Below are 54,420 nucleotides of genomic sequence, written 5' to 3'. Positions count from 1 at the left end.
CTGCTGCCCTGTGGCCCGTGGGGCAACGTCGTCCGCATGATCCCGCCGCTGATCGTCGACGCGGGCGCGATCGACGAAGGGCTGCGCGCCTGGTCGACAGCCGTCGCGGCGGGCACCGCCGGATGACCGACGCCCGCTCCCTGGTCGACCTGCTGGCCCGGACCGCTCCGGGCCTGGAGGTCGACACGGGGGAGGGGCGGCGCGCCGCGTACGCGTACGACGCGTCCAACTACCGGGTGCCGCCCCTCGCCGTCGCCTTCCCGCGTTCCGCCGAGGACGTGGCCGCGCTCGTACGGGCCTGCCGCGACCTGCGCGTCCCGCTCACCGCGCGCGGGGCGGGCACCAGCATGGCCGGCAACGCGATCGGACCCGGCGTGGTCCTCGACTTCTCCCGCCACCTGAACAAGGTCGTCGCCGTCGACCCCGACACCCGCACCGCCGTCGTCGAACCCGGCGTCGTCCTCGACGACCTCCAGCGCGCCGCCGCACCGCACGGCCTGTTCTTCGGCCCCGACCCGTCGTCCCACAGCCGCTGCACCCTCGGCGGGATGATCGGGAACGACGCGTGCGGCAACCACTCGGTGCGCTACGGCCGGACGGTCGAGCACGTCGAGGAGCTGGAGATCGTGACGGCCACGGGCGTGCGTGCGGTCGCCGGAGTCGGGGGACTGCGCGCCGTCGAGAGCGAGGACGCGGCTGAAATCGCCGCCCTGGACGCCGAGTTGACGCGGCTCGTCGACGCCAACCTCGCCGCCCTGCGCACCGAACTCGGCCGCATCCCCCGCCAGGTCTCCGGCTACCAGCTCCACCACCTCCTGGCGGAACACGGCAGACACACCGCCCGCGCCCTGGTCGGCACCGAGGGCACCTGCGCGGTCGTCACCCGCGCGACCGTACGACTGCACCCCGTGCCCGTGGCCACCACGCTGCTCGCGCTCGGCTACCGGGACGTCGTGGACGCCGCGTCGGACGTCCCGGCGATCCTGCGTCACCGGCCCACCGCGGTCGAGGGTATGGACGAGGCCATCGTCGCGACCCTCCGCCACCGACGCGGCCCGCAGGCCGTCACCGGTCTGCCCGAGGGTGCCGCCTGGCTGTACGTCGAACTCGACGGCACCGACCAGGCCGACGCCGACGCGCGGGCCGCCGACGTCCTCTCCGAACTCCGCGCGGGGGAGCGGATGGTGGCGGGCCGCGTCATCGACGACCCGGCCGAACGCCGTTCCCTGTGGCGCGTGCGCGAGGACGGCGCCGGACTCGCCGCGCGCCTCGTCGACGGCGGCACCTCCTGGCCGGGCTGGGAGGACGCCGCCGTCGACCCGCACCAACTCGCCGACTACCTGCGGGACTTCCGTACCCTCCTCGCCAAGCACGACTTCACCGGCGTGCTCTACGGACACTTCGGCGCGGGCTGCGTCCACGTCCGCATCGACTTCGACCCCGCGACGGCCGAGGGCGCCGCCGCCATGCGCACCTTCCTGACGGAAGCCGCCGCCCTGGTCGTCTCGCACGGCGGCACCCTGTCCGGCGAACACGGCGACGGCCGCGCCCGCAGCGAACTCCTCGCCACCATGTACAGCCCGCGCATGCGGGCCGCGTTCGCCTCCTACAAGCGGCTGTACGACCCCGACGGCATCCTCAATCCCGGGGTGATCGTCGACCCCGCCGCCGTCGACGCCGACCTCGCGCTGTACCCGATCAACTCCCGTGCTCCGGTCAACTCCCATGAGCTGCAAGGGGGTTTCACCTTCCCCGACGACCCGGGCGGCCTCGCCGAAGCGGCGAGCCGGTGCATCGGCGTGGGGCGTTGCCGCAGCGACACCGGCGGAGCCATGTGCCCCAGCTACCGCGCCACCCACGACGAACGCGACTCCACGCGGGGCCGCGCCCGGCTGTTGCAGGAGATGCTGCGCGACGGCCCCGGCACGGTCATCACCGACGGCAGCCGCTCGACGGAAGTACTGGACGCCCTCGACCTGTGCCTGTCCTGCAAGGCCTGCGCCGCCGACTGTCCGGTGGGCGTCGACATGGCGACGTACAAGTCGGAGTTCCTGCACCGGCATTACCGGCGCCGACTGCGCCCGCTCAGTCACTACAGCCTGGGCTGGCTGCCCTGGTGGGCGGCGCTGGCCCGCTGGTTCGCCCGTCCCGTGAACGCCGTACTCGGTGGGCCGTTGGGTCGACTGGTCGCACGGCTCGGCGGAGTGACCACCGAGCGCGCCCTGCCGCGTTTCGCCCGACGCCGTGACCTCCCGGCACACCTGCCCCCGCAGCCGGAGACCCCGGCCGCCATCCTGCTCGTCGACTCCTTCACCCGGGCCTTCCGCCCCGACGTGGCCGGAGCCGCCGCCCGCGTCCTGGCCGACGCCGGTGTCCCCGCGACCGCGCGCGACGGGCTGTGCTGCGGGCTCACCTGGATCAGCACCGGCCAACTGGGCATCGCCCGACGCGTGTTGACCCGTACCGTCGAACGACTCGACGCCGAGGGCGAGTTGCCCATCGTCGTGCCCGAACCGAGCTGCGCCGCCGCGCTCCGCCACGACGCACCCGCACTCCTCGGCACGGACGCCGCCCGCCGGGTCGCCGCGCGCATCCACACGTTCTCCGGCGCGCTGACCGAACTCGCCGACGCCGACTGGAAACCCGCCACCGTCCCCGACCGCGTCACGCTCCAGACCCACTGCCACGAGTACGCCGTCTTCGGCGAGACCACACAGAGCACGCTGCTGCGCCGCCTCGGCGTCGGACACGTCGACGAGGCGAACGGCTGCTGCGGCCTGGCCGGCAACTTCGGCTTCGAGGCGGAGCACTACGACACCTCGATGGCCGTCGGCGCTCTCGCCCTCGCCCCGAGACTCGCCGCGCTCGACCCGAACGCCACCGTCCTTGCCGACGGCTTCAGCTGCCGTACTCAGGCGGCCCATCTGAGCGGCCCCGACGGGCCGCAGGCCCGGCACCTGGCCCAACTGCTCGACCCGAACCCGTCCGGAGGCACCCGCTGATGACCACCACCCCGTCCACGTCTGTCGTCGACACCGTGTCCGTCGTCGAGACCGTTCCCAAGCAGCTGTTCATCGGCGGGAGTTGGCAGGACGCGGCCGGCGGCGGCCACTTCGCCGTGGACGACCCGGCGACCGGTGAGCGGCTGTGCGAGGTCGCCGACGCCTCGCCCGTCGACGGGCGACGCGCCCTCGACGCGGCGGTGTCCGCGCAGGATGCCTGGGCGGCGACCGCGCCCCGCGCCCGCAGTGAAATCCTGCGCCACGCCTACGAGATCATCCTCGAACGGCGTGAGGAACTCGCCCTGTTGATGACCTTGGAGATGGGCAAACCCCTCGCGGAGGCGCGCGGCGAGGTCGGCTACGCGGCGGAGTTCTTCCGCTGGTTCTCCGAGGAGGCGGTACGGATCGAGGGCGGGTTCACCCGGACCCCCGACGGAGCCAACCGTGTCCTGGTCATGCGGCAGCCGGTGGGCCCGTGCCTGCTGATCACGCCGTGGAACTTCCCGCTCGCCATGGGCACCCGCAAGATCGGTCCCGCGATCGCGGCGGGCTGCACCATGGTTCTCAAGCCCGCCCCGCAGACCCCGCTCTCCAGCCTGGCCCTCGCCGGAATCCTCACCGAGGCAGGCCTCCCCGAGGGTGTGCTCAACGTCGTGACCACGACGGACGCCGCCGGGGTGATCGAGCCCCTGCTGCGCGGCGGAGGCGTGCGCAAACTGTCCTTCACCGGCTCAACTCAGGTCGGGCGGCTGCTCCTTGCCCAGTGCGCCGACACCGTCGTCCGCACCTCCATGGAGCTGGGCGGCAACGCGCCCTTCATCGTCTTCGAGGACGCCGACCTCGACCGGGCCGTCGAGGGCGCCATGCTCGCGAAGATGCGCAACATGGGCGAGGCGTGCACCGCGGCAAACCGCTTCTTCGTGCACCGCGCGGTCGCGGACGCGTTCGCCGCTCGGCTCGCCGAGCGCATGGCCGCCCTCGCCGTCGGTCCCGGTACCCAACCCGGCTCGCAGGTCGGCCCGTTGATCGACGCCGCCGGCCGCGCCAAGGCCGACGGTCTCGTCCAGGACGCCGTGACACGCGGAGCCAAGGTACTGACCGGCGGCGAAGTCCCGGACGGGCCGGGCCACTTCTACCCGCCGACGGTGATCACCGGGGTCCGCGCGGACGCGGAGCTGATGCGGGCGGAGATCTTCGGCCCGGTCGCCGCGATCCTCACCTTCGACACCGAGGACGAGGTCGTCCGCGCCGCCAACGACACCGAATGGGGCCTGGTCGGCTACCTGTTCACCCGCGACCTCGACCGCGCCCTGCGCGTGGGGGAGCGGCTGGAGACGGGCATGGTCGGCATCAACACCGGCCTGGTGTCCAACCCGGCCGCGCCCTTCGGCGGCGTCAAGCAGTCCGGTCTCGGCCGCGAGGGCGGACGGGTCGGCATCGACGAGTTCCTGGAGTACAAGTACCTCGCCATCCCCGTGGTTCCCGTGGCGGCGGACGGCCGTGGCTGACCGGCTCGTCGTCCTGCACCAGGGCACCCTGCCGCCGAACGCCGAGCACATCGAAGCTCTCGCGGACACGGTGTACGCCACCGAGGAGGAACTGCCGCTCCTCCTGCCCGGTGCGGACATCCTCCTGTGCTGGCACTCCATCACCCCTGCGGTCGCGGCGAGTTGGCCGAAGGACCCGGCCCTGGCCCCCAGTTGGGTCCACGTGGCCGCCGCAGGAGTGGACTCGCTGCTCTTCCCGGCACTGGTCGACCACCCGGACGTCGTGCTCACCAACTCCCGGGGCGTCTACGACCGTGCCATCGCCGAATACGTCCTCGGCCTGATCCTCGCCCTCGCCAAGGACTTCCCCGGCAGCTGGGAGCACCAGCGGCGCCGCGAGTGGCGGCCCCGCGACAGCGAGCGCATCGGCGGCCGTACGGCACTGGTGTGGGGGACCGGGCCCATCGGCCGTGCCGTCGCCCGCATGCTGCGCGCCGTCGGTATGCGGGTGTGCGGCGCCGGGCGCACCGCACGCGCCGACGATCCCGACTTCGGGACGGTGCACGAGGGCGCGGGCACGAGCCTGCGGACCGCGTTGGCCGACGCGGACTACGTGATCCTCGCTGCCCCGCTCACTCCGGCCACCCGCTGCATGGTCGACGCGTCCGTCCTCGCCGCGATGAAACCCGGGGCCCGGCTGGTCAACGTCGGCCGGGGCGGCCTCGTGGACGAAGAGGCGCTCGTCAAGCACCTCGCGGACGGACGCCTGGCCGGAGCCGCCCTGGACGTCTTCGCACAGGAGCCGTTGCCCGCCGGCTCACGGCTGTGGGACATGCCCGGCGTGATCGTCTCCCCGCACACGGCAGGTGAAGTGACCGGCTGGCGGGCGCAGTTGGCGGATCTGTTCCTGGAGAACCTCAGGCGCAGGGCGGAGGGCCGGCCGTTGCGGAACGTGGTCGACAAGGAGAAGGGCTACGTCAGGGACCCAACCGCCATGGAACCGTGCTGAGTTCGGGTGCCGGCGGTCACCGCGCGGGCTCACCCTCCCATGCGCCGCCCGGTGATCTCCGCAGCCGTGTCCGCCACCAACCGCCCCCATTCGGGGAGCCGTTCGGCCTCGTACCGCGAGTCCGGCATGGAAATGGCCACGGCGGCGAGGGGCGTGCCGTTCTCGTCGAGGATCGCGGCGGCCAGCGCGCACACGTCCGGCCGGTACTGGTTGCGGTTGACCGCGTAGCCGTCGGCCCGCACCCGCTCCAGGTCGGCCCGCAGTCGGTCGGGTTCGGCCGGTGTGGACTCGCTGTAGCTCTCCAGTCCGCGCTCGATCAGCTCGTCCACGTCGGCCCTCGGCAGATGGGCGAGGATCGTGCGGCCCGTGGCGGTGGCGTGCAGCGGTGAGGTGTCGCCGATGGTGTGGAACGTCCGTACCGCGTGATCGCAGTCCACCCGGTCCACGACCACCATGCACTGCAGCGCGTCCGGGACCGAGAGGTGGATGGTCTCGTTGACCGCGTCCCGCAGCCGGATCATGGGTTCCCTCGCGGCTGCGAACAGGCTCGATCCCTGGAGCGCCGCCGGCCGTACGGCCAGCACCCGGGCGCCGATCTCCCAGCGCGTGGTGTCCTTGCGGTTGGCCCGCAGCCACCCCGCCTCGTTCAGTGTGACCAGCGTGCGCTGCACGGTCGACTTGGGCAGTCCGAAGAGCTTGGTCAGTTCCCCCACCGTCACCGGCTGGTGCTGGGCCACCGCCTCCAGGATGCGCAGTGACCTGGTCACGCTCTTCATTTCCATCTGGTTTCCCCCTGTTAATCCTGCGAATGGTCTGACGACAACCTCTTGACCCCCGTCAACGGCACTGCCATTCTCGTGCCAGATTCTAGCACAGCGTGCCACATTGTGGCACGGCCTCCGAGGAGAGGACCCCTTCGTGGCAGCCAGTAAGCGTGTCGCCGTCGTCGGCGTCGGAACGATGGGCAGCCAGGCCGCCTGGCGCCTGGCGGCCCGCGGTGCCGAGGTCGTCGGGTACGACCGCTTCGCCCCGGGTCACGACCGTAGCGCGGCCGGCGGCGAGACCCGGATCTTCCGCAGTGCCCACTTCGAGGACTCCCGCTACGTCCCGCTGCTCAAGCACGCCGACACCCTGTGGGAGGAGCTCCAGCGCGAGACCGGCCGCGAACTGCGCCGCCTGACCGGCTGCCTGCTGATGGGCCCCACGGAACACCAGCAGATGGCGACCGTCCTTCAGTCCATCGCCGAGCACGGCCTCGACCACGAGGTCCTCGACGCCGAGGCGCTCGCCAAACGCTTCCCGCAGTTCCGCATCGAGGACGGCGACGCGGCCGTACTGGACCGCCACGCGGGCTTCATCCGGCCCGAGTTGACGATCCAGAGCGCCGCCCGCCGCGCGGAGCAACTCGGCGCCCGCATTCACCGCTACACACCGGTCCGCGAGATCGTGCCGGTCACGGGCGGCGTGGAGATCCGCACCGACACCGGCACGGAGCTCTTCGACACGGCCGTGGTCACCGTCGGCCCATGGGTGAACGACCTGCTGCCCGGCCTGCCGTGGGAGGTGGACATCAGGCGGCTCATCAACGCCTGGTACGTGCCCACCACCGACGACTGGTCCGGCGAGGAGCGCCCGGCCTTCATCCGTACGGCGCCCACCCACTGCTACGGCCTTCCCTCCCCGGACGGCGTCTCCGTCAAGCTCGGCCTGTCCCGCGCCCTGCACCGCCCGGCCGGCGACCCGAACCGGCTCGACCGGACCGTGGAGCCGGGGGAGTTGGACGTCTTCACCGAACTGCTGCGCCGGTACATGCCCGACCTGAACCCCGACCCGGTCCGCCTCTCCGTGTACATGGAGGGCTACACCGAGAGCAGCCGCCCGCTCGTCGGCCCGCTGCCCGGCAACGACAACGTGGTGCTCCTCGCCGGGTTCTCCGGCCACGGCTTCAAACTCTCGCCCGCCATGGGCGACATCGCCGCGGACCTCGCACTGGACGGCGCCTCGTCGCAGCCCATCGACTTCATCTCCACCCTCGACCGAGCGGAGGCGTGACAGCCATGACCAACGACCACCTGTCCGTCGGCACTCTGCGCGCCACGCCCGGCGCCAAGACCCGCGGCACCGTCCCCGCAGACCTGGGCACCCTCACCGTGGACCTCCCCCTGACCCTGGTCAACGGCGCCCACTCCGGCCCCCGTGTCCTGATCACCGCGGGAGTCCACGGCGGCGAGTTCACCGGGATCGACGCCGCCACCCGCCTCGCGTCGCTCCTCGAACCCGGCCAGGTGCACGGCCAAGTGATCGTCTGCCCCGTCGCCAACCCCCCGGCCGTCTACCAAGGACGGCTCGGCGTCTCCCCGCTCGACGGCGTCAACATCAACCGCGTCTTCCCCGGCGACCCCGACGGCGGCCCCACCGAACGGCTGGCCGCCTGGCTCTTCGCCCACCTGCTGGACGGCGCCGACGCCTACGTCGACCTGCACGCCGGCGGCATCGACGAGGTCCTGCGGAACTTCGTCGGCTACCGCCTCACCGGCGACGCCCAACATGACCTGAGGACAGCCGAGTTGGCCCGCTCGCTCGGCATCGAGGACGTCATCCTCGGCCTCGACGCCACCGGCGGCAACAGCCACGCCGCCGCCGCCCGCGCGGGCGTCCCGGCGATCCTCGTCGAGACCGGCCAGCTCGGCGAACGCGACGCGGACACGGCCGCCCGTCTCGTCGACAGCATGTGCGCACTGCTGCGCGGACTCGGTGTCATCGAGCCGGAGGACACGGCCGACGAGCCCGCCGCCGTACGCGAATGGGTCTGGGCCGCAGGCGTCACCGCCGAGCAAACCGGCCTGTGGTACCCGGAGTTCACCGCCGGCGACGACGTGACCGAGGGCCAGGTCATCGGCCACGTCATCGACCCGGCCGACGGCCAGGAACACAAGGTCCACACCCCGGCCGGCGGACGCGTCTTCTACGGCATGCACGGTCTGACCGTCGCCCCCGGCACCGAACTCGCGGCCATCGCCGTCCCCCGGCCCCCGGCCATTGACGCCGGGGCCCCGTAAGGGGCGCGGGGAACTGCGCGACAAGCCCCCACCGACCGGCACGGAAGAAATCCACCCCAGCCATCCCCACTCATACGCGCGGTCCCCTTTCAAGTCCCCCTCACCCCCACTCCGCAAGGGGCGCGGGGAACTGCGCGACAAGCCCCCACCGACCCGCACTGAAGAGAACCACCCCAGCCACCCCACCCGCACCGAAGTGAGCCCCACCCGCACAACCTGCCCCTCATCACGTACCGCACCACCAGGAGGCCCCCGGTGAGAGATGTCCGGATAGACCGCAGAGTGTTCCTGCGCGGAGTCGGCGGCGTCGCCGCAGGCATCGCAGCCACCTCGCTCACCGCCTGCGGCACCGGCACCAGCCGGTCCGTCGACAGCGGCGGCAAGAGCTCCAAGACCCTCGTCGTCCGCAACAGCGGCGGCACCTACGGCGACGCCAACCAGAAGGCGGTCTACGAGCCGTTCACCAAAGAGACCGGCATCCAGGTCAAGGTGGTGAACATCGAGTACGCGCAGATGCTCGCCCAGATCAAGCAGGGCCGCCCCCAGTTCGACGTCATCGACGACTCCATGGCCGACTTCGTGCTCTTCAAGCAGCAGGGCGCCACCCAGACACTGGACTACGACCGGCTGAAGAACTCCAAGAACGCCGGCATCGCCAAGTCCCTGCTCACCACCAACGCCGTCGGAAAGAACTACTGGGCCAGCGTCATGGCGTACCGCACGGACGCCTTCGGCGGGAAGAAGCCGACCTCGTGGGCCGACTTCTGGGACACCAAGACGTTCCCCGGCAGCCGCGCGCTGCAAGCTCTGGACGCCGACCTGCCCGAGCTGGAGTTCGCCCTCCTCGCCGACGGCGTGGACCCGGACAAGCTGTACCCCCTCGACGTGGACCGGGCTTTCAAGTCCCTCGACGCGATCAAGTCACACGTCAAGAAGTTCTGGGACACGGGCGCCCTGCCCGGCGTACTCCTCGGCCGCGAAGAGGTCGTCGCCTCCAGCGTGTGGCACGGCCGCCTCGACGCCCTCATCAAGCAGGGCTCCCCGCTCGCCTACCAGTGGAACGGCGCCCGCCGCCAGAGCAACGGCCTCGCCATCCCCAAGGGCGCCGCCAACCTCGACGCCGCCTACCAGCTCATCGACTTCTCGCTGCGGCCCGAAGTGCAGGCCGCCTACGCGGAGTTGTACCCGATGGCCCCGACCGTCCCCGCCGCCTACAAGAAGCTCTCCACGACCACCGCCGCCAACCTGGCGGGCTCCGCAGCCCACTTGGAGTCCGGCTTCGACCTGGACGTCGAGTGGTGGATCAAGAACCAGGACGCCGTCTCCAAGCGCTGGCAGGAGTGGTCGCATGCCTGAACTGGACGTGAAAGCCCCGGTGACCACCCGGTCGCCGGACGCCGGCACCGGAAAACCCTTGTCCGTGACCGGACTTCGCAAGACATACGGCGGTGTCACCGCCGTCGACGAGGTATCCATGGAGATCGCGGCGGGCGAGTTCGTCACCTTCCTGGGATCCTCCGGCTCCGGCAAGACCACCACCCTGATGATGATCGCCGGGTTCTGCGAACCCGACTCCGGCAGCATCGTCGTGGGCGGCCGAGACGTGACCCGGCTGGCCCCGCAGAAGCGCGGCCTGGGCTTCGTCTTCCAGCAGTACCTGCTCTTCCCTCACATGACGGTCTGGGACAACGTCGCCTTCCCGCTCCAACTGCGCGGCGTACCCAAGGCGGAGCTGCGCCGCAGGGTCGGCGAGACGCTGGAGATGGCCGGGCTGAACAGCATGACCGGCCGCCGCCCGCGCGAGCTGTCCGGCGGCCAGCAGCAGCGCGTCGCCCTGTGCCGGGCCCTGGTCTACCGGCCGCCCGTGATCCTCATGGACGAACCGCTCGGCGCCCTCGACAAGAAACTCCGCGACCAGCTCCAGACCGAGATCAAGCGCATCCAGCGCGAACTCGGCCTCACCGTCATCTATGTGACGCACGATCAGGAAGAGGCCCTCGTCCTCTCCGACCGGATCGCGGTCATGCGGGACGGCCGCATCGACCAGTTCGACACCCCGAGGGAACTCTTCGAGGTCCCGCGCACCCCGTTCGTCGCGGACTTCCTCGGCGCCGCCAACTTCCTTGCGGGCAGCGTCGAGGAGCGCACACCGGAGCACACACTCGTACGGCTCGACACGGGCGGTCTGCTGAAGGCCCGCCCCCTGACGAACGGGTCCGGCGGGCGCGTCCGGGGCGCGGTCCAGCCCGGCCGGATCGCCCTGTGCCCGGCCGACCACGGCTTCTGCACCGGGACCGTGGAGACGGTCACCTACGTCGGAACCCTGGTGCGTGTCACGGTCCGCCCAGCCGGCGGCGCGGACGCCGACGTCGTACGGCTGGAGCTGCCGGCCGGACGGGCCCCGGCGCCTGGTGAACGCGTCGGTCTGACCGCCGAGCCGTCCGACGTCAGCGTGTTCCCCGACACGGAACACGGGGGATGAGCATGGCCGGAACCGCCCTCGCCACGAAGCCGCAGCCCGCGCCCACCTCCGCACCCGGCCGTCTGCGCCGCGCGCTGGCCGAACGCCGCACCCGCTACGGCCTGTTGAACGCCGCACCGGTCGTCGTCTACCTCCTGATCCTCTTCGTCTACCCGATCTTCAGCACCCTCCTCCTCAGCCTCAAGGGCGAGGAAGGCGGCTGGACCCTGCACTGGTACGCCGACGCGTTCCAAGGGGCCAACCTGGAGATCCTGCTCACCACCCTGCGGATCTCCGCCGAGACCTCCCTGCTCAGCCTGGTCATCGGCTTCCTGCTGGCCTCCGCGGTCACCCGGCTGAAGCCCCTGTGGGCAGGTCTCGTGATGCTGGTCGTGGTCGTCCCGCACTTCATCAGCGCGCTGGTGCGCACCTACGGCTGGATCATCCTGCTCGGTGAACACGGCGTCGTGAACAACGTCCTGACGGACCTTCACTTCCCGGGCGCACCCTTCCAGTTGCTCTACAACGAGGTCGGCGTCGTCATCGGCACCACCTCCGTGATGCTCCCGTACACCGTCCTCCTCCTGTACGCGGTAATGCGCGGCGTCGACCGCAGGCTGCTCGCCGCGGCGGCCAGCATGGGCGCGGGACGGATCACCATCTTCCGTCGCGTCTACCTGCCACTGGTCGCTCCCGGACTGGTCAACGCCGGAGTGCTCTGCTTCATCCTCTGCCTCGGCTACTACCTCACCCCGGCCCTGATGGGCGGCCCGAAGCAGACCATGGTGGCCTCGCTCATCGACGACCAGGTCATGAAGCAGAACCAGTGGAACGGCGCCTCCGCACTCGGCATCATCCTGCTGCTGCTCACCTTCGCGGGCCTGCTGCTCCTGCGCCTGCTGAAGTCGGCGGGCGAGGCGTACCGGAAGCGGGGTACGGCATCATGATCGGCCTCCGTTCCACCCTCGCCGGACGCATCAGCCTGACCGTCTTCGCCACGCTGATCCTGCTCTTCCTGGCCCTGCCGATCGTCGTCATCGTCGTCACCTCCTTCGGCAACGACGCCTTCGGCTCCTTCCCGCCCCACTCCTGGACCCTCGGCTGGTACAAGCAGTTGTTCGCCGACGGCAGCAAGTGGCCGGCCGCCCTCTCCCTGAGCGCCCTGGTCGCCGCCCTGACCACGGTCTTCTCCCTCACCCTGGGCGTGACCGCGGCGACCGCGCTGGTGCGCAGCGAACTGCCCCTGCGCACCGCGGTCTACGGCCTGGTCCTCGCCCCGCTGGTGATTCCCCAAGTCGTCATCGCGCTGGGCCTGTTCCTGCTCTTCGAGCCCGCCTCGATGCTCGGCAGCCCGATCGCCATCGCCCTCGGACACACCGTGCTGGCCTCACCCATCGCCGTGATGATCCTCATGGCCACACTGAAGGGCATCGACGAACGGCTGGAGGACGCCGCGGCCAGCATGGGCGCCGGCCGGCTCACCGTCGCCCGGCGCATCACCTTCCCGCTGGCCATGCCCGGACTGGTCGCCGCCGCCGTCTTCTCCTTCATCACCAGCTTCGACGAGTTCTTCATCTCCCAGTTCCTGTCCTCCGTGGACACCGTGACCCTGCCGGTCCAGGTGTTCAACGTCCTCCAGTACGACGTCGACCCGTCCGTGACGGCCGTCAGCGCGCTCCTCATCGCGGTCGCCGTCGTGGCCCTCGCACTGGTCGGCGTGGTGCGCCGGCTCGGCGGCTCCGGCAGGCAGGACGGTCTGCTGCCGACGGAGACCACCGTGGGCCTACCCGCCGGAAACGAGACCTGATGACCACCAGTACCACCCGCACCTCGTCAGGCGAGCTGTCGGCCTCCGCGTCCCGACACCTGCTGCTGAACATGACCCCCAACGGATCGGTCGGCACCGACGGCGACAACCTCTTCGTCGTACAGCGCGGCGAGGGCCCCTACGTCGACGACGCGGACGGCAGACGCTACATCGACGGCCTCTCCGGCCTGTACTGCTGCCAGCTCGGCTACTCCTACGCGGCCGAGTTCGCAGAGGCCGCCGACCGGCAGCTGCGCGAACTGTGCTTCAGCCCGCTCTGGTCCTCCTCCGCCCACCCGACGGCCATCGAACTCGCCGAACGGCTGTCCCGGATCGCGCCCGTCGACATCGAGCACACCTTCTTCTCCGGCGGCGGCGCCGAAGCCGTCGAGACCGCCTGGAAGATCGCCCGCAAGTACCACGCCCTGCGCGGCGACACGGGCCGCACCAAGGCGATCTCCCGACGCGGCGCCTACCACGGACTGACCGTCGGCACCCTGTCGTTCACCGACGACCCCGGCCTCAAGGAGCCCTACGGCCCGCCCGCGATCGAGACCCGGTTCGTGTCCCACACCAACCGCTTCGGACTACCGGGGGAGTTGGCGGACGACACCGCCTTCACCGCCCGTCTGCTGCGCGAGCTGGAGGACGCGATACTCGCCGAGGGCCCGGAGACGATCGCCATGCTGATCGCCGAGCCGGTGCAGAACCGAGGCGGTTGCATCACCCCGCCCGAGGGCTACTGGCCCGGCCTCAGGACCCTCGCCGACCGCTACGGCTTCTTGCTCGTCGCCGACGAGGTGATCACCGCGTTCGGCCGGCTCGGCGAGTGGTTCGGCGGCGACCGTTACGGCGCCCGCCCCGACATGGTCACCGTCGCCAAGGGCATCACCGCCGGCTACGCCCCCATGGGTGCCACCCTGGTCGGCACCAAGGTCACCGAGGTCCTCAACCGCCCCGGCGCGGTCCTCAACCACGGCTACACCTTCGGCGGACACCCGCTGAGCGCGGCGATCGCCCTGCGCAGCCTCGACATCATGGAACGCGACGGGATCCTGGACAGCGTCCGCGCCCTCCAGGACCACCTCGCCACCCGCATGACGTCCCTCGCGACCCTGCCCATCGTCGGCGACGTCCGCGGCGCCGGCTTCTTCTACGCCTGCGAACTCGTCGGCGACCTCGACGACGGCGGCTTCAGCGACACCGCCCGCGCCGCACTCGTCGCCGACCTCATCCCGCGCCGACTGCGCGAGGCCGGCCTCCTGGCCCGCGTCTACAACCGCGCCGCCCCGCTGGTCCAGATCGCGCCCCCGCTGATCAGCGACCGCGGGCTCCTCGACCGTATCGCCGACATCATCGCGGACACCCTCGACGAAGCGTCCGCCCGCCTGTGACCCCCGCCTCCGAAAGGCAGCACCTCATGTACTCCATCGGTCCGCTGACCGTCGCCCCCGGCGAGCGCGCCCAGGGCCTGATCCCGGTCGGCACCAGCACCTACGGCGTGGAACTCGGCATCCCGCTCATCGTCGTCAACGGCACCGAGCCCGGCCCGGTGCTGTGCGTGGACGCGGGCGTGCACGGCGACGAGTACGACGGCCAGGAGGCCGTCCGCCGCGTCCTCGCCGAGACCGACCCCGCCACCCTGCGCGGCACGCTCGTGGGCATCCCCTGCATGAACACCCCGGCCTTCGAGGCCGCCGCCCGCAGCAGCGGCCTCGACCACCTCAACCTCAACCGCATCTTCCCCGGTGACGCCGACGGTTCGTACTCGCTGCGCCTGGCCGCCACTTTCGTCGAGCAGGTCGTGCCCGCCATCGACGCCCTCGTCGACCTGCACACCGGCGGCACCTTCGGCGAGATCGCCCCGCTGGTCATCGTCCAGGGCGGCTACGAGGACCTGGCCACCGACATCGGCCTGGCCGCCGGACACCGACTCGTCTGGAAGGGCGGCAAGTGGGGCGGCACGGTCCGTCATCCCACCCTCGCCGCGGGCAAGCCCGCCATCACCATCGAGGCGGGCGGCGGCACCTACCGGGAGTCGACTGTCGAGCTGCACATCAACTCCGTCCGCAACATCATGCGCCAGCTCGGTATGACCGACGGTGAGCCGGAACTGCGCGAGACCTATACGGCGGTCACCGGAACCTTCGCCCGCTCAGCGGCCGGCGGCTTCTTCGTCGGCCACGCCGACCCGGGGGAGAGCTGCAAGGAAGGCGATCTGATCGCCCACGTCGTGGACCACTACGGCAACACGCTGGAGGAGGTCCGCGCCCCGCAGGACGGCATCGTGCTCTGGGTACGCCGGATCCGCACGGTCCACCCCGGCGACGAGGTCGTCATCTTCGGCACAGTGGAAGGGGAGATCCGGCGATGAGTGACGACACCCGGCTGCTGGTCGTCGACGGCAAGCAGATCCCCGCGGCGGACGACCGCACCTTCACGGTCCTCGACCCGTCGAACGGGACACCCATCGCCGAAGTGGCCCTGGCGGGCCCGGCCGACGTGGACCAGGCGGTGGCCGCGGCCCGTGCGGCCTTCACGGCGCCCGAGTGGGCCCGGATGCGCTCCGCCGACCGGGGCCGCCTGCTGAACCGCATCGCCGCGGCGATCCGCTCGGACGGTGACCGGCTGGCCCGGCTGGAGAGCCGGGACGTGGGCAAGCCGCTCGCCCAGGCGAAGGCCGATGTCGAGGCCGCCGCCCGCTACTTCGAGTTCTACGCGGGCCTGGTCGACAAACTCGGCGGCTCCACCATCCCGCTCGGCCCCGGCCTGATCGACTACACGGTCCGCGAGCCGATCGGGGTCTCCGGACAGATCATTCCCTTCAACTACCCGCTCCAGAACACCGCGAGGGGCTCGGCCCCGGCGCTGGCCGCAGGCTGCACCGTCGTCCTCAAGCCGTCGCCCGAGGCGCCCCTCACCCCACTGGAGATCGGCCGCATCGCCCTCGAATGCGGCCTCCCGCCAGGGGTGTTGAACGTCCTCCCCGGCGACGGCGAGACCGGCGCCGCCCTCGCCGGACACCCGGACATCGACCAGGTCACGTTCACCGGCTCGGTGCCGACCGGCATCAAGGTCGCGCAGGCGGCGGCGGCCAACGTGGTGCCCGCGGTCGTGGAGTTGGGCGGCAAGTCACCCGTCATCGTCTTCGCCGACGCGGACTTCGACCTTGCCCTGGGCGCGGTCGCGGGCTCCGCCTTCGGCAACGCCGGACAGACCTGCTCGGCCGGCACCCGGATCCTGCTGCAACGCGGCGCCGAGGAGTTCCTCGACAAGCTGGTCGCCCACGCCGCCTCGCTACGGCTGGGCCCCGGCCTTGACGACCCCGACATCGGACCCCTGGTGGCGGCCCGCCAACGCGACCGCGTCCAGGGCTACTTGGACCTGGCCCGACAGGAGGGCGCCGACGTGCGCACCGGCGGCGGCGCCCCTGCCGACCCCGCGCTCGCCGACGGCTACTACATCGAGCCGACCGTCCTCACCGGCCTCACGAACCAGGCCCGCTGCGCCCGCGAGGAGATCTTCGGACCCGTCGTCACCGTCATCGACTTCGACGACGCCGAGGAAGCCCTCGCCATCGCCAACGACACCCCCTACGGCCTCGCCTCGTACGTCTGGACCCGCGACATCGACAAGGCGCTGCGCATGGCCGAAGGCATCAGGGCGGGCCAGGTCTACGTCAACGCCACCGGCGTCGGCACCGGCATCGAGCTGCCCTTCGGCGGCTACAAGCACAGCGGCTGGGGCCGGGAGAAGGGCCTGGAGGCGCTGGCGAGCTACACGCAGACCAAGAACGTCTGCATCGGTTTCGGGAACGGGTCATGAGGTACCGCACGCTGGGCGAGCGCGGGCCGACCGTCTCGGTGGTCGGCCTCGGCGGCAACAACTTCGGCTCCCGGCTCGACGAGGACGGCACGACAGCGGTCGTCCACGCGGCGCTCCACGCCGGCATCACCCTGTTCGACACGGCCGACATGTACGGCGGCGCCGGCGACCGGGGCGGCACACGTGGCGACGGCGAACGGCTCCTCGGCGCCGCCCTCAAAGGGCACCGCGACGACATCGTCCTCGCCACCAAGTTCGGCATGGAGATGACCCCCGGCGGGGAGCCCGCCCGGCACGGCCCACGCGGCTCCCGCCCCTACATCCGGTACGCCGTCGAAGCCTCCCTGCGCCGCCTGGGCACCGACCGGATCGACCTGTACCAGTACCACGAGCCCGACGGCGTCACCCCGCTCGACGACACGATCGCAGCCCTGCACGAGCTCGTGGACGAGGGCAAGATCCGCCACCTCGGCTGCTCCAACCTCCCCGCCGCGCAGCTCACCGACGCCTTCGTCAGCACCCAGGCCCGCTACCACCTCCTCGACCGCGGCGCCGAGACCGATCTGATCCCCGCCTGCCTGCGCACCGGCGTCGGCCTGCTGCCGTACTACCCGCTGGCCAACGGCCTGCTCAGCGGCAAGTACCGGCGCGGCGAACAGCCCCCGCCCGGCAGCCGCCTGTCCTGGCGACAGGGCTGGCTCACCGACGCCGCCCTCGACCGCGTCGAGGCACTCACCGCGTACGGCACCGCACGCGGACTGCCCCTGCTCCAGGTGGCCGTAGGCGGCCTCGCCGCCCTGCCGGCAGTCGGCTCGGTCATCTGCGGCGCGATGACCCCCGGCCAGGTCACCGCCAACGCGGCGGCGGCCGACTGGATCCCCGACGCGACCGACCTCGCGGCAATCGACGAGATCGTGCGCCCAGGCGAACAAGTCGTCTGACCCACGGAGTTCGACCCCCGAACCCCGCCCCCCTCCTCAACTCCCCTGAAAAGAGGCTGAACTTCATGCGAGAGATCGTCACCTTCGACGCCTACGGCACCCTGGTCGACTTCCAGCTCGGCCCGACCACCCTCAAGGTCCTGGCCGACCGGCTCGACCTGGACGGCCTGGACGTCGACGAGTTCCTCGACGACTTCCGCGTCATCCGCTTCCAGGCCGTCCTGGAGCCCTACCGCCCGTACCACGAAGTCCTGCACTCCAGCCTGGAGATGGCGATGCGCCTGCACGGCCTGGAGTACCGCGCGTCCGACGGCGACGCCCTCGTCGAGGCCGTACCGACCTTCGGCCCCTTCCCCGAAGTCCAGGACGCCCTGCGCGCGTTGAAGACCCGCTACGAGATCGCCATCATTTCCAACACCGACGACGAACTCATCGCGCGGAACATCGCCAACATCGGCGTCGAGTTCGACCACGTCATCACCGCCCAGCAGGCGAAGGCGTACAAGCCGGACCGCGAGACCTTCGAGCACGCCTACCGGACCATCGGCGTCGACCCGTCCCAGGTCATCCACACCGCCCAGGGCTGGGAGTACGACCTGATCCCCACCCGTGACCTCGGCCTGAGGCGCCGTGTGTGGATCAACCGCTACGGTCGCCTCGGCAGCACCGCCTACCAGCCGTACGACGAACTGCCCGACCTGTCCGGGCTGCCCGCCCTCCTCGGCTGCTGAACAGGAGCCCCGCCATGAAGCAGATCCCCTACTGGCTGGACACCGCCCCGCCCCTGCCCGACCGTTCGGGCAAGGACCTGCCCGAGTCGGCCGACGTGGTCGTCATCGGCGGCGGTCTGACCGGCCTGTCGACCGCCTACCACGCAGCCGGCAAGGGCGCCGACGTCGTCCTCGTCGAGAAGGACAAGATCGGCTCCGGCGCCTCAGGGCGCAACGGCAGCATGTGTACCCAGGGCATCACCATCGGCGTGGGCGAGGCCCGCAGGCGCTACGGACAGGAACGCGCCCGCGAGCTGTACGACGCGTTCCGCGAGGCCGTCGACGTGGTCGAGGAGTTGACGCAGAAGGAGCAGATCGACTGCGACTTCAAGCGCTCCGGCCGGCTCGGAGTGGCGTACAAACCACAGCACTTCGAGTCGATGAAGGCCACCCAGCGCGATCTGGCCGAGAACTTCGGCCACGAGACCACACTGCTCTCCCCGAGCGATCTCAGGTCGGAGCTGGCCTCGGACCACTACCACGGCGCGCTGCTCGACCCGCTCAGTGCGGGACTGCACGTCGGCAAGTACGTCCACGGCCTCGCCGAGGCCGCCGAACGCGCCGGCGCGCGGATCCACGAACGCAACGCGGCCACCGGCCTCACCCGCCTGCCGGGCGGCGGCTTCCTGGTGGAGACCCTGCACGGCACCATCCGCGCCAAGCAGGTCATGGCCGCCACCGACGCCTACACGGACAAGGCGATGCCCTGGTTCCGCAAGCGGCTGATCAACGTCGGCAGCTTCGTCGTCGTCACCGAACCGCTCGGCGAGGAGCGCGCCCGCCAACTCATCCCGAACGCCCGCCTGGTGGTCGACTCCAAGAACATCGGCCACTACGTCCGTCTCACCCCGGACCACCGCCTCGCCTTCGGCGGCCGGGCCCGCTTCGCGCCTTCCAACCCGGCCTCCGACATCAAGAGCGGCGACGTCCTGAAGCGGGAACTGACCGAGATCTTCCCGCAGTTGGCCGACGTCCGGATCGACTACGTGTGGGGCGGCAACGTCGGGTTCTCGTGGGACCGCATGCCGCACGCGGGCGAGGAGAACGGCCTGTACTACTCCATGGGTTACTGCGGTCACGGCGTCCAGATGGCCACCTACATGGGCCGGGCGATCGCCGAGGTCATGGACGGCCACCCGGAGGCCAACCCCCTGCGCGGCCTCGGCTTCCCGAAGGTCCCCGTCCCCTTCTACAACGGCACCGCCTGGTTCCTGCCCTTCGGCGGCGCCTACTACAAGGCCAAGGACCGGCTGCGCTGAGCTTGTCCTGCCGTTGCGACACGGGTTCGCACCCCACACGTCGCGTCACCCCTGCCAACTCCGACCGGAGCGTGGGGCGCCTCGGGGCGCGATCTACGTGGTTCCACCGATGACACACGGGTATGACCTTCCAGACTTGTGGCACCTGCCCGGAGCGGGCGGTCATGTGTCGGCCGAGCGCCATCAGGAAGGAGTCTCGAATTGACCTGGTTCCTGCCTCTGATCGGGCTGTGGGCTGTATGCGTGGCGCTGGCTACAGGATGGGCGCTGGTGATGCGGATACATGCCGGGTTCGTGCGGCCCCGTCTGAAGGTCACCACCGGCGTGGTGATCAAGCAACGTTTCGTCCACGAGGGTGAAACCAGCGACGAGGGTTACGTGCCGACACTCGAATTCACCATCGAGACCGGCCGGTTGGTGCGTGCCAAGGCGAAGGGGAAACCGAAGAGCTTTCCACCGGAGGAGGGGAAGGGGATGCCCGTGCTCTATCGGCGGGACCGCCCCGACAAGTGGTGTTACCTCGGCACCTTGGCCGACTACGAGCAGGAAGCGGTCGTCGGTGTCTGGGAAATGTGCCTGGGCATGGCCCTGGTCGGCGGCTTGTTCCTTGGACTGGTTGCCCTGATGGGGTTCCTGTGGGGGTAGGGGCGGCCGGTTCCGGGCCTCCGACGGGACCACAACCAGGGCCCACCAGGGCGAGCGACCGCCATAGGAGCCGAACGACAACCTGAGCGCTCGCAACGGCTCTGTCAGTCCTCGTCCCCGAACGGCAGTGAGTCGAGGTCCCCGGTGAAGTCCCCCGCGGTCGGGAACATCAACTCCAAGGCGTCGTCGGGGAGTTCCTGCCGGGCTCCGGGAGCGCCCAGTGCCTGTTCCGTCCAGATGCACTTGCCCGTCGGCGTGTAGCGCGTGCCCCAGCGCTGGGAGAGGGCGGTGACCAGTTGCAGACCGCGACCGCCCTCGTCGGTCTCCGTGGCGCGGCGGATACGGGGCATCGTCAGGCTGCCGTCGAAGACCTCGCAGATCAGCTCGGCGCCGTGCAGGAGGCGCAGGCTGACCGGGCCCTTGGCATGGCGTACGACGTTGCCGACCAGCTCGCTGGCCAGGAGTTCCGTGGTCGGGGTCAGGTCCTCCAGGCCCCAGGTGCGCAGCTGCTCCCGGACGTGGCGGCGGGCCTGGCCTGCCGCCCGTGGATCCTCCGGGAGCGGCCAGGAGGCGATCTTGTCGCTGGTCAGGGCGTGGAGCCGGGCGACGAGGAGGGCGGCGTCGTCGGCCGTCGAGTGCTCGGCGGGGAGCAGGCCCGCCGTGAGGGTGTCGCAGAGCTGCTCCAGGTCCGCCTCCCCGCCGGACTCGGTGCGGTGCGCCGTACGCAGGAGGCGGGCCAGGTCCGCCATGCCCTCGTCCATCTCGCGCTTCGACGACTCCACCAGGCCGTCGGTGTAGAGGACGAGGAGACTTCCCTCCGGCACCTTCAACTCGACTGTCTCGAACGGCGGTTCCGCCGCGCCGAGGGGCGGGTCGGCCGACAGTTCCGGGAAGTGCACGGTGCCGTCCGGGTGGACCACGGCCGGCGGCGGATGACCGGCCCCGGCGATGGAACAGATCTGGGTCGTCGAGTCGTAGAGCGCGTACAGACACGTCACGTACGACTCCTCGCCCATACCGGCGACGAGTTCGTTGAGGTGGCTCATGATCTCGTCGGGCGGCAGCTCAAGGTCGGCGAGGGTGTGCAGCGCGGTGCGCAGACGGCCCATCGTCGCCGCCTCCGGGAGGCCGTGGCCCATGACGTCGCCCACCACCAGGGCCACCTGGCCGCCGGAGAGCGGGATGATGTCGTACCAGTCGCCGCCCACGTCCATGCCCTGTCCCGCGGGCAGGTAACGGGCGGCCGCGGTGCACGCCGGCAGGTCGGGCAGGGCCCGGGGGAGCAGGCTCCGCTGGAGTTCGCGGGAACGGGTGTGCTCGGCGTCGTAGAGGCGGGCTCGTTCCAGGGCCTGGGCGACGAGGGCGCTGATCGTGGTCAGCAGGGTGCGTTCCTCGTCGGTGAGCCGGCGGGCGCTGTCGAAAGCGACGACGCAGACGCCGAAGGTGTGGCCGGAGGCGGTCAGTGGCAGGAACGCCCATGCCTGTTTGCCGGCCCGGGCCGGTCTGGCGGCCAGGTGGGGGTAGTGGGCGGCGTACTCCTCGACCGAGGAGAGGAACAGCGGCAGACCGGACGCGATCACGTCCCAGGACGGCTCACCGGGCTTTCGGATGTGGCCGTCGACGGTGGTCAGGAAGTCGTCCGGGTAGCCGTCCGCGCCCACGGTGTGCAGCCGGTCGCCCTCGACGGCCTGCACCAGGAGTCCGGCGGCGGCGAACGGCGGCAGCACCCGGCGGGCGACCGCTGCCACCACGTCCTGCGAGGTCGTCGCCTTGGCGAGGGCGGCCGTCAACTCGCCCATCCGGACCGCGCGTCGGGCCACCGCCAGCTCGGACGCCCGGCGCTCCTCCTCGTGCTGCCGTTTCTCGGTCACGTCGGTGAGGTAGAGGGTGACTCCGTCGGGACCCGGGACCAGTCGCAGGTGGTGGCGGCGGCCGGTGCCCTCCAACTGGGCGTCGAAGCCGACGGGCGTCTCTTCGGCCGCGGCCTTCCGGCAGCGTTCCTCCAGGCCGGGGACGTTCCGTACCGTGGGCAGCTCCCACAGCAGGCGCCCGAACAGCTCCTCCTCGGAGAGGCCCAGGGTGCGCTCCGCCTCCAGGTTGGCGAAGGTGATCCGCCACTCGTCGTCCACCGCGAGGAAGCCGTCGCTCATGTGGCGCAGGGCCCGGCTGAGCGCGTCCCGGGCGGAGCGGGACTCGTTGCTCTCCCAGCCCACGCCGATCATCCGGTGGGGTTCGCCGTGCTCGTCGTAGGTCGCCCGTCCGCGGGCCTGGGTCCAGCCGTACGTGCCGTCCAGGCGTCGCACCCGGTACTCGGCCTCGTACACGCCGTGGTCGCGGATCGCCCGTCCGGCCGCGTCCAGCGTGGGCGCCAGGTCGTCGGGGTGGACGATCCGCATCCAGTTCTCGATCTTGCCCGTGTAGTCCTCAGGTCTGGTGCCGTACAGCTCCAGGGCCGCCTCGTCCCAGATCAGGTCGCCGGTGCGGATGTTCCAGTCCCACGAACCGACACTGACCTCTTTCAGCGCCTGCCGCAGCCGGTCACGGTCGCCGCCCGGCTCCGTCTGGGAGGGGCCGGAGGGCGGCGGCGCCTGGCTCATGCGCTCCTCGGTCCAGGCGACCAGATCCCTCAGGAAGTCCCACTGCCGAGGGGTGGGCTCGCCCTGCTCGCCCATCAGGACCGTGAGCGCGCCGATGCTGCGGTCCCCGCCGGACACCGGTACGGCGGCCAGACCGGTGCCCGGCCAGGCGAGCTCCTGACCCGCGGCGGTGGGCTGTACCGGCACCCACACACCACTGCCCTGGTGCAGGGCCCTGGCCGGGGCTGTCGGGCCCTCCTGGTCGATGATCTCCCACGGGCGGGTGAGGGCGGGCGGCAGCCCGGCCGACGACACCAGCCGCAGCGCGGACATCGGCCCGCGCAGGTGAATCGCTCCACCGAGAGCGCCCAGCTCGCCCACCGCGTGCTGCAGTGCCAGCCGGAAGACCTCGCTCTCGGTGACGCCGGGGTCCACGGTGCCGAGCAGAGCCAGACGTGCGTTCATACCGTAAATTTTACCGTTCCCGCCTCACATAACACGGTGCTGCGCAGGACTCTCACCTTTGACTCCGGCTCTCGCACACGGCTCTCAACAGGCAGCGTTCCAGACCGAGTTGCCTCGGAACTCCACCCGCGTTCGCTCGGGTGACAATACTCGGCATCCGGGGGAACGGGGCGTCGTGAACGGGGTATGGAACCCCTTGATCATGTCCGGACGTTGTCACCCCGTCAGGCTCACCCCGCGCACCCGTCAACGAGGAGCGGCATGGACATCGGCGTATTCATCCCCATCGGCAACAACGGCTGGCTCATATCGAAGAGTTCACCCCAGTACCTGCCGAGCTTCGAGCTGAACAAGGCCATCGTGCAGAAGGCCGAGGAGCACGGACTCGACTTCGCGCTGTCGATGATCAAGCTCAAGGGATTCGGCGGCGAGACCGAGTTCTGGGACCACAACCTGGAGTCGTTCACGCTGATGGCGGGCCTGGCCGCCGTGACAGAGCGGATCAAGCTGTACGCCTCCACCCCGATCCTCGTCCTGCCCCCGGCGATCGTCGCGCGCATGGCCACGACGATCGACTCGATCGCCCCCGGCCGCTTCGGCATCAACATCGTCACCGGCTGGGCACCCGGCGAGTACTCCCAGATGGACCTGTGGCCCGGCGACGAACACTTCGGCAACCGCTATGCGCGAGCGGCCGAGTACGTCACCGTGATGAAGGAGCTGTGGAGCGAGGGCGTCAGCAACTTCAAGGGTGATTTCTACGAGATGGACGACTGCGTGCTGTCGCCGCGCCCGGCGGACGGGCACATCGACATCGTCGCGGCCGGGCAGAGCCCCACGGGCATCCGGTTCGCCGCCGAGCACGCTGAGTACAACTTCATCCTGGGCAGCGGAGTCAACACCCCGCTCGCGCTGTCGGACACCACGGCCTCGCTCGTGGACGCGGCGGAGGTGACGGGCCGTGACGTCGGCGCGCTCTCCCTCTTCATGATCATCGCTGACGAGACCGACGAGGCCGCCCGGGCGAAGTGGCAGGACTACCACGACAACGCCGACCACGCGGCGCTGGCGTACATGGCCGGCGAGTCCGCCACGGACACCACCGCCGACGACACCTCCACCGCCCGGACCATCGTGCTGCCCGAGGGCGCGGTGAACTTCAACATGGGCACGCTGGTTGGCTCGTACGAGACCGTCGCGAAGATGCTCGACGAGGTCGCCGAGGTCGAGGGCACCAAGGGGATCATGCTCGTCTTCGACGACTTCCTCGAAGGCCTGGAGAACTTCGGTACCCGCATCCAGCCGCTGATGAAGTCGCGGTCGCTGGCCGGGTGACCGTCGCTCCGGACGGTCCGGGCGTGCGGTCGTGACCGCCGGCCGAGGTCCGTGGCGGGTGTTCGCGGCCACCGCCGTGGGTGTGGTGGCCGTGTTCCTCAACATGAGCGGTCTCGCCGTCGCGCTGCCCACGATCACCCGGGAGCTGGGGGCCGACCCCGGGCAGGCCGACTGGATCCTGCTCGGCTACATGCTGGTCACCACCGCCCTGATCCTCGTCTTCGGCCGGGTCGCCGACATCGTCGGCCGCCGCAGCCTGTATCTCGCCGGGCTCGTCGTCTTCACTGTCGGGACCGGGCTCGCGGCGCTCTCCCCGTCGGCGGGGTTCCTGATCGCGTCCCGGGTCGTGCAGGCCGTGGGCGCCGCCGCCGTGATCACCAACAACACGGCCCTGCTGACCGACGTGTTCCCCGCGCACACGTTGGGACGGGCACTCGGCTGGAACGTCACGGTGGCCGCGACGGCCCAGGTCGCCGGGCCGGTCGTCGGCGGCGCGGCGACCGAACTGCTCGGCTGGCGTGGGCTGTTCGTCGTCTGCGTACCGATCGGACTGGTCGCGATCGGCGCATCGGTACTGGCCGTCCCGGCGAGCCGAGAGCGGGTCGGCGGGGTCCGTGAACCGTTCGACCTGCCGGGCGCGCTGCTGTCCACGGCCATGCTGACCGCCCTGGTCCTCACCCTGACACCCGGTGTCACCGCCACCGTCGCCTACTGGCTGCCGTGGGCCTGCGGCGGTGCGACCCTCGCACTGTTCACGGCCTTCGCCGTCGTCCAGACACGGCGCTCGCACCCCCTGGTCGACATGGCGCTGCTGCGCACCCGCGCGATCGCCCTCGTGCTCGGGGCCGTGCTCGCCAACGCGGTCGGCAGCTACGCCGTCGTACTCCTGGCGTCCTTGCACGAGCAGGCGGTCGGCGGAGCCTCGTCCCTGGAGGCGGGGGTGCTGGTGACACCGGTCGCGGCCGGCACGCTGATCACCTCGGCCGCCGCCGGTTCCCTGTTCGACCGCTTCACCCCGCGAGCGCTGACGACAACAGGCATGGCCGTGACGGCATGCGGGCTGCTGGGCTTCTCGCTGACACTCTCGACGACTGCTGTGCCGTTCTGGGCGGTGGCCCCGTTTCTCTTCCTGGTCGGGGCCGGCACCGGGCTGTTCATGACGCCGAGCACGAGCGTGCTGATGCTCGGAGTACCGTCCGACCGGCGCGGGATGGCCAACGGCCTGCGGTCCACCACACAGAACGTGGGCTACCTGCTCAGTACCGCCCTCGCGCTCGCGTTCACGACGACGGGGTTGAGTGAACCGGCCCGCCAGGCCGCGTACGACGGAACACTGAACACCCTGAACGTGCTCGCGTCGGGCGAGCTGGACCGCTTCGTCGCCAACATCCGCGCCACGGGGTTCGTCCTCACGGGCATCGTCGTGGTCGGGGGAGCCATCTGCCTGGCGTTTCCCACGTCGCTGCGGGCGCCTCGTACCGCCGATGCCACCACCGTCAACGCCCCACCGGAGTCCGCCACTTCAGGAAGGACGACGCCATGACCGATTCCGCTCAGGAGGACTACGAGCGCGCCGGGTTCGACGGGCATCTCACCCCCGGCACGTCCCCGGCCCTGATCCTGGTGGACCCCGCCCGCGCCTACGTCGACCCGGAGTGCCCGCTCTACGCCGGAGTCGAACCGGCGGCCGACGCGATGAGGCGCCTTCTGGCCGACGCCCGCCGGGCCGGGATTCCGGTGATCGTCACGCGGGTGCTGCTGCGGGCGGACGGCAGTGACGGCGGCCTCTTCTTACGCAAGGTGCCCGTCCTTCGGGCATTCGCAGAGGGCAGCCCCTTCGGCGATTTCATCGACGGTCTGGCCCCTGCGCCGCACGACCTGACCGTGACGAAGCAGTACCCGAGCGCCTTCTTCGGCACCGCGTTGGCCACCCACCTCACGGCCAACGGCATCGACACCCTGTTCATCGGCGGACTGTCGACGAGCGGCTGCGTCCGGGCCACCGCTCTGGACGCCATGCAGCACGGATTCGTACCGATCGTGGTCGAGGAGGCCGTGGGCGACCGGGACCCGGACATCCACGCGGCGAACCTCTTCGACATCAGGCACAAGATCGGCGAGGTGTGGCCGCTCGGGCGGGTTCAGCAGTACCTCGCGTCTCTCGGCTGACTGGTCGTGTGCGTCGTGTGCACCACCCCGCTCGGGTCACGGACGCACCTCGGGCTGGACTCGGGTCACGGACGCGCCTCGGGTAGGAGAGGTTCGCGGTCGGCTGTGGGCCGGGCCGGTGGTTGCAGTCCGGCCTCGTATCCGGTGGGAAGGACAGTGTCGGGGACCAGCGGCGACGGCTCAATGCGCAGCAGCCCGCCAATCCCGGCGGGCAGCCACCAGTTGTACCTGCCGAACAGTTAGACCATCGCCGGCACCAGCAGTGCCCGTACGACGGTGGCGTCCAGCAGGGTGCCGGCGCCGAGCACGGAGGCGAGGACCTTGATGTCGGTGCCCGGGGCGGACGCCAGTGCGGCGAAGGCCAAGAACAGGATCAGCGCGGCCGACGTGACCAGCCGCCAGGTGCGGCCCAGGCCGTGCTCCACGGCGTACGCGGTGGAACCGGTGCGGTCGTACTCCTCGCGCATCCGGGCCAGGATGAACACCTCGTAGTCCATGGACAGTCCGAACAGGAACGCGAAGATCAGGACCGGCAGCCAGAACGTCGGCGCGCCGGTCGCCGAGATCCCGAACACGGCGTTCGAGCCGTGTCCGTCCTGCCAGGACCAGGTGATCATCCCGAACACCGCGGCCACGCTGACCAGGTTGAGCAGCACCGCCTTGAGCGGCAGCAGCAGGGAGCGGAACGTGCGGACCAGGAGCACGAAGGTGACCAGCGCGATCAGGCCCAGGACGTAGGGGAAGTCGTCGAAGACCGCCCGCTGGTAGTCGAGGACGATGGCGCCCCGGCCGGTCACGCCGACATACCCGGGCAGGTTCCTCGTCGCGTTCCGGACCGAACTCACCACCGCCACACTGGTGTTGTCCACCGTCTCGCGGGTGGGTACGGCGACGATCTCCGTGATGCCGCCCCCACCCGGGCGGGTACCCGACCGCCATCCAGAGGCCGGGTGCCCGCCACGCCGTGGCCGCCATGGTGGACGCGCCGGGTGCTGCACGTCGCCGCGTCGGGGCACCACGCTCGCGTCGGGAGTCAGCACTCGGGTGCGGTTGTCCCTCTGTGGCGCCTCTCGTCATCCGGTGGCCGCGCTCACCGGGTGGGGAGGGCCGTGTCTACTGGTGCGCTGTATAGACGGTCGCGGTCATCGGTGCCGTCACGGGGCCGGTGCCGAGTTGGTCCGTCAACTTCTGGGTGACAGCGGCCTGGAGGGCCTGCGCGTCTTCGCGGGCCTGCACGGCGGCGCTCACCGGTGTGCCGGTGAGGAACCCGGTGGCGAGGGAGGCTGCCGACTCCGCGATGCCTTCCAGCGTGACTTCCTCGGCGGTGGCCAGGGTGAGTCCGGCGGCCGTGAGGTCCGCGGCGACCACGGCCGGATCGGAGTAGCCGTGGGGCACGTCTTTCAGGAACGGGGGTGCTCCGTCGGGCACGCACTGTTCCAGGGCAGTCTGGAAGGCGGCCCCGAATCCGTGCGAGGCCAGCGGGCCCCAGCTGCTGAACAAGAACCGTCCCTGCGGGGCCAGGACCCGGCGCACCTCGGTGTAGGCGGCGGGTCTGTCGGGGAAGAACATCACCCCGAACTGGCACGCAACGAGGTCGAAGGTGTCGTCCTCGAAGGGCAGGTTCTGGGCGTCCGCCTGCCGCCAGTCCGCGCGCGGTTCCCGTGCCGACCCCGCAGTAACCATTGCTTCGTTGAGGTCGGTCGCCACCACCGAGGCCGTGGGCACGGCGGTGAGCAGGGCCGAGGTCAACGCCCCGGTTCCGGCGGCGAGTTCCAGGACGGTGCGGGGTCGTAGCGCTGCCGCCCTGGTGGCCAGGTCGATGGCGAAGGGCTGGAAGAGGACGGGCACCAGGTGGCGTTCGTAGGCCTCGGGCATGGATCGTGTCCACCGCCGGTTCGCATCGTCCGCGCTCATCCGACAGACACTAGCCCCGCGGGAGGTCAGGCTGCGGACCGCCGCAGCTACCGCGGCTTCGTGTCGGCGCTGCCTGCCCGGCCACAGGGGCAGGGCAGGCAGAAGAATCCCGGAGCCACGAGCGCGGACATGGTGCGGTGGCATCGACCGCTCATGTCCCGAATATGAGCAAAGGGGAGTTGTCCCAACGGAGTTCGGCGGACATACGCGAGACGTTCAAGGGCCGGCCGCCCCCTCGGCTGCCCGGGCCGGTGACCGCTCCGGGCAGCCGCACCGCCTTGATCAGGTGGTGAAGCGGTGGGTGCCGGAGCCGACCCGGTAGACCGCGCAGTCGTCCTCCTGGCGCAGGTACGTCCCGTGGGTGTGGGTCACCGCGTCCGGGGTGGACGCGGGGACCCACACCTCGGCGGTCGTGTTGGGCGGCACCGCGCAGGTCAGCGTGAACCGGTCGGACCGCTGCCGCCAACGGGTGGAGACCGGGCCGTAGACCGAGGTGAACGTGGCGCGAGCGGTGGTGACGGCTCCGCCCGGACGGGGGCGGATGACGATCTCGCGGTAGCCGGGCCGACCCGCCGAGATACCGGCGATGTTCGTGTACATCCATTCCCCCACCGAGCCGTAGGCGTAGTGGTTGAAGGAGTTCATGCCCGCGTCCTGGAAGCTGCCGTCGGGCCGGATGGAGTCCCAGCGTTCCCACATCGTGGTGGAGCCCCGGTCGATCTGGTAGCCCCAGCTGGGGAAGGAGCGCTGCTGGAGAAGGCGGTAGGCGACGTCGGTGTGGCCTGTGTCGGTCAGGACGGGCAGCAGTCGGGGAGTGCCGAGGAATCCTGTCGAGAGGTGCCAGTCCTTGGCCTCGATCAGGGCGACGAGACGGTCGGCCGCGGCCTTCCGTGACGCGTCCGGGAGCAGGTTCATCGACAGCGCCAGGACGTAGGCCGTCTGCGTATCGCCCTTGACCCTGCCGTCGGAGGTGACGTAGGCGCTCTGGAAGGCCGTTCGTATCCGTTCGAAGAGATCGAGGTAGGCGGCGGCGTCCTCGGCGAGTTCCCCGGCCATCCGGGCCGCGAGATCGGCACTGTGCGCGAAGTACGCGGTGGCGATGACGTCCTTGGGGGTCTCGTCGTCCACGTTCAGCCAGTCGCCGTATCCCTGCGCCGGGCGCAGCAGTTGGTCGCTGTGCTGCTCCAGGTACGTCAGCCACGCCTGGACCGACGGCCAGGCGTCCCGCAGAACCTGGCGGTCGCCGTACGCCTGGTAGAGGGCCCAGGGGACTGTGACACCCGCGTCGCCCCAGCCGGCCGTGCCGTTGCCGACCGTGCCGACCACCGGCGCCACGTCCGTGAACGCGCCCTCCGCGGTCCGGGAGTCCCGGAGGTCGACGAGCCACTTGGACAGGAAACGGGCCGACTCCATCGTGTACGCGGCCGTGGGCGCGAAGACGTTGATGTCTCCCGTCCATCCCAGGCGCTCGTCGCGTGCGGGTGTATCGGTCGGAACGGAGAGGAAGTTGCCGCGCTGGCCCCAAGTGATGTTGTGGTGCAGCTGGTTGAGCATCGGTACGTCGGTCTCGAAGTCGAGGGTGAAGGGGGCGGACGTGTGCATGACGCGGCCGGTGACGGCCTTCGCCGAGGGGGTGCCGGGGAATCCGGTCACCTCGACGTACCGGAGACCGTGGAAGGTGAAGCGGGGCTCGTAGACTTCCTCCTTCCCGCCGCCCTTGAGGGTGTACGTGTCGGTCGCCGCCGCGGTCCGCAGGTTCGCGGTGTAGACGGTGCCGTCGGGGTTGAGCACCTCGGCGTGTCTGAGCCGGACGGTCGTCCCCGCGTCGCCCGACACCCGTAGCCGCACAGAGCCGACCATGTTCTGGCCCAGGTCCAATACGTAGACGCCGGGTTGGGGTTGGGTGATCTTCTTCGGCGTCAGCTCCCGCTCCACCCGCACCGGGCCGTCCACCTGCGCGACGATCAGGTCGGGACCGATGTCGCCGACGTCACCCATGCCTCGTACGCCGAGCCAGGCCGTGTCGTCGAAGCCGGGTGAGGCCCAGCCCGGGGTCTCCTTGCGCGCGTCGTACGTCTCACCGTTCAGCAGGTCGGCGGCGACGATCGGCCCGGATGCGGCCCGCCAGTCGGTGCCCGACGTGATGCGCTCGCTCGTCCCGTCCGTGTACTCCACCTCCAACTGCGCGAGAAGCGCCGGGACTTGGCCGTACTGTCCGGGTCCGAACATGCCCACGTTGCCTGAGTACCAGCCGGGGGCCAGGTACGCCCCGATGGCGTTGGCGCCGGGGCGCAGGAGCGTGGTGACGTCGTACGTCTGGTACTGGACGCGGGTGCGGTAGTCCGTCCAGCCGGGAGCGAGCTGGTCGCGGCCCACCCGGCTGCCGTTGAGGTGGGCCTCGTACAGGCCGAGCGCGGTGGTGTAGAGGCGGGCGCGTGCCACCTTCCGGTGCCGGAGCGGGAATTCGTGCCGCAGTTGGGTGACCGCGTACGACACCGGGACGACGCGCCCCCACGGTCCGCCGCCCCAGGCCGCCGCCACCCGGACTGCCGGCCAGCCCCCGTCGTCGAACTCCAACTCCCGCCATCCGCCGGGAGGTTCCTGATCCATGGCCTTCCAGGAGCCGTCGGTGAACACCTTCTGCTCACCGGACGCGGTACGGACGACGAGGACGGCGATGAGCCCCGCCGGGCCCTCGGTCGCGTTGGTGGCGGCGACGGCGATAACGTTGTCACCGGCCCGCACGCGGTCCAGTACGTCGATCACCGCCGGGCGTTTCCAGTCCTCGTTGTCCGTGTCGAGATCGGTGTGGGCCACCTCGACTCCGTTCACGGAGACGGCGTACACGTTGTCGGCGGTGATGGCGAGCGTCGCCGCCGTGATTCCGTCGGGCAGTTGGGCGGTTTGACGGAACCAACGGGTGGCCGCCGGAACACTGCTCGTCGGATCACCCTCGGGGAACCAGATCCAGGAACCGCCCTCGAAGGACGGCGCGTCCACGAGGCCCACCGGTGCGGAGATCCAGTCGGCGCTCCACTGCCCGGCATTCATCAGCCCGGTCTCCCACCACGAGGGCGCGCTCCAGCCGGAGGCCTGTCCGTCGGCGTCCCACACGCGTACGGACCAGTGGTAGCGCGTCCTGGGTTTGAGTCCAGGACCTCCGTAGGACACGAGGACCGACTCGCCGGACGTGACCTTCCCGCTGTCCCAGACGTCCGGGCGGGACAGGCCCGACGCGGTGGTGGCGACGCGGATCTGATAGGCGCTCTGCCGCATACCCACCCCGTCGGAGGCCAACGGCCAGCTCAGCCGTGGGCGTTGCGCGTCTATCCCCAGCGGGTGCTGGACGTACTCCACGGTCGGCGCCGTGACGCGCAGTCCGTCGCGCTGCGTCTGTGTCTCTGCCTGCGCCTGTCTGGATGCCGGCGCGGCCATCGCCGGCACGCTGTCCACGGTCGCTGCCGCGACCGTGGCGACCGCGCCCGCGATCATGTTCCTCCTGCTGATCACTACGACTCCTCACTCGCACGGAATGGATGAATCGATTCAGATTTGAGAGGCGTGGGTAACGTAGAGCCTGGTGAGGCCGGGGTCAATCGTCGTGCAATTGTTTTCGCTACACGGCTACTTCGCGATCGCTGAGGGCGGAGCCGGTGCCCGATGTTGATGCGGTGGCATTGAACGGTTTCAATCGGAGCCTGCGAGCCCTTGGGCCGAGCAAGGCTCGACACGTCGTGATCAGGGCTGCGTGGCGGCGTACTCGGCCGAGGTGAGGAACAGAGGTCGGGCGGCCTCAACCGGGCCACTTGTGCCCGCCGTGTACCCGATCTTCGAGTGCTCAGCGGGACGGAACGCCTCCGTGGGGCGGGTGCTGTCGTGTCGGCGCTTCCACCGCTTGAGCCGACGACTCCGGAAGGGCACTCGGGATCCGGCGGCCGGCACTCTGGTACGCCCTGTCGGCCCAGGACTTGAGCCACCGGCTACGTCCTCGCGGTGGCCCGCACCCACGAAGTCACCACCCATGCAGGGATGTTCCGCGCGGACGTCCTGGCCTATAAGCTCCCCAAGCGCGCCCGGCAGAAGCTGTCCGCCGGAAACGGAGTCAAAGGGCAGCGCTTCCACGACTGGGTCCACATCGCACTGCACGGTCCCAGGGCCGGTCACCGTCACCCGCTGATCCGCCGCAACCGGTCCACTGGCGAACTCGCCTACTACCGCTGCTACACGTCTCCCGCTGGGTCACCCTGGCCATGCGCGGCCACGCCTTCCTGGCCGTCGTCCGCACCGACGAACACACCCACCGTCCCACCCCGGACATGTTGATCCCGCTCACCTGCAACGAGATCGCCCGCCTGTTCATCACCCTCGTCGCCGAACGCATCCACGGCACGGCCCACCGGCTGAGCTGGTCCCACTGGGGTTCACTGCTCCTGGCGAGGTGTCGGCGCCATCGCGGTCGTCATGCGAACCCCTCTGTGGGCCTCGGCGGGCCCCGAATGTCCTGGCCACGCCGGGAGTTGCCTTAACGGAGCTTGACGGACACCCGGGCGGGCGACGTCCTGCGCCAGGGCTTCGCCTTCGGCGGCATCCAGGTCGTCGTGAGCGTGTGCGCGAACCTGGTCATCATCATGGCCGCGGGTCCCTGTAGGAGTTTCTCGCCGCGCGCCCCGCCTGCTTGCGGATACAGCGGTACGTCACGGGATCCGCTCACGGCGTCCAGGCCCTGCTGCTGGCGATGGACCAGTCGCACCCGGGTGGCTCGGCCTGAGGGCATGTGACGCGGGCCGGGCGCCGAAACCCGAGGTCGATGACGAACCGTCAACACCTTCTGCAAGGCACAGGCGTGAAGAAGGGCGCCGGGGCGGCCGCAACAGGTACGCGCACCTCCGAACCACCCGCGCACGCCCTCCTGTTCGAGGTCGAGCACTGATGAGCTCGTCATCCGTACAACGAGGGGGAAGAGGCCATGCGCCATCGTCTTACGCAACGGCTCGCCGTACTGTGCGCGTCGGCCGCGCTGCTCATCGGGTCAGGTCTGGCAACCGGAACGGCAGCTCACGCGTCAGCCTCAACGCTCACTGGATGCAGGCATCCGTACGTCTGTGTGTACGACGACTACCAGACCAAGGTCAGCGACTACAAAGACGTCACACGCTACTGGCAGACCTTCAGCCGCGCCGACGTCACCTACGCCTACAACGCCCGGCACGACGGCGTCGCGTACTTCCTCTACAGCAGCGGGTACACCAGCTGCGTCGAACCGGGACGCCAGGCCCGTCTGAGCATCCGGGGCTACGGCAACGTGACCGGTATCCGCATTGGCCTCAGCTCACACTGCTACGCCTGACCCGCAGGTGATCGTCACGGCAGGTTCCCCTCTCTCCGCGACCGTCAAGCCCACGGTCAGGAGGCGAGCGGACCCTGCATCACAAGGGCGAGGCCCTCTTCGGCGTCGTCGTTCAGGGCGTTGGTGAAAGCCTTGTCGTAGGCGTCGTCCCCGACCGACTTGCGGGCTTGCGACTCCCATTGGTCGCGGACCTCGGAGAGTTCGGGTGTGCCGTGGTTCGGGTGGCCGAGCATGCGCCAGAAGGTGTTACCGGTGCCGGAGGTGCGCGCGGCCGCGATGCCGTTGCCCTGGACCGCGTTCGCCCCGGTGAGGAGGTCGAGCGCGAGGGCGATGCCGAGATTGTCGTTGAGGTTGTGCTTGCTGGCGAGCATGGCCCGGGCATGGAGCTCGGCGTCGTGCGCGCGGCCCTGAAGGAGGTCTATGAAGGCGAGTTGGTGGAACGCGTACGACCGGGCCCAGTGCTCGCCGTACCGGACGCTGAGCCGGCGCAGGGCGATGGCCGCTTCGTAGGCCTCGGCCAGCCGGCCCAGCGCGGAGTGGGCGAAGGTCCGGATCACCATGCAGCAGAGCTGCGGCGCGCCCGACGGCGGCGACGTGCCGTGGCTGATCAGCGCGTGGTCGCACACGTCGTACGCGGCCTCGGGACGGCCGGCCATGAGGTGGGTGAGGCCGAGGGTGTGGGCGGCGAAGAGCTCGGACTGCGGGGTGCCGTCCTCGCGCGCCGCCTCGGTGCATTCCTCCCCGATGCGCAGGGCGGTCCGGTGGTCGCCCTGGAGGGTGAGCGTGATCCCCAGGGCCCAGAGCGCGCGGGTGCGGGACGGGCCCGTGGGTGTGTCGAGGGCAAGGACGCGTTCGAGATAGTCGCGGGATTCGTGCAGGTGCCCGCAACAGGGCCAGAACAGGCCCGTGCGGCCGGCCATTTCGACGGCGGCGTCGGGATTCGCCTCGATGAGATGGTCGAGTGCGGCGCGTACGTCGGCGTGGGTCGCCGAGATCCGCGCGTACCAGGCGACCTGCTGGTCACTGAGCCAGCCGGCCTCCGCCTCGGCCAGCATGGCGGCGAAATGCGCGGCATGGAGCCGGGCGAGGGCGTCCTCCTCACCGAGTTCGGCGAGCCACATGGTGCCGTACTCGCACAGCGTGTCGAGCATCCGGTAACGGGTGCCCACCTGTTGGAGAACCGACTGGTCGGCCAGCCGCTCGAGAAGCCACGGGATGTCGTCGGCGCTCAGCGGGCCGCCCGCGCACACGGACTGCGCGTCGGCCGCTTCGAGGGGCCCGCGGAAGACGGAAAGCCTGGCCCACAGCAACCGCTCAAGCGGAGAACACAGTTCATGACTCCAGCCGATCGCCGTACGGAGAGCTCGGTGCCGCCTGGGCCACAGCGTCTCGTCCACGAGCGTGTCCAGCCGCGAGCCGAGACGCTCGGCGATCTCCGCCAGGCTGCTCTCCCGCAGGCGCGCGCAGGCGAGTTCGACGGCGAGCGGGATTCCCTCCAGACGGCGGCAGATGGCGGAGACGGCTTCGGCGGATCCGGGGGAGTCGAGGGACACCGCGGGCGCGGCCGTGGCACACCGCTCCCGGAACAGCCGTACGGCGTCTCCGTCGCCACTGTCGCCACCGTCGTCCATGGAGAGCGGAGCCACCTCGATACGGTGCTCACCCCGGACCCCGATGGTCTGTCTGCTGGTGGTGAGGACCGTCAACTGCGGTGCTGCGGCGAGGAGTTCGCTCACCAGGAGCAAGCAGGAGGCCAACACGCGCTCGCAGCAGTCGAAGACGAGCAGAATCTGCCGACCGGTCAGCCACTCGCACAGCGCCTCGACCGGAGCGCGGGGATTGTGGTCCAGCAGATCGACCGCGTCGCAGACCGTGGCGGTGAACAACCGGTCGTCGTAGAGGTTGGACAGGTCGATCCACCAGACTCCGTCGGCGTACTGACCCCGGATCTGCTCCGCGGCGCGCAGCGCCAGCCGGCTCTTCCCGACACCGCCACCACCGGTGAGCGTGACGCATCGCCGCTGGGCCAACGCCGTTTTGACTGTGTCGAGTTCGCTTTCGCGGCCGACAAAGCTGGTCGTCATCACTGGGAGGTTGCCTAACACGGTCCCATCCTGCACGGCCCGGACGAGGGGCTAAACCCTCTCATCGGAAACGGTCGCAAGTGATCGGAGTTGGCGACTATCCGATCGGACGGTTGCTGTGGCCGATGAAGTGAAGTGCTCTGGTGGGTGTATCGATTCGGCGGGTTCGCGGCGGCCCTCGGCGACGGCCGTTCGCGCGGGGCGGGGCGGCCCGGCGGTCGCCAAGGGGCCGGATGAGGGCACGGATTTTCGGAGCGTGATTCCTTCATCTTCCGCTGACCGGCGGGAAGTTCCTGCACCTTCCTATTCGACCGGATCCAGATAGAAGTTCGCCTGAGCGGCCCGGTCGCCCTCGGTGTGCGCGATGACCACGCCCCTCACCAGAAAGGGCGTGTCGTCGACAGCCGTGCCGCTCATTTCCCACTCGCTCCAGATGACTTCGCCGTCCTGGACGGACCGCAGCACGCGCGCTTCGATGTCCGGCACGCGGGCGAAGAGGCCGGTCCAGTTCTTGCGTACGACGTCCTGTCCCACGAAACCGCTTGCCGGGTGGGTCGGCATGTCGCAGCGGTAGTCCTGCGTGAAGCAGGCGACCAATGCATCGAGATCGTGGGTCGAGATCGCCTTCTGCAGGTTGTCGAGGAACGCAGACACACGGCTTCCTTTCGTTCGAGCGGGATCCGGGCAGGGGTCGGGCGGGATTGGGATTCGGAGTCTTGCAGGCCAGGGAGGGGCCTCGGATACGTCTAACTCGCCCTGGCCAACGCCCAGTTGATCCCCGCTCACGCCGACGCCACCGAACCGGTCACCCACATCCCACATCCCTCACTCCACCTCGAAGGTCGCCCCCAGCCCCATTCCGGTGATCCACTCCGGAACCGGCTCGTACGCGGTCCACGCCAGCGGTGCCCGTACCGCCGCCTGCCCGATCAGCCACGTGCGGATCTCGTGCCCGCCGCTGCCCGCCTGGTCCTCCAGACCCGCGTTACCGAGGGCGGCGATCGGTTCGGACTCTCCGGTCCCCAACTGCTTGAGGAACCAGCGGTCCCACGCACTGTTGACGTGGGCGTGCGGGTCGCCGCCCATCGCCCGGACCCGGGGTTCGCGCGCGGCCGCGAAGGCCTGGGCGTCCTCGCGGCCGTGGATCACCGAGTGCCTGCGGTCCTCGGCCATCGCCGGATCGCGCGGGTCGTTGCTGGGCAGCCAGTGGGAGAGCCCGCCGCTCGCGATGACCAGCACCCGGCCGGCGGCGCCGTTGCCGCGCAGGGTGTCGCCGAGCGCCCGGCCGAAGCCGATGCAGCGCTCCATGGTCGGGAGCGGGGGAGCGGCGGTGTTGACGACGAGCGGCACCATCGGAATGTCGGTGCCGCCGCACACCATCTCGTAGCTCTGCACGAGCCCGTGGTCGACGGTCAGCGAGTAGGACAGGGACAGGTCGAAGCCCGCGTGGGTGAGCCCGTCGTAGACGGACCAGGCCAGGTCGCCGGCGACGGGCAGGGGGCCGGGCCGGCTGCCGAAGTCGCCGAATCCGACGGCGTGTTCGACGCCGATGAGGAACGGCGGCATCGCGTCGTAGAAGTTCGCGTGGAAGTGGTCGGGGCCGATGACGACGACCGCGTCGGGCGCGAGCCGTGCGACCGTCCGGGAGAGCCGGGCCGCCTCGGCGAGGAAGCGGCCGCCGGGCTGTTCGGGGCCGTCGGGCGGCAGCAGGGTGGCGAACGGGGAGTGGGACATGGCGACCAGGCCGAGGATCTCGCTCATGCCGGGTCCTTGCCGAGCAGCAGGAAGTCGCGGTGGGTGCGGAGGAATTCGGCGGGCTTCTCCCACTGCGGCCAGTGGCCCGCGTCCTTGATGACGTGCAGGCGGGCGTCGGGCAGCCAGCTCCGGAGCATCGCCGCCTCGTCGAGTCCGCCGGTCGGGTCGTGGTCGGTCCACAGGAGGAGTGTGGGGGCGGTGATCAGGCCGACCCAGGCGGGATCCCAGGCGAACTCCTTGCGCACCTCGGGGTCTTGGAGCACCAGGGTGTTCTCGATGGCGCGCAGGAAGCCGGGGCGGCCGTAGACGGCGCGGCGCAGGTTCACCAGTTCGTCGGTGACCATCGAGGTGTCGTGGAAGAGGAACTCGACGCGGCGACGCACGGTTTCGTCACTCGGGTCCCGGACGGCGGCCAGGGTGCTCTCGCGCATCCGGACCATCACCTCGGGCTTGTTGGCGATGTTCCCGGGGGTGTTGAGCACGAGCCGTTCGACACGGTCGGGGTGGTACGCCGCGGTCCACGCGGTCACCCAGCCCCCGAGTGATTCGCCGGACAGATGGGCCGAGTCGATGCCCAGCGCGTCCATGAGGCCGATGAGGTGATCGGAGAGCACGTCGATGGTGTACGGCCGGTCCGGGAGGTCGGACCAGCCGTGGCCGACCATGTCGTAGGCGGTGACACGGAAGTCGGCGGCGAGCCCGGCGATGTCCCGGGCGTAGGCCTCAAGGTGTCCGCCGGTGCCGTGCAGCAGGATCAGTTCGGGGCCGGACCCCGCGCGCAGCACCCGGGTGCGGACGCCGGCGACGTCGACGAACCTCAACTCGTGCTCTACGTCGGACAGTTCGCCCCAGATGCCGATGTGGGCGGGCAGCGGGCTCATGCCTGCTCCTCCTTGAATCGTGCGCGGGCTTCCGCGACCGTGACCAGGCCCGCGCTCTGCCGACGTCCGACGCCCAGCAGGTTCAGCAGACGGGAGTTCTCGATGGTGAGGAACTCGACCGGCTCGGTCTCCGAGTCGTTGTAGTGGCGGTGCCAGGTCCAGGGCGGGGTGTAGATGAAGTCGCCGGTGGCCCAGGGCTCGGTGTCGTCCTCCACCTCGCTGTGGCCGCGCCCGCTGATGACGAAGTGCACCGTCTCGTGATGGTGGCGCTGCATGTCCGAGCTCAGACCCGCCGGGATGGTCTGCCGGAAGAGCTCGAAGCTGGCCGTCGGCAGCTGCCCGGCGATCGCCAGCACGGTCGGGTTGTGCACCTGGTCGGCCGGCAGCGGCTGGAGCTGGTCGGCGTGCACGACGACCGGCCGCGCCGCTCCGGGCCGCACGGTGTCGTGGATCGAGCCGAGGAAATCGGCCATGGTGAAGCGAGATCCCGATTCCGCCATCAGATCGTCTCCGTCCTTCCGCCGTCGACCGTGAGCACGGTCCCGTTGATGTACGCCGCGTCGTCGGAGGCCAGGAACGCCACCGCGCCCGCGATCTCCGCCGGCCGCGCGGCCCGCCCGGCCGGAATGTGCGCGAGATCCTGCGCGTCGAGTTCGTCGAAGCCGAGGTGTGCGGCGCGTGCCCGGTTGGCCAGGATCTGGGTGCGCCGCTCAGTCGAAGTGGCGCCTGGGGCCACGCAGTTGACGGTCACTCCCTCGGCCGCGAACTCGCGGGAGAGCAGCTTGGCCGCGGCCGTGACCGCCGAGCGCAGCACCACCGACGCGGCAAGATCGGGCTGAGGCTGGCGCACCGCCGTGGACGTCACGAACACCACCCGCCCGAAACCCCGCTTCGCCATGCCCGGCATCGCCAGGCGCGCCAGCCGCAGCGGGCCGAGCAACAACAGCTCGGACGCCTCCCGCCACCGCGCGTCGTCGAGGTCGAGGATCCCGCCGGGCGGCGGACCACCGGCGTTGAGCACGAGCACGTCGAGGCCGCCGTATCGGTCGTCGATCTCCTCCATCGCCGCTACGGCCGAGGCAGGATCGGCCATGTCGCTCACCAGGGCGTGCACCTCGCGCGCCGGGCCGTCGCCCCCGGTGGCGCCGAGCTGTGCGGCCGCGGCTTCGAGGGCCTCGGCGCGCCGACCGGTGATCACCACCCGGTCGCCCGAACCCGCCAGGCGCTCGGCGACCGCGTGCCCGATACCACTCGCACCGCCGCCGACCAATGCTGTCCGCATGATGTTGGCATCCTCCTGAGTCCGCCCCATGTCCGCCGGCAGGGACAGTCGTGGCCGAGCCCCCCTTGTCCGCCGGGCGGGGACAGCCTTAGCGTGACCGGCATGACCCCCGGGGAACAAGGGATGAGTCCCACTGCGCGGGACGGCAAGGCCGAGGCATCGGGCCTTGAGCGCGCGGCGGCGATCCTCGGCGCCTTCGACGCGGCGCACCGCGAGCTGACCCTCTCCGCGCTCGTGGCCCGCTGCGGGCTGCCCCGGTCGACCACCCACCGCACCGCGGACCGGATGATCCGGCTCGGCTGGCTGGACAAACCCCAGGGCCACTACCGGATCGGCAACCGGCTGTTCGAGATCGCGAGCCTGGCGCCGATCCGGCTCGAACTGCGCGAGGCCGTGCTGCCCTACCTCCAGGACCTGCACAGCGCGACCAGGACCACCGTGCAGCTCGGTGTCCTGGAAGGGGCGCAGATCCTGGTCGTCGAGAAGATCACCGGCCACCGCCCCATGCCGATGCTCTCCCAGGTCGGTGGAATCATCCCGGCGTACTGCTCGGCGCTGGGCCGGGCCATCCTCGCCTACAGCGAGACCGCGACCATCGACGCCGTACTCGACACCGGAATGCCGGCACGCACCCCACGCACCCTGACCAGCAAGGAAGCCGTGATCCGCGAGCTGACCGCCGTCCCGGCCAGGGGCTGGGCGGTGGAGCGCGAGGAGGGCAACATCGGCGTGAGCTGCGTCGCCGCCCCGATCTTCGGCCCGTCCGGCGGGGTCGCCGCCGCCCTGTCCGTCACCGGGCCCACCGCCCTGGTCCGCGCCGACCGGGCCGGGCCCGCCGTACGGCTCGCCGCCGCGGCAGCCTCGCGGGCCTACAGCACCCGCCGCTGAAATCGTCCCAGCGGGTGGGACGTCTGATTGCGCACCGACCGCGCCGAACCCCACGCTGGGCGCAGCAGACCAGCGCCGTGGCCGGTCGGCCACGGTGGCGACCGGAAGGAGACGACGGTGACTCTAGGCGGTGGCTACATGCTGCCCTCCCGCGAAGGACACAAGATCGCGGCGATCGGGCTGGGCATCACCCTCAAGGCGGACGGTGCCGCGACACACGACGCGTACTCGCTGTTCGAGTACACGGTCCCGCCGGAGACCGACGGGCCGCCGCCCCACCTGCACACCCGTGAGGACGAGTCCTTCATCTGCCTCGCCGGACGGCTCGACGTGCACCTCGGCGGCAAGGACTTCGTCCTCGAACACGGCGACTACCTGTACCTGCCGCGCGATGTGATCCACGCCTTCCGCAACCCCTACCAGGAGGAGTCCCGCGTCATCTCCGTCGTCTCGCCGGCCGGCCTGGAGGACTACTACCAGACGCTCGCGGACATGCCGCCCGGCCCCAAGGACATCGGGCTGATGAAGAAGATCATGGCCGACTTCGGCATCGTGCTCCAACTGCCGCCCGAGGTCGCGTGACCATGAGGATCGCCATCATCGGTGCCGGAGTCGCCGGCCTGGTCACCGCGAAGGTGCTCACGCAGGCCGGACACCGGACGGACGTGTTCGACAAGACCCCGGACGTGGGCGGCGTGTGGAGCCGCACGCGCCGCTACCCGGGAGTGACCACACAGAGCCCGAAGGCGCAGTACTCCTTCTCCGACTTCCCCATGCCCGCGGACTTTCCCGAGTGGCCCGACGGCGCCCGGATCCAGTCCTACCTCGCCGACTACACCGCGCACTTCGGACTCGAACCCGTACTGCGCCTGAGCACCGAGGTGCTCTCGACCCGGCCGACCGCCGACGGTACGTGGAGCGTCGAGTACCGCGACTCCGCGGGCACACACGCCACGGAGACCTACGACCGACTCGTCGTCGCCAATGGGGTGTTCTGCGAACCGGCGGTACCGAATTTCGACGGCCTGGCGGAGTTCACCGCGGCCGGCGGCCAGGTGTGCGCGGGCACTGAGTTCCACGACGCCGAGCAGGCCCGCGACCGTAACGTCCTCGTCGTCGGCTACGGCAAGTCGGCCTGCGATGTGGCCGTGCCGATCAGCGCCGTCGCCGCCAGCACCGACGTCATCGCACGCCAGCTGCTGTGGAAGGTCCCGCGGAAGGTCGGCGGCCGGCTGAACTTCAAGCTGCTGCTGCTCACCCGGCTCGGCGAGGCGCTGTTCCGATACATCCGCCGGCGCGGCTTCGAACGCTTCCTGCACGGCCCCGGCAACGGCCTGCGCCGCCGGATGATCAACTCCATCGGCACCGTCTCGATACGCCAACTCGGTCTCAAGCGGCTCGATCTCGTGCCCCGGGGAACGATGGAGGACATCGTGCGCGGCGCCATCGGCCTCGCGACCGAGGGCTTCTTCGAGGCCGTCACCGCGGGCGACATCACCGTGCGCCGGGACCGCACCATCGAGAAGCTCCTCGTCGTGGACGGCGAGCCCTCCGCCCGCCTGTCCGACGGCACCGTGCTCCGCGCGGACCTGGTGGTCTGCGCCACCGGCTTCACCCAGGGCGTCCCGTTCCTGCCGGAGGAGGTGCGCGAGCAACTGCTCGACGAGCGGGGCAACTTCATGCTCTACCGCCAGATCCTGCCCCTCGGGATTCCCGGCCTGTACTTCAACGGCTACAACTCCTCCTTCTTCAGCCCGCTCAACGCCGAGATCGCCGCCCTGTGGATCGCCGCCGACCTCGCCGGCGCGCTGGCGACACCCGACACCGAGACCATGCGTCACGCGGTCGTCGAGCAACTGGCCTTCATGGACATCGCCACCGACACACACCACTGCCGCGGCACCAAGATCATCCCGTTCTCCATGCACAACGCAGACGAAGTACTCGGCGACCTGGATCTCAACATCAACCCGCTGATCCGCGCCGCCCATTGGCTCGGCCCGGTCGATCCGGCCGCGTACCGTCGGCTGACCCCCACGCTGCTCAAGCGACTCGCGTCGAGCGGTCCCGGAGGCCGGGACCGACCAAGCCCCCTTACCGGGCTGGGTAGTTCGGCCTCGGCTTCAGGGCGCGGGGATACGGAGCCGGAGAACCTGACGAAATCCTCGACGCAAGGCTGAGGCCGATCAGTTGAGCATCCCGATTGCTTGAACACTCGTAGGCCGCCTGCTGTTCGGGCGGCGTCGAACCCCGGCGCGAGACGAATGCGCCGGGGTTCGAGTGCGCGCCTACCGGGTCATGCGGACCCGGCGGTGCCGGTCAACCGCATGTCACGGTGATCGGCGTGTGCGCGCTCCGCGCCGGGAGCGTGACGGTCAGGGTGCGGGTCGTGCCGTCGAAGTGGTAGGCGCGGGCGGGGAGTTGGGCCCCGCCCACTCGGACGGTGCCCGGGGCGGTGACGCCGAGGAGGGAGACGGTCCACTGCCGGGTCTTGACCTGGCCGTGGAAGTTTCCGGTCGGCGGGGCGATCGTCACCGTGTGCCGGGTGCCGTTCTCCCGGTACCGGATCTTCGTGACGGCGCTGTGGCTCCGCCCGGTACCGGCGGTCCCGTCGTCCTCGTAGAGGGTGGACGTGCCGGAGGCGCCCGCGGCGACGGTGAGCGTGACCTTGGTCAGCGGGTTCTTGTCGTTGCTGGTGACGTCGCTCGTACGGGTCGGGATGACGGCGCCCGCCCGGACGAACACCGGCATGGTGTCGAGGCCGTTGGTGATGTTCTGGGTGGTGCCGCCGGCGTAGGTCTGCCCGGTGAAGTAGTCGGTCCACTGGCTGCCGGGCGGGAACCATACCGAGGTCGTCGCCGTGGTGCCGGGCGTGGTGACGGGGGCGACGAGCATGTCGGGGCCGTAGAAGTACTCGCTGCCCGAAGTGGCGTACGCCTGGGGCTCATTGGGGTACTGCAGATACATCGGGCGGGTGACCGGGACACCGGTCGTGTTCGCCTGTTGCGCGAGCGAGTAGGTGTAAGGCACCAGGTTCTCGCGGAGGTTGAGGAACTTGTCGGCGGAGGCGCGGGCCGCCGTGCCGTACTGCCAGGGCAGGCGGTCGCTGTGGTTGCTGTGCAGGCGGTCGATGGGCTGGAAGGTGCCGAGCTGGACCCAGCGGGCGTACATGTCGTCGGGGAGTTTGTGCGTGGTGTGGGTCGTGCCGTCGGCGGTGTAGGTCTCCGAACCGGTCAGGTTCGTCGTGTCGTTGTGGCCGCCGATGTCATGGCTGATCGCCGACATGCCGGTGGCGGCCGCCTCGCCGGGGGTGTAGCCGACCTCGGCCTTCAGAGTGCCCCAGGTGGAGGAGGTGTCACCGGTGAAGTGGACGGTGGTGCGCTTGTCGGCCCACGGCCCGGTGGGCAGCCCCTGCTGGCCGCTGTAACCGCCCGCCTGGAGCGAGCCGTAGGCACGGGAGACGGCGAAGCCGCGGCCGATGTTCTTGTCGGCGTCCGTGGCGTACTGCTGGTTGATCCACGCGTCGGGGGTGACACCGGGCAGCGAGGACTGGGAGGCGTCGCAGCACCAGTCGAGCCACCAGAAGTCGTTGCCCTGCTGGTCCATCGTCTGATGCAGGTCCATGTACGCCTTGAGCTGGTCCGGGTCGCCCCAGTCGAAGGTGTAGCAGTCACCGGAACCGCTGCTCGCGGACGAGGCGCAACCTCCCTTGTGCAGCTTGCCCTTGGCGGTCGCCTGGGCCTGCGCGAACTGCGGGTCGCTGCTCAGGATGCTCGGGTGGATGTTGAGCGTGTTGTGCAGTCCCTGGGAGGCGGCCCAGTCGAAGAACCCCTTCGGATCAGGGAACTTGGACTGGTCGATCTCCCAACCGCTCCAGGTGTTCGGCGACTTGAAGTCGGTGTCGGTGACCAGGACGTCGAGGGGCACGCCCTCGGCGCGGAAGGCGGGCAGGATCCTGTTCTCGTAGTCGGCGGCGGTGCGGTCGATGTACTCCGAGTACCAGACGCCGTAGGCCCATTGGGGAAGCAGTTCGGGCGGGCCGGTGAGAGTGGCCAGGTCGGTCAGGGCCTGCTGGTAGTTGTGGCCGTAGCCGAAGACATAGCCGTCCTGGTAGGGCGCGCCGCCGTGGGAGGGGCGTTGGGTGACCTGGTGGGTTCCGGTGTCGTACAGGGCGGAGGCGGTGTCGTCGAGGAGGTACCAGCCGTCCTTGTAGAGCAGGCCGGGCGTGGTGGCCGGAGCGCCGTTGTCACCGTTGACGCCGTCGAGGCTACGGCGGTAGCCGCCGAGCGCCAAGTGCGGTTGCGGGGCAGGGGAGTTGGCCGCCGTGATGGAGACCGTGTCGAGGTTGACATGGCAGCTCGCGGCGTCCGGGCAGCCGAGGGTGATGTCGTTCGCTCCGGCCTTGAGTGCGAGGGGGACGGAGGCGGTGCTCCAGGTGTCCCAGTTGCCGGTGACGGGCAGCGACAGGGTCTGCGTGGTGCCGCCGGAGGACACCGTGGCGGTGCGGGTCTGGTAAAGCCCGTCGCGGCCCGTGGCGTTGGCGTAGCGGACCTGCAACGCGTAGGTGCCGTCGGCCGGTACGCCGACGACATGGGTCAACGCGCCCGCGCCCTGGTTCAGTTCGGCGAGAAAGCCGCTGCCGGAGTACCCGGCGTGGTCGGTGGCGGTGATCGCCGTACCCGAGACACGGTCGGCCTCGGCCTCGCAGTTCACGCCGTATCCGCAACTCGTGATCGCGGTGGCGGAGGTGGGTGGGAAGCCGCTGCCCTGGTTCACCAGGGCGACGCTGTCGAGGTTGACGTCGCCGGAGTCGGCGGCGGTCCTCGTCAGCGTCAACGTGTGCTGCCCGGCGCCGAGTTGGACCGCGCTGCTCGCCAGGCCCCATGTGTCCCAGTTCGCGGTGGCCGGCAGACTCACGGTGCGGCTCGCGCCGCCATCCACCGACAGCGTGAGGGTGCGGGTGGTCGTCTGGCCGTCCCCGCCAAGGGAGTTGGCGTAGCGCGCGTCGAACGCGTACGTCCCCGCCGTGCTGACGTCGACGTCGGCCGACACGGAGTCGCCCGTTCCCTCGAAGCCCGCGAGGAATCCGGACCCGGTATACCCGGTGTGGTCCGTGGCGACGCCGGCCCCGCTGTGGGCCAGTTGCTCGGCCTCGCAGAGGGCCCCAAGGCCGCAGGTGAGCCGGTGCCACGGGGTGGCGTCGACCGCCGACCCGCCGGCCGACTGGTGCACGGAGAGGTTCTGCGCGTCGAACGGCCCGGAATTCACCTGATACTTCAGGGTGAGCGCGCTCGTGGTGATGGTCAGCCAGCCGTCGGACGTACTTGAGGTGTACGGGGGCGGCGTGAACGCGGTGCGGCCGATCGCGTTGAACGTCGCGCTGTCGGTGAACTTCCCGTCCTGCGCGTACTCCGTGCGGATCAGGGTCGGGGACAGGACCTGGAAGCGTGCGTTGCCGGAAGTCACCGACGCGGTGCGGTGGGCCGTCGCTACGTGCGCCGAGGCCTCTCCGGTACCGGTACCGGTCACGAGCATGGCGGCCAGGGTGCTGATGACGGCGAGGACTGTGACGCGTCTTCGTGGCAAGCGTGTGGTGCGTAACGCCGATCGTCTTCTCACGGACAGCTCCGTCCTGGGGTGGGGCCACTTGGGCCCGTGGTGGAGGTGTGCCGGTTCCCGTTCGCGCCTGGTGGAATCTGCCGCTGGCCGACATCGTTGTCAACCCTTGCGGCTTCCTCACCCGTCAGGCCCGGTGATCCGGTGCGGTGTGTCGGCCAGTTCGAACTCGACCTGGCCGGGGAGTCGTGGACATGCCTCAGATTCTCGACGGCGGGTCGGGCTCGTTGGCCGGGGTGCCGGTGAAGGCCCTGCGCAGCGGGTTTCCGGGCCGCACGATGTCGTGCCAGCCGCGCTCGGCGACGTCGGTCACCGCGTCGTGACGTACTGCTCGCGTACGAGTGAACGGTGAGCCGCTTCCCGTTCGTCGACGATCAGCGTGTGTGAACGTGGAGTGACGGTTTCCCGGATGGGCCCGTCATGCCACTGGACACGGCCTCCGGGTCCGTACACGATCCCGTTCATGACACCCGAGGACGCCATCGTCACCACCGCCGACCGCATCGCGGCGCTGCTCCGGGCGGTGAGCGATCCACGGGCCCCGCTACCGGGCGCCGGGTGGACGGTGGGGGAGGCGGCGGCGCACCTCGCGCTGGCAGGCAGGCTGATGGCGGGCATCGGGGCGGGTGAGGCCCGTCCGTACGGCGATGGGACGCCCGGCGGCCTCGCGGCGGCCAACAGCGCGTCCCTGGCTGACTTCCCTCAGCGGGATCCGGTGGTCCTCGGCACGGCGATCGCAGAACAGGCCCGGGCCTTCGTCGAGGCCGCGGCCGGCCGCTCTCCGCACGAGGTGGTGCAGACACCGATGGGGCCGATGGATGTGGCCACCCTGGGCTCGTACCTGCTCACGCACCTGCTCGGGCACGGCTACGACATCGCGGTCGCGCTGCGCCGACCGCACATGGTGGACCGAGACGTGGTCCCGTTCACGCTGCCCTTCATGCGACTGGCCATGCCGCGTGTCGTGAACGCCGCCGCGGCCGGCCATCATGCTTGCTATGCGGTGCGGACCGGCCGAGACCGCTTCGCCGTCACCTTCGCGGACGGCGTCCCCACGGTCAGTGACGCCCCACCCCGGCGCCCCGACTGCACGATCGCCATCGACCCCATCGCCTTCCTCCTCCTCGCCCTGGGCCGCTGGACCGCCCCCACCACCATGGCCCGCGCCAAGGTCATTGTCTGGGGTCGAAAGCCGTGGCTCGGCCTGCGTTTCCCGATGCTGTTCACGGCGCCCTAGGCGGCTGCACAACACGGCGGACTTCTGGTTCAGGGGACGACAGTCATCGGCAGTTGCGTTTGCGATGGGATGTGCGACCGAGGGTGAAGAAGGACGGGTGCGACGGGAATCGTGACGGGACCGCGACTACTTTCGCAAGCCCGCTGTTGGTTCAGCCTGACCAGTGGCTGATCTTGCACGAGGTGTGAGGTGTGAGGTGTGAGTCTGCGTCTGCCGGCTTCGCGTGCCCCGGTGCCCGCCACGACGGGCTACCGGAACACCGGGAGCGGAGGCCGGGACGCCGTGAAGACCTATGCCTTCGCCGCGAAGGTCGCGCTGGTCCGGCAAAGGGTGTTGGCGGTCCTGACGACGCCTGGCCGGTTGTCGGACGTGAGCCCGGGAACCGGCCTCTCGACTGCGTCCTCCCGCCCCATTGTGGTGTGCCCCGCGTCCCCCTACTGTTCGACTTTGCCTGAGTCTGTTTGATGCTGTTCGCCCAGTCGGTCTGGAGGCCGCAGTGCGGGGTAGTCGGAACGGTTCAGAGGTTGCGAGACCCGGTCGTCGTCGGTGGTGGAGGGCGGTCCTCGCGACGGCCGCGACCATCGCCCTGGTGGTGGGGATGACCGCGCCGGCCGCGGCGGTGCAGGACGTCGGCGAGCAGCCGCCCGCCGTCGGTCCGCAGGCGCACACCGTGACTCTCGACGGCTACTCGTTCCTCGTCGACGGCAGGCGCACCTACCTGTGGTCCGGCGAGTTCCACTACTTCCGGCTCCCGAGCCAGGACCTGTGGCGCGACATCTTCCAGAAGATGAAGGCCGCCGGCTTCAACTCCACCTCGCTGTACTTCGACTGGGGATACCACTCCCCGAAGCCGGGGGTGTACGACTTCAGCGGGGTGCGTGACGTCGACAAACTGCTCGACATGGCGCAGGAGGCCGGGCTCTACGTGATCGCCCGCCCGGCGCCGTACATCAACGCGGAGGTCGACAGCGGCGGTCTGCCCGGCTGGCTGACCACCAAGGCCGGAAACAACCGCAGCGACGACCCGCGGTTCCTGAAGTACGCGGACGAGTGGCTGACCCGGATCGACCGGATCATCGCCCGCCACCAACTGACCAACGGCACCGGGTCAGTTATCGCCTACCAGGTCGAGAACGAGTACTACGACGGCTCGGCCGCCGGCCGCTCCTACATGCGGCACCTGGAGGACAAGGCGCGCGCGGACGGCATCACGGTCCCGCTGACCGGCAACAACAACGGCACCTTCAACTCCGGTACCGGCGCCCTGGACGTCGACGGCCCGGACTCCTACCCCCAGGGCTTCGACTGCTCGAACCCCTCGAAGTGGAACGGCGTCCCCGACATCAGCTACGACCACCCGGCCGGAAAACCGCTGTACTCGCCGGAGTTCCAGGGCGGCGCCTTCGACCCCTGGGGCGGACCGGGCTATGACAAGTGCGCCCAGCTGATCAACGACCAGTTCGCCAACGTCTTCTACAAGCAGAACATCGCGGTCGGCGCGACCGCCCAGAGCTTCTACATGACCTACGGCGGCACCAACTGGGGCTGGCTGGGCATGCCCGAGAACTACACGTCGTACGACTACGGGGCCGCCATCCGCGAGAACCGCCAACTCGATCCGAAGTACGACGAGGACAAGCTCATCGGGTACTTCACGCAGTCGGTCGCCCCGCTGACCAAGACCGAGGCGATCAGGGCCACACCGCCGGACGGCTCCGCGGTCGTCGACACCGCCCGGATGAACCCCGACACCAAGACGCAGTTCCACGTCCTGAGGCATGGGAACTCCACGTCCACCGCCGTCGACAAGACCCACATCGCACTGGACTTCAACGCCCAGCCGACCGCGGACACCACCTACACCTGGGACGACCCCGACTCGGCGTTGCAGTACGCCGGTTCGTGGTCTCACGTGGCCGACACGAGCTACACCGGCGGCGACTACAAGCACACCGAGTCGTTCTCCAACAAGGTCGGCGACTCGCTCACCGTTCCCTTCGACGGCACCGCGATCCGCTGGATCGGCTCGAAGACCAACAACCACGGTAACGCCGACGTCTACCTCGACGGCACCAAGACGGCCACGGTCGACGATTCCGGCGCCGAGAGCCAGGCGGTGATCTTCCAGAAGACCGGCCTGACACCCGGCGCGCACACGCTGAAGATCGTCGTCAACGGGAACCACAGCTCGGGGTCCACGGACAACTACGTGGCCGTCGACGCCATCGACGTGCCCACGGCCGCCGCCGGCGCGGAGCCGACCTACCCGGTCGTGCCGCAGCAGCCAGGAACCGCGATCACGCTCGACGGACGCGACTCACACGTGATCGTGGCCAACTACCGCCTCGGGGAAGCGCAGTTGCAGTACTCGACCTCCGAGATCATGACCAGCGCGACCATCGGCAACCGGGACGTCGCCGTGCTCTACGGCGACGAGGACAGCGACGGCGAAACCGTCCTGCGCTACGCCACCGAGCCCACCGTGACCGCCAACGGCGGGACGGTCACGACCACTTGGGACCCGGCCACCGGGGACCTCCGCCTGAACTACACGCACAAGGGCCTGATCCGCATCAGCATCAACAGCGGCGGAAACCGCCCGCTGCTCCTGCTCGTCGGCGACAAGGACACGGCGAAGACCTTCTGGCGTCAGGACACGGCGAGCGGCCCGGTGCTCGTGCGCGGCACCCACCTGCTGCGGACGGCGACCAGCCTGCACGGCGGCCGCACCATGGCGCTCACCGGCGACAACGCCGACGACAAGAACATCGAGGTGTTCACCTCCGCCACCCAAGTCACCTGGAACGGCGGGATGTTGGGTACCCACGCCACCGACACGGGAAGCCTCACCGGGAAGATCCCGGTGGCCGCCCCGATACATCTCCCGACGCTGACCAACTGGAAGCACGCCCAGGAGTCACCCGAAGCGGGCCCCGGTTTCGACGACACCAGCTGGCAGGTGGCCGACAAGGCGACCACCAACAGCGTTTCCGGCGCCAACTCGCTGCCGGTGCTCTACGCGGACGACTACGGCTTCCACACCGGCAACACGTGGTACCGCGGCCGCTTCCGCACCACCGGCAAGGAGACCGGCATCCACCTGGTCTCGGACTCCGGCGGAGGGGCGCAGGCGTTCTCCGCGTGGCTCAACGGCACCTTCCTGGGCAGCTCCACCACAGGCAGCGGCGACTTCACCTTCCCGGCGGGTTCCGTGAAGTCCACGGGCGACAACGTCATCTCCCTGCTCACTGTCAACATGGGGCACGAGGAGGACTACAACTCCACCAACGGCAACAAGACCGCCCGCGGCTTGACCAGCGCCTCCCTCGTCGGCGCACCGCTGACCTCCGTCACCTGGCGCCTCCAGGGCGTACGGGGCGGCGAGGACATTCAGGACACGGTGCGCGGTCCGCTGTCGACGGGCGGCCTCTACGGCGAGCGGGCCGGCTGGTCCTTGCCGGGCTATCCGGACAGCGGCTGGAGTCGCGTGTCCCTCCCGACAACCGACACCACTCCCGGGGTCTCCTGGTACCGCACCGACGTCAACCTGGATCTGCCGCACGGTCAGGACACCTCGCTGGGACTGACGTTCACCGACGACCCGTCACGCGAGTACCGCGCCACGATCTTCGTGAACGGCTGGCAGGTCGGCAACTACGTCAACTACCTCGGCCCGCAGCACACCTTCCCGGTCCCCAACGGCATCCTGAACCCGAACGGCCACAACAGCGTCGCCATCGCCGTCTGGAACCTCGACGGCAGCACGGGCGGCCTCGGCAAGGTCTCGCTGACCAACTACGGCAGTTACGCCTCGTCCCTGCGCGTCGCGCAGAACGACAGCCCGCGCTACGACGCCCGGACCTACGCCATGCCGAAGCGTCCGGGAGCCGATGTCACCCTGGACGTGCCGGACACCGCCCAGCCGGGACAGGCCTTCACGGCTCGGGCGACGGTGCGGGTGCCGAAGGACCGACGGTCCGCTTCCGGACTGACGGCGTCGCTCTCCGCGCCCGACGGCTGGAGCGTGAGCGCCCCGAGCCCCACGTCGGTCCAGCGCCTGCAACCGGGCACATCGGCCACCTTCACCTGGAAGGTCGAGCCGCCGACCGGCACGCTGCCATCAGCCTCGGCACTCACCGCCACGGTGCACTACCGACAGAACGGACGGCAGGCCGTCGGCGCCGACGAGCGCATCGTCGGCGGGATCCCGCCAGCCCCACCAGCCGGAAAGAGCGACGTAAGTGACCTGTCGTTCCTCTCGTCCACCAACGGGTGGGGCCCGGTGGAACGGGACACCAGCGTCGGCGAGCAGGCGGCCGGTGACGGCCGTCCGATCACCATCGCCGGCGTCGGCTATGCCAAGGGCCTGGGCACAAACTCCGTCAGCGACGTCCAGCTCTACCTCGCCGGACAGTGCTCGCGGCTGACGGCGGACGTCGGCGTCGACGACGAGACGGGCGGTGCGGGCACGGTGACGTTCTCCGTGATCGCCGACGGCAAGACCCTGGTCACCACCCCGACGATCCACGGCAAACAGGCCGCGGTGCCGATCGACGTCGACGTCAGCGGCGCCCAGGTGATCGACCTCAAGGTCGGTGACGCGGGCGACGGCAACGGCAACGACCACGGTGACTGGGGGACACCCACGCTGACGTGTGACTGAACGAGCGTCAGGGAAGCCGATGCGTGTCCGGTGGCCGTCCTCCAGGGCGGCGCGCAGCACGGGCCACGTCGTGGTGCCCTCGCCGTGGTAAAGGAGGCCGCAGGTCACCCCGGCTGCACGGATACGCGCGGCCATCGCCCGGGCATGGGTCAGCCCAGCTGGATCCGGCTGGTCCGCCCAGGCACCACCCACACCGGCTGCTACTCCACTGACAGCATCAGATGGACCCCGCCGAGCACCGCGACCATCCCCTCCGCCACGGACACCCAGGACGTCGGCCTCTTCGGTACCGCCGCCAACCCGGGCTACCCGAGCGAGGACGAGTTCACCGACTTCACGACCAGCGGTTACTGACGGCCCGTACGCGCTGTCGAGGGAGACGTTCGTTGAAGCGTTCGTCGTTCACCCGCAGGGCTTTCACCTCGACCCCCGATGGTCACGCGGCGTCCGAACCGTCGAGGAAGTGAAGCAACACGTCGGCCTCGGCGCGGAGCCGTGCGGCTCGTTGAGCGTGCGCGGGAGCGGTCAACTGCGCCGCAGCATCCAGTCGTTCGGCGGCTTCGGCCTTCACCATCTCGACCACACTGTGCTCACTCAGCTCACGCCGAGCCACTTCGGTGGCGCCGGCACCGACCGGCGACTGCTCAAGGGCCAGGCCGCGCAGCTGGGTTTCCTCCACGGACACCGCCTCGGCGTTGTCCAGCGCGGCAAGGGTTGTGCGAAGGGCGCTCACCGCGGCCTTGTCACCCGCGCGCATCGCTTCAAGGAGCGCGCGACGCATGCGAAGACGTAGAGACATGCCGGCGACCCTACGGCGGCGCCCCATGACCCACAACGCGATATGACGGCCTGCACCACGCGTCCCTCGGTGCGACGGCTACCGGATCCACGGTCGTGAGCTTCCTCCACGACGCCCAGGCGGCTGCGGCTGCCGGGAGCCGTGCGCGGTGATGCTCGTCGGTGTCTTCGCCGCTGTCCTCGTCCTCGTCCGCGGGTCCTGATCGTCCCCCTGCCCGGCGGATGCGGACGCTGGTTCGAAGAACAGGGCAACTGGGACCGCCCCTCACGGGTCTAGCCACCGATGACACACCATCAGGTTTCGTCGTGGGGGGAAACGGCGAACCCGGCGTCCCGAAGGGGGACTTCATGCGCATGCGCCCGGCCCTCGCCGTCACTTTCCTGACGGTCACCCTGTCCGCATCGGTGCTTCCGGCCACCGCCCGGGCGACGGACAAGGCCGCTGCCGACGGCACCACGTTCTCGAACGTCGTGGTCGACGGAGGCAAGGACATCGTGCTCGGCCTGACCACCAGAAAGACCGTCACGATCACGTGGACGGCCCGGGACCCGGAGGGTGTCGCCGCGTCCTGGGCCTACCTGTGGCACGGTCCCAACACCGACGACGCCGACGGCATCCTGCCGCAGTACCCACCGACGGGAACCTGCGCGGTGTCGGTGGCCGACCCGACCACGTCCACGTGCAAGGTGAGCTTCGCCGTGGACGCCCGGCGGGACTTCGACCACAACGGCCTCTCCGGCGCGTGGAAGGTGCTCGCCGGGGCACAGGACACCAACGACGACTGGACGGAGACCGACGTCACTGGCACGGCGAACGTCAAGCGGTACGCCATGGTGACGGCCAACGCCTCGCCCGAGCCGGTGAAGAAGGGCCGGACGATCACCGTCACCGGGAAGCTGACCCGCGCGAACTGGGAGACCGGCACCTACACCGGCTACCAGGGCCGGCCGGCCCAGCTTCAGTTCCGTAAGAAGGGCAGCTCCGTCTACACCGCGCTGAAGACCGTCACCAGCGGCGCCGGCGGCACGCTGAAGACCACCACCAAGGCCAGGACCGACGGCTACTTCCGCTTCGTCTTCACCGGTACTCCCACCACCGGCCCCGCCACGGCGACAGGCGACTTCGTCGACGTCAGGTGACGAAC

At 70.1% G+C, this 54,420-nt stretch carries 41 protein-coding genes and 1 pseudogene; 28 read left to right on the top strand and 14 right to left on the bottom strand.

The annotated features are described in order from the left end of the window. Positions 1 to 122: 122 nt before the first annotated feature. From ACFWP5_RS26080 to ACFWP5_RS26070, 3 genes are read left to right on the top strand one after another with little or no spacing between them, the layout of a single operon-like run. Positions 123 to 3,002: an FAD-binding and (Fe-S)-binding domain-containing protein gene (locus ACFWP5_RS26080; RefSeq protein ID WP_384161200.1), complete on the top strand. Its 2,880-nt coding sequence runs from the start codon at positions 123 to 125 to the stop codon at positions 3,000 to 3,002. After that, positions 3,002 to 4,510 (top strand): NAD-dependent succinate-semialdehyde dehydrogenase, encoded by a 1,509-nt coding sequence (locus ACFWP5_RS26075; protein ID WP_384161198.1) that lies wholly within the window; start codon positions 3,002 to 3,004, stop codon positions 4,508 to 4,510. Before ACFWP5_RS26080 ends, ACFWP5_RS26075 begins: the two co-directional genes overlap by 1 nt. Next, positions 4,503 to 5,498 carry a D-2-hydroxyacid dehydrogenase gene (locus ACFWP5_RS26070; RefSeq protein ID WP_384161195.1) on the top strand — a complete coding sequence of 332 codons (996 nt, stop codon included), beginning with the start codon at positions 4,503 to 4,505 and terminating at the stop codon, positions 5,496 to 5,498. Before ACFWP5_RS26075 ends, ACFWP5_RS26070 begins: the two co-directional genes overlap by 8 nt. A 29-nt stretch (positions 5,499 to 5,527) precedes the next feature. Here the strand turns inward: ACFWP5_RS26070 and ACFWP5_RS26065 are convergent, their stop codons facing one another. Continuing rightward, entirely contained in the window at positions 5,528 to 6,274 is a 747-nt protein-coding gene (locus tag ACFWP5_RS26065; RefSeq protein WP_384161208.1) for an IclR family transcriptional regulator, read from the bottom strand. Positions 6,275 to 6,416: 142 nt separating this feature from the next. On the opposite strand from ACFWP5_RS26065, the gene solA reads away from it, so the two are divergent. The 13 genes from solA (at position 6,417) to ACFWP5_RS26000 (ending at position 20,265) form a co-directional block, all read left to right on the top strand. Then, on the top strand, positions 6,417 to 7,550 hold the full coding sequence (gene solA, locus ACFWP5_RS26060; RefSeq protein ID WP_384161192.1) for an N-methyl-L-tryptophan oxidase: 1,134 nt from the start codon (positions 6,417 to 6,419) through the stop codon (positions 7,548 to 7,550). Positions 7,551 to 7,555: 5 nt separating this feature from the next. Continuing rightward, the gene (locus ACFWP5_RS26055) at positions 7,556 to 8,557 is read left to right on the top strand and encodes a succinylglutamate desuccinylase/aspartoacylase family protein (RefSeq protein ID WP_384161190.1); all 1,002 of its coding nucleotides are present in this window, start codon (positions 7,556 to 7,558) and stop codon (positions 8,555 to 8,557) included. A gap of 255 nt (positions 8,558 to 8,812) precedes the next feature. Continuing rightward, a complete protein-coding gene (locus tag ACFWP5_RS26050) occupies positions 8,813 to 9,913 on the top strand; it encodes an ABC transporter substrate-binding protein (protein ID WP_384161187.1) in 1,101 nt (366 codons plus the stop codon). Continuing rightward, entirely contained in the window at positions 9,906 to 11,039 is a 1,134-nt protein-coding gene (locus tag ACFWP5_RS26045; RefSeq protein WP_384161184.1) for an ABC transporter ATP-binding protein, read from the top strand. Before ACFWP5_RS26050 ends, ACFWP5_RS26045 begins: the two co-directional genes overlap by 8 nt. After that, the gene (locus ACFWP5_RS26040) at positions 11,036 to 11,965 is read left to right on the top strand and encodes an ABC transporter permease (RefSeq protein ID WP_384161181.1); all 930 of its coding nucleotides are present in this window, start codon (positions 11,036 to 11,038) and stop codon (positions 11,963 to 11,965) included. The genes ACFWP5_RS26045 and ACFWP5_RS26040 overlap by 4 nt, the downstream gene beginning before the upstream one ends. Next, positions 11,962 to 12,825, top strand: coding sequence for an ABC transporter permease (locus tag ACFWP5_RS26035; protein WP_384161178.1), 864 nt, complete (start codon positions 11,962 to 11,964; stop codon positions 12,823 to 12,825). The genes ACFWP5_RS26040 and ACFWP5_RS26035 overlap by 4 nt, the downstream gene beginning before the upstream one ends. After that, complete coding sequence (locus ACFWP5_RS26030) at positions 12,825 to 14,219, top strand: aminotransferase class III-fold pyridoxal phosphate-dependent enzyme (protein ID WP_384161174.1); 1,395 nt, start codon at positions 12,825 to 12,827, stop codon at positions 14,217 to 14,219. The genes ACFWP5_RS26035 and ACFWP5_RS26030 overlap by 1 nt, the downstream gene beginning before the upstream one ends. A 26-nt stretch (positions 14,220 to 14,245) precedes the next feature. Next, positions 14,246 to 15,199 (top strand): succinylglutamate desuccinylase/aspartoacylase family protein, encoded by a 954-nt coding sequence (locus ACFWP5_RS26025; RefSeq protein WP_384161171.1) that lies wholly within the window; start codon positions 14,246 to 14,248, stop codon positions 15,197 to 15,199. Next, positions 15,196 to 16,650, top strand: coding sequence for an aldehyde dehydrogenase family protein (locus ACFWP5_RS26020; protein ID WP_384161168.1), 1,455 nt, complete (start codon positions 15,196 to 15,198; stop codon positions 16,648 to 16,650). Before ACFWP5_RS26025 ends, ACFWP5_RS26020 begins: the two co-directional genes overlap by 4 nt. Beyond that, entirely contained in the window at positions 16,647 to 17,591 is a 945-nt protein-coding gene (locus tag ACFWP5_RS26015; protein ID WP_384161165.1) for an aldo/keto reductase, read from the top strand. The genes ACFWP5_RS26020 and ACFWP5_RS26015 overlap by 4 nt, the downstream gene beginning before the upstream one ends. A gap of 65 nt (positions 17,592 to 17,656) precedes the next feature. Next, positions 17,657 to 18,322: a haloacid dehalogenase type II gene (locus ACFWP5_RS26010; protein ID WP_384161162.1), complete on the top strand. Its 666-nt coding sequence runs from the start codon at positions 17,657 to 17,659 to the stop codon at positions 18,320 to 18,322. A gap of 14 nt (positions 18,323 to 18,336) precedes the next feature. Next, complete coding sequence (locus ACFWP5_RS26005; RefSeq protein WP_384161159.1) at positions 18,337 to 19,620, top strand: NAD(P)/FAD-dependent oxidoreductase; 1,284 nt, start codon at positions 18,337 to 18,339, stop codon at positions 19,618 to 19,620. Positions 19,621 to 19,821: 201 nt separating this feature from the next. Beyond that, positions 19,822 to 20,265 (top strand): DUF3592 domain-containing protein, encoded by a 444-nt coding sequence (locus ACFWP5_RS26000; protein WP_384161156.1) that lies wholly within the window; start codon positions 19,822 to 19,824, stop codon positions 20,263 to 20,265. A 104-nt stretch (positions 20,266 to 20,369) separates the two neighbouring features. Here ACFWP5_RS26000 and ACFWP5_RS25995 read toward each other — a convergent pair whose 3' ends face one another. After that, positions 20,370 to 23,306 (bottom strand): SpoIIE family protein phosphatase, encoded by a 2,937-nt coding sequence (locus tag ACFWP5_RS25995; RefSeq protein ID WP_384161153.1) that lies wholly within the window; start codon positions 23,304 to 23,306, stop codon positions 20,370 to 20,372. A gap of 261 nt (positions 23,307 to 23,567) precedes the next feature. Between ACFWP5_RS25995 and rutA the strand changes: the two genes are divergently transcribed. From rutA to ACFWP5_RS25980, 3 genes are read left to right on the top strand one after another with little or no spacing between them, the layout of a single operon-like run. After that, positions 23,568 to 24,641: a pyrimidine utilization protein A gene (gene rutA / locus ACFWP5_RS25990; protein WP_384161150.1), complete on the top strand. Its 1,074-nt coding sequence runs from the start codon at positions 23,568 to 23,570 to the stop codon at positions 24,639 to 24,641. A gap of 31 nt (positions 24,642 to 24,672) precedes the next feature. Next, the gene (locus ACFWP5_RS25985; protein WP_384161147.1) at positions 24,673 to 26,184 is read left to right on the top strand and encodes an MFS transporter; all 1,512 of its coding nucleotides are present in this window, start codon (positions 24,673 to 24,675) and stop codon (positions 26,182 to 26,184) included. Further along, on the top strand, positions 26,181 to 26,810 hold the full coding sequence (locus ACFWP5_RS25980) for an isochorismatase family protein (protein WP_384161144.1): 630 nt from the start codon (positions 26,181 to 26,183) through the stop codon (positions 26,808 to 26,810). The genes ACFWP5_RS25985 and ACFWP5_RS25980 overlap by 4 nt, the downstream gene beginning before the upstream one ends. A 239-nt stretch (positions 26,811 to 27,049) precedes the next feature. Here ACFWP5_RS25980 and ACFWP5_RS25975 read toward each other — a convergent pair whose 3' ends face one another. The 3 genes from ACFWP5_RS25975 to ACFWP5_RS25965 all read right to left on the bottom strand — a co-directional run bounded on the left by ACFWP5_RS25975 (position 27,050) and on the right by ACFWP5_RS25965 (position 32,234). Further along, positions 27,050 to 27,679, bottom strand: a complete 630-nt coding sequence (locus tag ACFWP5_RS25975) for an MMPL family transporter (RefSeq protein WP_384161141.1) — start codon at positions 27,677 to 27,679, stop codon at positions 27,050 to 27,052. 244 nt (positions 27,680 to 27,923) lie between these two features. After that, positions 27,924 to 28,685: a class I SAM-dependent methyltransferase gene (locus ACFWP5_RS25970; RefSeq protein WP_384161138.1), complete on the bottom strand. Its 762-nt coding sequence runs from the start codon at positions 28,683 to 28,685 to the stop codon at positions 27,924 to 27,926. Between the two features lie 321 nt (positions 28,686 to 29,006). Beyond that, the gene (locus ACFWP5_RS25965) at positions 29,007 to 32,234 is read right to left on the bottom strand and encodes an alpha-L-rhamnosidase (protein WP_384161135.1); all 3,228 of its coding nucleotides are present in this window, start codon (positions 32,232 to 32,234) and stop codon (positions 29,007 to 29,009) included. A gap of 465 nt (positions 32,235 to 32,699) precedes the next feature. Between ACFWP5_RS25965 and ACFWP5_RS25960 the strand changes: the two are divergent. Beyond that, positions 32,700 to 33,250, top strand: a pseudogene (locus ACFWP5_RS25960) (IS701 family transposase); the annotation flags it as partial. On the opposite strand, the gene ACFWP5_RS25955 reads toward ACFWP5_RS25960, so the two are convergent. Beyond that, complete coding sequence (locus tag ACFWP5_RS25955) at positions 33,247 to 33,474, bottom strand: hypothetical protein (RefSeq protein ID WP_384161132.1); 228 nt, start codon at positions 33,472 to 33,474, stop codon at positions 33,247 to 33,249. The pseudogene ACFWP5_RS25960 and the gene ACFWP5_RS25955 sit on opposite strands and share 4 nt — an antisense overlap. 354 nt (positions 33,475 to 33,828) lie before the next feature. Between ACFWP5_RS25955 and ACFWP5_RS25950 the strand changes: the two genes are divergently transcribed. Then, positions 33,829 to 34,071, top strand: a complete 243-nt coding sequence (locus tag ACFWP5_RS25950; RefSeq protein ID WP_384161129.1) for a hypothetical protein — start codon at positions 33,829 to 33,831, stop codon at positions 34,069 to 34,071. A gap of 56 nt (positions 34,072 to 34,127) precedes the next feature. On the opposite strand, the gene ACFWP5_RS25945 is transcribed toward ACFWP5_RS25950, so the two are convergent. The 6 genes from ACFWP5_RS25945 to ACFWP5_RS25920 form a co-directional block, all read right to left on the bottom strand. Further along, entirely contained in the window at positions 34,128 to 36,155 is a 2,028-nt protein-coding gene (locus ACFWP5_RS25945) for an ATP-binding protein (protein ID WP_384161126.1), read from the bottom strand. A 303-nt stretch (positions 36,156 to 36,458) separates the two neighbouring features. After that, positions 36,459 to 36,809, bottom strand: a complete 351-nt coding sequence (locus ACFWP5_RS25940; RefSeq protein ID WP_384161123.1) for a nuclear transport factor 2 family protein — start codon at positions 36,807 to 36,809, stop codon at positions 36,459 to 36,461. A 171-nt stretch (positions 36,810 to 36,980) separates the two neighbouring features. Then, positions 36,981 to 37,916, bottom strand: coding sequence for a 2,3-dihydroxyphenylpropionate 1,2-dioxygenase (locus tag ACFWP5_RS25935; protein WP_384161120.1), 936 nt, complete (start codon positions 37,914 to 37,916; stop codon positions 36,981 to 36,983). Beyond that, entirely contained in the window at positions 37,913 to 38,791 is an 879-nt protein-coding gene (locus ACFWP5_RS25930) for an alpha/beta fold hydrolase (protein ID WP_384161118.1), read from the bottom strand. Before ACFWP5_RS25930 ends, ACFWP5_RS25935 begins: the two co-directional genes overlap by 4 nt. Beyond that, the gene (locus ACFWP5_RS25925; RefSeq protein ID WP_384161115.1) at positions 38,788 to 39,264 is read right to left on the bottom strand and encodes a cupin domain-containing protein; all 477 of its coding nucleotides are present in this window, start codon (positions 39,262 to 39,264) and stop codon (positions 38,788 to 38,790) included. The genes ACFWP5_RS25930 and ACFWP5_RS25925 overlap by 4 nt, the downstream gene beginning before the upstream one ends. A 26-nt stretch (positions 39,265 to 39,290) precedes the next feature. Continuing rightward, positions 39,291 to 40,073, bottom strand: coding sequence for an SDR family oxidoreductase (locus tag ACFWP5_RS25920; RefSeq protein ID WP_384161112.1), 783 nt, complete (start codon positions 40,071 to 40,073; stop codon positions 39,291 to 39,293). A 123-nt stretch (positions 40,074 to 40,196) separates the two neighbouring features. Between ACFWP5_RS25920 and ACFWP5_RS25915 the strand changes: the two genes are divergently transcribed. From ACFWP5_RS25915 to ACFWP5_RS25905, 3 genes are all read left to right on the top strand, one after another. After that, positions 40,197 to 40,961 (top strand): IclR family transcriptional regulator, encoded by a 765-nt coding sequence (locus tag ACFWP5_RS25915; protein WP_384161109.1) that lies wholly within the window; start codon positions 40,197 to 40,199, stop codon positions 40,959 to 40,961. Between the two features lie 117 nt (positions 40,962 to 41,078). Continuing rightward, positions 41,079 to 41,543 carry a cupin domain-containing protein gene (locus ACFWP5_RS25910; protein ID WP_384161106.1) on the top strand — a complete coding sequence of 155 codons (465 nt, stop codon included), beginning with the start codon at positions 41,079 to 41,081 and terminating at the stop codon, positions 41,541 to 41,543. A gap of 2 nt (positions 41,544 to 41,545) precedes the next feature. Then, positions 41,546 to 43,141, top strand: coding sequence for a flavin-containing monooxygenase (locus tag ACFWP5_RS25905; protein WP_384161103.1), 1,596 nt, complete (start codon positions 41,546 to 41,548; stop codon positions 43,139 to 43,141). Positions 43,142 to 43,280: 139 nt separating this feature from the next. On the opposite strand, the gene ACFWP5_RS25900 is transcribed toward ACFWP5_RS25905, so the two are convergent. Continuing rightward, positions 43,281 to 46,496 (bottom strand): TIM-barrel domain-containing protein, encoded by a 3,216-nt coding sequence (locus tag ACFWP5_RS25900; protein ID WP_384161205.1) that lies wholly within the window; start codon positions 46,494 to 46,496, stop codon positions 43,281 to 43,283. Between the two features lie 544 nt (positions 46,497 to 47,040). Here ACFWP5_RS25900 and ACFWP5_RS25895 point away from each other — a divergent pair. The 3 genes from ACFWP5_RS25895 to ACFWP5_RS25885 all read left to right on the top strand — a co-directional run bounded on the left by ACFWP5_RS25895 (position 47,041) and on the right by ACFWP5_RS25885 (position 52,831). Next, positions 47,041 to 47,814: a maleylpyruvate isomerase family mycothiol-dependent enzyme gene (locus tag ACFWP5_RS25895; RefSeq protein ID WP_384161100.1), complete on the top strand. Its 774-nt coding sequence runs from the start codon at positions 47,041 to 47,043 to the stop codon at positions 47,812 to 47,814. Between the two features lie 598 nt (positions 47,815 to 48,412). Next, a complete protein-coding gene (locus ACFWP5_RS25890; RefSeq protein ID WP_384161097.1) occupies positions 48,413 to 52,477 on the top strand; it encodes a beta-galactosidase in 4,065 nt (1,354 codons plus the stop codon). Positions 52,478 to 52,621: 144 nt separating this feature from the next. Further along, positions 52,622 to 52,831, top strand: coding sequence for a hypothetical protein (locus ACFWP5_RS25885; RefSeq protein WP_384161094.1), 210 nt, complete (start codon positions 52,622 to 52,624; stop codon positions 52,829 to 52,831). Positions 52,832 to 52,913: 82 nt separating this feature from the next. Here ACFWP5_RS25885 and ACFWP5_RS25880 read toward each other — a convergent pair whose 3' ends face one another. Further along, positions 52,914 to 53,234 (bottom strand): hypothetical protein, encoded by a 321-nt coding sequence (locus tag ACFWP5_RS25880; protein ID WP_384161203.1) that lies wholly within the window; start codon positions 53,232 to 53,234, stop codon positions 52,914 to 52,916. Positions 53,235 to 53,623: 389 nt separating this feature from the next. On the opposite strand from ACFWP5_RS25880, the gene ACFWP5_RS25875 reads away from it, so the two are divergent. After that, positions 53,624 to 54,415, top strand: a complete 792-nt coding sequence (locus tag ACFWP5_RS25875) for a hypothetical protein (protein WP_384161091.1) — start codon at positions 53,624 to 53,626, stop codon at positions 54,413 to 54,415. Positions 54,416 to 54,420 lie beyond the last annotated feature (5 nt).

The sequence above is a fragment of the Streptomyces sp. NPDC058469 genome, from assembly GCF_042721125.1.
Classification (GTDB): domain Bacteria; phylum Actinomycetota; class Actinomycetes; order Streptomycetales; family Streptomycetaceae; genus Streptomyces.
This window is presented reverse-complemented; position numbering and strand designations above follow the sequence as displayed.

Excerpts from the sequence above, each read along its gene's own strand:
- ACFWP5_RS26080 (WP_384161200.1), top strand. The coding sequence starts at position 123 with ATGACCGACGCCCGCTCCCTGGTCGACCTGCTGGCCCGGACCGCTCCG.
- ACFWP5_RS26075 (WP_384161198.1), top strand. The coding sequence starts at position 3,002 with ATGACCACCACCCCGTCCACGTCTGTCGTCGACACCGTGTCCGTCGTC.
- ACFWP5_RS26065 (WP_384161208.1), bottom strand. The coding sequence starts at position 6,274 with ATGAAGAGCGTGACCAGGTCACTGCGCATCCTGGAGGCGGTGGCCCAG.
- ACFWP5_RS26055 (WP_384161190.1), top strand. The coding sequence starts at position 7,556 with ATGACCAACGACCACCTGTCCGTCGGCACTCTGCGCGCCACGCCCGGC.
- ACFWP5_RS26045 (WP_384161184.1), top strand. The coding sequence starts at position 9,906 with ATGCCTGAACTGGACGTGAAAGCCCCGGTGACCACCCGGTCGCCGGAC.
- ACFWP5_RS26040 (WP_384161181.1), top strand. The coding sequence starts at position 11,036 with ATGAGCATGGCCGGAACCGCCCTCGCCACGAAGCCGCAGCCCGCGCCC.
- ACFWP5_RS26035 (WP_384161178.1), top strand. The coding sequence starts at position 11,962 with ATGATCGGCCTCCGTTCCACCCTCGCCGGACGCATCAGCCTGACCGTC.
- ACFWP5_RS26030 (WP_384161174.1), top strand. The coding sequence starts at position 12,825 with ATGACCACCAGTACCACCCGCACCTCGTCAGGCGAGCTGTCGGCCTCC.
- ACFWP5_RS26025 (WP_384161171.1), top strand. The coding sequence starts at position 14,246 with ATGTACTCCATCGGTCCGCTGACCGTCGCCCCCGGCGAGCGCGCCCAG.
- ACFWP5_RS26020 (WP_384161168.1), top strand. The coding sequence starts at position 15,196 with ATGAGTGACGACACCCGGCTGCTGGTCGTCGACGGCAAGCAGATCCCC.
- ACFWP5_RS26015 (WP_384161165.1), top strand. The coding sequence starts at position 16,647 with ATGAGGTACCGCACGCTGGGCGAGCGCGGGCCGACCGTCTCGGTGGTC.
- ACFWP5_RS26010 (WP_384161162.1), top strand. The coding sequence starts at position 17,657 with ATGCGAGAGATCGTCACCTTCGACGCCTACGGCACCCTGGTCGACTTC.
- ACFWP5_RS26005 (WP_384161159.1), top strand. The coding sequence starts at position 18,337 with ATGAAGCAGATCCCCTACTGGCTGGACACCGCCCCGCCCCTGCCCGAC.
- ACFWP5_RS25995 (WP_384161153.1), bottom strand. The coding sequence starts at position 23,306 with ATGAACGCACGTCTGGCTCTGCTCGGCACCGTGGACCCCGGCGTCACC.
- rutA (WP_384161150.1), top strand. The coding sequence starts at position 23,568 with ATGGACATCGGCGTATTCATCCCCATCGGCAACAACGGCTGGCTCATA.
- ACFWP5_RS25980 (WP_384161144.1), top strand. The coding sequence starts at position 26,181 with ATGACCGATTCCGCTCAGGAGGACTACGAGCGCGCCGGGTTCGACGGG.
- ACFWP5_RS25970 (WP_384161138.1), bottom strand. The coding sequence starts at position 28,685 with ATGCCCGAGGCCTACGAACGCCACCTGGTGCCCGTCCTCTTCCAGCCC.
- ACFWP5_RS25945 (WP_384161126.1), bottom strand. The coding sequence starts at position 36,155 with ATGACGACCAGCTTTGTCGGCCGCGAAAGCGAACTCGACACAGTCAAA.
- ACFWP5_RS25935 (WP_384161120.1), bottom strand. The coding sequence starts at position 37,916 with ATGAGCGAGATCCTCGGCCTGGTCGCCATGTCCCACTCCCCGTTCGCC.
- ACFWP5_RS25930 (WP_384161118.1), bottom strand. The coding sequence starts at position 38,791 with ATGAGCCCGCTGCCCGCCCACATCGGCATCTGGGGCGAACTGTCCGAC.
- ACFWP5_RS25925 (WP_384161115.1), bottom strand. The coding sequence starts at position 39,264 with ATGGCCGATTTCCTCGGCTCGATCCACGACACCGTGCGGCCCGGAGCG.
- ACFWP5_RS25920 (WP_384161112.1), bottom strand. The coding sequence starts at position 40,073 with ATGCGGACAGCATTGGTCGGCGGCGGTGCGAGTGGTATCGGGCACGCG.
- ACFWP5_RS25915 (WP_384161109.1), top strand. The coding sequence starts at position 40,197 with ATGAGTCCCACTGCGCGGGACGGCAAGGCCGAGGCATCGGGCCTTGAG.
- ACFWP5_RS25905 (WP_384161103.1), top strand. The coding sequence starts at position 41,546 with ATGAGGATCGCCATCATCGGTGCCGGAGTCGCCGGCCTGGTCACCGCG.
- ACFWP5_RS25900 (WP_384161205.1), bottom strand. The coding sequence starts at position 46,496 with ATGCTCGTGACCGGTACCGGTACCGGAGAGGCCTCGGCGCACGTAGCG.
- ACFWP5_RS25895 (WP_384161100.1), top strand. The coding sequence starts at position 47,041 with ATGACACCCGAGGACGCCATCGTCACCACCGCCGACCGCATCGCGGCG.
- ACFWP5_RS25890 (WP_384161097.1), top strand. The coding sequence starts at position 48,413 with ATGACCGCGCCGGCCGCGGCGGTGCAGGACGTCGGCGAGCAGCCGCCC.
- ACFWP5_RS25885 (WP_384161094.1), top strand. The coding sequence starts at position 52,622 with ATGGGTCAGCCCAGCTGGATCCGGCTGGTCCGCCCAGGCACCACCCAC.
- ACFWP5_RS25880 (WP_384161203.1), bottom strand. The coding sequence starts at position 53,234 with ATGCGCGCGGGTGACAAGGCCGCGGTGAGCGCCCTTCGCACAACCCTT.
- ACFWP5_RS25875 (WP_384161091.1), top strand. The coding sequence starts at position 53,624 with ATGCGCATGCGCCCGGCCCTCGCCGTCACTTTCCTGACGGTCACCCTG.